The sequence below is a fragment of the Acidimangrovimonas sediminis genome (assembly GCF_002871005.1).
Lineage (GTDB): Bacteria > Pseudomonadota > Alphaproteobacteria > Rhodobacterales > Rhodobacteraceae > Acidimangrovimonas > Acidimangrovimonas sediminis.
The window spans coordinates 111,676-168,674 of record NZ_PHSN01000006.1 but is presented as its reverse complement, the minus strand read 5'-3'; the positions used below and the strand labels follow the sequence as shown (position 1 = coordinate 168,674).

General features: G+C 66.7%; 52 protein-coding genes and 1 tRNA gene (2 of these 53 only partly in view). 27 read left to right on the top strand and 26 right to left on the bottom strand.

What is annotated here, in order from left to right:
- Positions 1–507: the final stretch of a DNA helicase RecQ gene (recQ, locus tag CVV76_RS07205; RefSeq protein ID WP_102223959.1), read on the top strand. Its footprint begins 1,569 nt before the window's first position; the window shows 507 of its 2,076 coding nt (coding positions 1,570–2,076); the start codon falls outside the window, past its left edge; it ends in the stop codon at positions 505–507.
- A complete protein-coding gene (gene yaaA / locus CVV76_RS07200) occupies positions 507–1,277 on the top strand; it encodes a peroxide stress protein YaaA (protein ID WP_102223958.1) in 771 nt (256 codons plus the stop codon). Before recQ ends, yaaA begins: the two co-directional genes overlap by 1 nt.
- Before the next feature lie 122 nt (positions 1,278–1,399).
- Here yaaA and CVV76_RS07195 read toward each other — a convergent pair whose 3' ends face one another.
- Entirely contained in the window at positions 1,400–3,970 is a 2,571-nt protein-coding gene (locus CVV76_RS07195) for a hybrid sensor histidine kinase/response regulator (RefSeq protein WP_102223957.1), read from the bottom strand.
- 151 nt (positions 3,971–4,121) lie between these two features.
- Between CVV76_RS07195 and CVV76_RS07190 the strand changes: the two genes are divergently transcribed.
- Positions 4,122–9,587 (top strand): alpha-2-macroglobulin family protein, encoded by a 5,466-nt coding sequence (locus tag CVV76_RS07190; RefSeq protein WP_102223956.1) that lies wholly within the window; start codon positions 4,122–4,124, stop codon positions 9,585–9,587.
- A gap of 5 nt (positions 9,588–9,592) precedes the next feature.
- Positions 9,593–11,629, top strand: a complete 2,037-nt coding sequence (gene pbpC / locus CVV76_RS07185) for a penicillin-binding protein 1C (RefSeq protein ID WP_102223955.1) — start codon at positions 9,593–9,595, stop codon at positions 11,627–11,629.
- Here the strand turns inward: pbpC and CVV76_RS07180 are convergent.
- Complete coding sequence (locus tag CVV76_RS07180) at positions 11,626–13,290, bottom strand: thiamine pyrophosphate-binding protein (RefSeq protein ID WP_102223954.1); 1,665 nt, start codon at positions 13,288–13,290, stop codon at positions 11,626–11,628. The two genes, pbpC and CVV76_RS07180, sit on opposite strands and share 4 nt — an antisense overlap.
- A gap of 131 nt (positions 13,291–13,421) precedes the next feature.
- Here CVV76_RS07180 and CVV76_RS07175 point away from each other — a divergent pair, with 131 nt between their 5' ends.
- Complete coding sequence (locus CVV76_RS07175) at positions 13,422–14,741, top strand: lytic murein transglycosylase (RefSeq protein WP_102223953.1); 1,320 nt, start codon at positions 13,422–13,424, stop codon at positions 14,739–14,741.
- A 4-nt stretch (positions 14,742–14,745) separates the two neighbouring features.
- Entirely contained in the window at positions 14,746–15,366 is a 621-nt protein-coding gene (locus CVV76_RS07170; protein ID WP_102223952.1) for a CDP-alcohol phosphatidyltransferase family protein, read from the top strand.
- 55 nt (positions 15,367–15,421) lie between these two features.
- On the opposite strand, the gene CVV76_RS07165 is transcribed toward CVV76_RS07170, so the two are convergent.
- The 8 genes from CVV76_RS07165 to CVV76_RS07130 form a co-directional block, all read right to left on the bottom strand.
- Positions 15,422–15,910: an RNA pyrophosphohydrolase gene (locus CVV76_RS07165; protein ID WP_102223951.1), complete on the bottom strand. Its 489-nt coding sequence runs from the start codon at positions 15,908–15,910 to the stop codon at positions 15,422–15,424.
- A gap of 34 nt (positions 15,911–15,944) precedes the next feature.
- The gene (locus tag CVV76_RS07160) at positions 15,945–17,312 is read right to left on the bottom strand and encodes a S41 family peptidase (RefSeq protein ID WP_102223950.1); all 1,368 of its coding nucleotides are present in this window, start codon (positions 17,310–17,312) and stop codon (positions 15,945–15,947) included.
- Positions 17,309–18,472: a murein hydrolase activator EnvC family protein gene (locus tag CVV76_RS07155; RefSeq protein WP_102223949.1), complete on the bottom strand. Its 1,164-nt coding sequence runs from the start codon at positions 18,470–18,472 to the stop codon at positions 17,309–17,311. Before CVV76_RS07155 ends, CVV76_RS07160 begins: the two co-directional genes overlap by 4 nt.
- Positions 18,469–19,989 carry a 2,3-bisphosphoglycerate-independent phosphoglycerate mutase gene (gene gpmI / locus CVV76_RS07150; protein WP_102223948.1) on the bottom strand — a complete coding sequence of 507 codons (1,521 nt, stop codon included), beginning with the start codon at positions 19,987–19,989 and terminating at the stop codon, positions 18,469–18,471. Before gpmI ends, CVV76_RS07155 begins: the two co-directional genes overlap by 4 nt.
- A gap of 182 nt (positions 19,990–20,171) precedes the next feature.
- The gene (rlmH, locus tag CVV76_RS07145; RefSeq protein ID WP_102223947.1) at positions 20,172–20,642 is read right to left on the bottom strand and encodes a 23S rRNA (pseudouridine(1915)-N(3))-methyltransferase RlmH; all 471 of its coding nucleotides are present in this window, start codon (positions 20,640–20,642) and stop codon (positions 20,172–20,174) included.
- A 10-nt stretch (positions 20,643–20,652) separates the two neighbouring features.
- Complete coding sequence (gene rsfS / locus CVV76_RS07140) at positions 20,653–21,051, bottom strand: ribosome silencing factor (RefSeq protein WP_332888535.1); 399 nt, start codon at positions 21,049–21,051, stop codon at positions 20,653–20,655.
- Between the two features lie 198 nt (positions 21,052–21,249).
- Positions 21,250–21,771: a hypothetical protein gene (locus CVV76_RS07135; RefSeq protein ID WP_102223945.1), complete on the bottom strand. Its 522-nt coding sequence runs from the start codon at positions 21,769–21,771 to the stop codon at positions 21,250–21,252.
- Entirely contained in the window at positions 21,768–23,111 is a 1,344-nt protein-coding gene (locus tag CVV76_RS07130) for a mechanosensitive ion channel family protein (protein WP_102223944.1), read from the bottom strand. Before CVV76_RS07130 ends, CVV76_RS07135 begins: the two co-directional genes overlap by 4 nt.
- 377 nt (positions 23,112–23,488) lie before the next feature.
- Here CVV76_RS07130 and CVV76_RS07125 point away from each other — a divergent pair, with 377 nt between their 5' ends.
- The 9 genes from CVV76_RS07125 to CVV76_RS07085 all read left to right on the top strand — a co-directional run bounded on the left by CVV76_RS07125 (position 23,489) and on the right by CVV76_RS07085 (position 31,895).
- Positions 23,489–24,499: an ATP-grasp domain-containing protein gene (locus tag CVV76_RS07125; protein WP_158243114.1), complete on the top strand. Its 1,011-nt coding sequence runs from the start codon at positions 23,489–23,491 to the stop codon at positions 24,497–24,499.
- 337 nt (positions 24,500–24,836) lie between these two features.
- Positions 24,837–26,243 carry a 3-isopropylmalate dehydratase large subunit gene (gene leuC, locus CVV76_RS07120; RefSeq protein WP_102223942.1) on the top strand — a complete coding sequence of 469 codons (1,407 nt, stop codon included), beginning with the start codon at positions 24,837–24,839 and terminating at the stop codon, positions 26,241–26,243.
- Positions 26,244–26,301: 58 nt separating this feature from the next.
- Entirely contained in the window at positions 26,302–26,757 is a 456-nt protein-coding gene (locus CVV76_RS07115) for a GNAT family N-acetyltransferase (RefSeq protein ID WP_158243113.1), read from the top strand.
- Position 26,758: 1 nt separating this feature from the next.
- Entirely contained in the window at positions 26,759–27,364 is a 606-nt protein-coding gene (gene leuD, locus CVV76_RS07110; RefSeq protein ID WP_102223940.1) for a 3-isopropylmalate dehydratase small subunit, read from the top strand.
- Between the two features lie 257 nt (positions 27,365–27,621).
- Positions 27,622–28,455: a hypothetical protein gene (locus CVV76_RS07105; RefSeq protein WP_146010261.1), complete on the top strand. Its 834-nt coding sequence runs from the start codon at positions 27,622–27,624 to the stop codon at positions 28,453–28,455.
- Positions 28,452–29,546, top strand: coding sequence for an endonuclease/exonuclease/phosphatase family protein (locus CVV76_RS07100; protein WP_408607881.1), 1,095 nt, complete (start codon positions 28,452–28,454; stop codon positions 29,544–29,546). Before CVV76_RS07105 ends, CVV76_RS07100 begins: the two co-directional genes overlap by 4 nt.
- Positions 29,547–29,644: 98 nt before the next feature.
- Positions 29,645–30,745: a 3-isopropylmalate dehydrogenase gene (leuB, locus tag CVV76_RS07095; RefSeq protein WP_102223938.1), complete on the top strand. Its 1,101-nt coding sequence runs from the start codon at positions 29,645–29,647 to the stop codon at positions 30,743–30,745.
- 72 nt (positions 30,746–30,817) lie between these two features.
- Positions 30,818–31,768 (top strand): DMT family transporter, encoded by a 951-nt coding sequence (locus CVV76_RS07090; protein WP_102223937.1) that lies wholly within the window; start codon positions 30,818–30,820, stop codon positions 31,766–31,768.
- A gap of 50 nt (positions 31,769–31,818) precedes the next feature.
- A tRNA-Pro gene (locus CVV76_RS07085) sits at positions 31,819–31,895 on the top strand.
- Positions 31,896–32,083: 188 nt separating this feature from the next.
- On the opposite strand, the gene CVV76_RS07080 is transcribed toward CVV76_RS07085, so the two are convergent.
- Both CVV76_RS07080 and hrcA read right to left on the bottom strand, forming a co-directional pair.
- Positions 32,084–32,620, bottom strand: a complete 537-nt coding sequence (locus CVV76_RS07080) for a nucleotide exchange factor GrpE (protein ID WP_102223936.1) — start codon at positions 32,618–32,620, stop codon at positions 32,084–32,086.
- Positions 32,621–32,642: 22 nt separating this feature from the next.
- Complete coding sequence (gene hrcA / locus CVV76_RS07075; RefSeq protein WP_102223935.1) at positions 32,643–33,707, bottom strand: heat-inducible transcriptional repressor HrcA; 1,065 nt, start codon at positions 33,705–33,707, stop codon at positions 32,643–32,645.
- 138 nt (positions 33,708–33,845) lie between these two features.
- On the opposite strand from hrcA, the gene rph reads away from it, so the two are divergent.
- Genes rph through CVV76_RS07050 form a run of 5 tightly spaced genes read left to right on the top strand, consistent with a single transcriptional unit; the run spans position 33,846 to position 37,083 of the window.
- Positions 33,846–34,559 carry a ribonuclease PH gene (gene rph, locus CVV76_RS07070; protein ID WP_102223934.1) on the top strand — a complete coding sequence of 238 codons (714 nt, stop codon included), beginning with the start codon at positions 33,846–33,848 and terminating at the stop codon, positions 34,557–34,559.
- Positions 34,556–35,164: an RdgB/HAM1 family non-canonical purine NTP pyrophosphatase gene (gene rdgB / locus CVV76_RS07065; protein WP_102223933.1), complete on the top strand. Its 609-nt coding sequence runs from the start codon at positions 34,556–34,558 to the stop codon at positions 35,162–35,164. Before rph ends, rdgB begins: the two co-directional genes overlap by 4 nt.
- A gap of 8 nt (positions 35,165–35,172) precedes the next feature.
- Positions 35,173–35,556: a RidA family protein gene (locus tag CVV76_RS07060; RefSeq protein WP_102223932.1), complete on the top strand. Its 384-nt coding sequence runs from the start codon at positions 35,173–35,175 to the stop codon at positions 35,554–35,556.
- 2 nt (positions 35,557–35,558) lie between these two features.
- A complete protein-coding gene (gene hemW / locus CVV76_RS07055) occupies positions 35,559–36,728 on the top strand; it encodes a radical SAM family heme chaperone HemW (protein WP_102223931.1) in 1,170 nt (389 codons plus the stop codon).
- Position 36,729: 1 nt separating this feature from the next.
- The gene (locus CVV76_RS07050; RefSeq protein WP_102223930.1) at positions 36,730–37,083 is read left to right on the top strand and encodes a YbaN family protein; all 354 of its coding nucleotides are present in this window, start codon (positions 36,730–36,732) and stop codon (positions 37,081–37,083) included.
- On the opposite strand, the gene CVV76_RS07045 is transcribed toward CVV76_RS07050, so the two are convergent.
- From CVV76_RS07045 to CVV76_RS07015, 7 genes are all read right to left on the bottom strand, one after another.
- Entirely contained in the window at positions 37,058–37,969 is a 912-nt protein-coding gene (locus tag CVV76_RS07045) for a ParB/RepB/Spo0J family partition protein (RefSeq protein ID WP_102223929.1), read from the bottom strand. The two genes, CVV76_RS07050 and CVV76_RS07045, sit on opposite strands and share 26 nt — an antisense overlap.
- Before the next feature lie 10 nt (positions 37,970–37,979).
- Positions 37,980–38,792, bottom strand: coding sequence for a ParA family protein (locus CVV76_RS07040; protein WP_102223928.1), 813 nt, complete (start codon positions 38,790–38,792; stop codon positions 37,980–37,982).
- On the bottom strand, positions 38,785–39,411 hold the full coding sequence (rsmG, locus tag CVV76_RS07035; RefSeq protein ID WP_102223927.1) for a 16S rRNA (guanine(527)-N(7))-methyltransferase RsmG: 627 nt from the start codon (positions 39,409–39,411) through the stop codon (positions 38,785–38,787). Before rsmG ends, CVV76_RS07040 begins: the two co-directional genes overlap by 8 nt.
- Positions 39,408–41,276, bottom strand: a complete 1,869-nt coding sequence (gene mnmG / locus CVV76_RS07030; RefSeq protein ID WP_408607878.1) for a tRNA uridine-5-carboxymethylaminomethyl(34) synthesis enzyme MnmG — start codon at positions 41,274–41,276, stop codon at positions 39,408–39,410. Before mnmG ends, rsmG begins: the two co-directional genes overlap by 4 nt.
- Positions 41,277–41,292: 16 nt before the next feature.
- Positions 41,293–42,582 (bottom strand): tRNA uridine-5-carboxymethylaminomethyl(34) synthesis GTPase MnmE, encoded by a 1,290-nt coding sequence (gene mnmE, locus CVV76_RS07025; protein ID WP_102223926.1) that lies wholly within the window; start codon positions 42,580–42,582, stop codon positions 41,293–41,295.
- A gap of 28 nt (positions 42,583–42,610) precedes the next feature.
- Positions 42,611–43,900, bottom strand: a complete 1,290-nt coding sequence (gene rho, locus CVV76_RS07020) for a transcription termination factor Rho (protein WP_102223925.1) — start codon at positions 43,898–43,900, stop codon at positions 42,611–42,613.
- A 145-nt stretch (positions 43,901–44,045) separates the two neighbouring features.
- A complete protein-coding gene (locus CVV76_RS07015) occupies positions 44,046–44,522 on the bottom strand; it encodes a CopD family protein (protein WP_102223924.1) in 477 nt (158 codons plus the stop codon).
- A 491-nt stretch (positions 44,523–45,013) separates the two neighbouring features.
- Between CVV76_RS07015 and CVV76_RS07010 the strand changes: the two genes are divergently transcribed.
- The 4 genes from CVV76_RS07010 to dnaQ are packed head-to-tail and all read left to right on the top strand — an operon-like array spanning position 45,014 to position 47,739.
- On the top strand, positions 45,014–45,610 hold the full coding sequence (locus CVV76_RS07010; protein ID WP_102223923.1) for a Maf family protein: 597 nt from the start codon (positions 45,014–45,016) through the stop codon (positions 45,608–45,610).
- On the top strand, positions 45,607–46,446 hold the full coding sequence (locus tag CVV76_RS07005; protein WP_102223922.1) for a shikimate dehydrogenase: 840 nt from the start codon (positions 45,607–45,609) through the stop codon (positions 46,444–46,446). The genes CVV76_RS07010 and CVV76_RS07005 overlap by 4 nt, the downstream gene beginning before the upstream one ends.
- Complete coding sequence (gene coaE / locus CVV76_RS07000; protein WP_102223921.1) at positions 46,443–47,048, top strand: dephospho-CoA kinase; 606 nt, start codon at positions 46,443–46,445, stop codon at positions 47,046–47,048. Before CVV76_RS07005 ends, coaE begins: the two co-directional genes overlap by 4 nt.
- Positions 47,041–47,739: a DNA polymerase III subunit epsilon gene (dnaQ, locus tag CVV76_RS06995; RefSeq protein WP_102223920.1), complete on the top strand. Its 699-nt coding sequence runs from the start codon at positions 47,041–47,043 to the stop codon at positions 47,737–47,739. Before coaE ends, dnaQ begins: the two co-directional genes overlap by 8 nt.
- A 25-nt stretch (positions 47,740–47,764) precedes the next feature.
- Here dnaQ and secB read toward each other — a convergent pair whose 3' ends face one another.
- Positions 47,765–48,241 carry a protein-export chaperone SecB gene (gene secB / locus CVV76_RS06990; protein ID WP_102223919.1) on the bottom strand — a complete coding sequence of 159 codons (477 nt, stop codon included), beginning with the start codon at positions 48,239–48,241 and terminating at the stop codon, positions 47,765–47,767.
- A gap of 154 nt (positions 48,242–48,395) precedes the next feature.
- Positions 48,396–48,917 (bottom strand): FxsA family protein, encoded by a 522-nt coding sequence (locus CVV76_RS06985; protein WP_102223918.1) that lies wholly within the window; start codon positions 48,915–48,917, stop codon positions 48,396–48,398.
- Between the two features lie 120 nt (positions 48,918–49,037).
- Between CVV76_RS06985 and CVV76_RS06980 the strand changes: the two genes are divergently transcribed.
- Genes CVV76_RS06980 through CVV76_RS06970 form a run of 3 tightly spaced genes read left to right on the top strand, consistent with a single transcriptional unit; the run spans position 49,038 to position 51,363 of the window.
- The gene (locus CVV76_RS06980) at positions 49,038–49,706 is read left to right on the top strand and encodes a Tim44/TimA family putative adaptor protein (RefSeq protein ID WP_102223917.1); all 669 of its coding nucleotides are present in this window, start codon (positions 49,038–49,040) and stop codon (positions 49,704–49,706) included.
- A gap of 27 nt (positions 49,707–49,733) precedes the next feature.
- Positions 49,734–50,753, top strand: coding sequence for a murein transglycosylase A (mltA, locus tag CVV76_RS06975; protein ID WP_408607880.1), 1,020 nt, complete (start codon positions 49,734–49,736; stop codon positions 50,751–50,753).
- A 4-nt stretch (positions 50,754–50,757) separates the two neighbouring features.
- Positions 50,758–51,363 (top strand): Smr/MutS family protein, encoded by a 606-nt coding sequence (locus tag CVV76_RS06970; RefSeq protein ID WP_102223916.1) that lies wholly within the window; start codon positions 50,758–50,760, stop codon positions 51,361–51,363.
- Positions 51,364–51,384: 21 nt separating this feature from the next.
- Here the strand turns inward: CVV76_RS06970 and CVV76_RS06965 are convergent, their stop codons facing one another.
- From CVV76_RS06965 to addA, 5 genes are all read right to left on the bottom strand, one after another.
- Positions 51,385–52,512: an alpha/beta hydrolase gene (locus tag CVV76_RS06965; protein WP_102223915.1), complete on the bottom strand. Its 1,128-nt coding sequence runs from the start codon at positions 52,510–52,512 to the stop codon at positions 51,385–51,387.
- 61 nt (positions 52,513–52,573) lie between these two features.
- The gene (hslU, locus tag CVV76_RS06960; protein WP_102223914.1) at positions 52,574–53,878 is read right to left on the bottom strand and encodes an ATP-dependent protease ATPase subunit HslU; all 1,305 of its coding nucleotides are present in this window, start codon (positions 53,876–53,878) and stop codon (positions 52,574–52,576) included.
- Positions 53,875–54,432: an ATP-dependent protease subunit HslV gene (hslV, locus tag CVV76_RS06955; RefSeq protein ID WP_102223913.1), complete on the bottom strand. Its 558-nt coding sequence runs from the start codon at positions 54,430–54,432 to the stop codon at positions 53,875–53,877. Before hslV ends, hslU begins: the two co-directional genes overlap by 4 nt.
- Positions 54,433–54,564: 132 nt before the next feature.
- Positions 54,565–54,885, bottom strand: a complete 321-nt coding sequence (gene trxA, locus CVV76_RS06950) for a thioredoxin (protein ID WP_102223912.1) — start codon at positions 54,883–54,885, stop codon at positions 54,565–54,567.
- A gap of 57 nt (positions 54,886–54,942) precedes the next feature.
- Positions 54,943–56,999 carry the 3' portion of a double-strand break repair helicase AddA gene (gene addA / locus CVV76_RS06945; protein WP_102223911.1) on the bottom strand. It continues 1,318 nt past the right edge of the window, so only the last 2,057 of its 3,375 coding nucleotides appear in the window; its start codon lies beyond the right edge, outside the window; the stop codon is at positions 54,943–54,945.

The window sequence follows — 56,999 nt, the reverse complement described above, 5'->3', positions numbered from 1 at the left end:
AAGACGGTGGTCAAGGCGCTGGTCAACGACGAGGACGCGCCGCTTCTTTCCGCCCTCAAGGCCAAGCGCCGCGCGCTGGCCGAGGACGCCCGCGTCCCCGCCTATGTCATCTTCCCCGACCGCACGCTGATCGAGATGGCCGAACAGCGGCCGCAATCGCTCGACGCCATGGCCCGGGTCAACGGCGTCGGCGCAAAGAAGCTGGAACGCTATGGCGCGCTGTTCCTCGAGGTCATCACCGGCGCCCCGCCACCCGCCGAACATCCGGCCAGAATGCGCCTTTCGGGCCGGGACAGTGCCGATATTTTCGACCGGCTGATGCAGGCCCAGCTCGACCTGTCGCGCGGCACGGACGGCACCGAGAAGCCACTCGCCTGTTCGCGCAGCCTGATCGCCAAGCTGTCCGAGGCGCATCCGCGCGACGCCGGCACCCTCGCCCGCCTGCTGGGCGAGCGCTACAACGACCGCTTCGGCGCGGCCTTCCTGCAGATCCTGACGGAGGACTAATGCTCGTCACCCTCTCGCCCGCCAAAAAACTCGACTGGACCGAGCGTCCCGACCTTTCGCTCACCGACCCCGCTTTCCCCGAGGCCGCAAGCGAACTCGCCGCCGCCGCCCGCGATCTCTCGGTCGACGACCTGCGCAAGCTGATGAGCCTGTCGGAACCGCTGGCCAAGTTGAACGCCGAACGTTTCCGCGATTTCGCCGACGCCCCCGCACCCGAGGCCCAGCGCCCCGCCGCCTTCGCCTTCGCCGGCGACACCTACCAGGGGTTCGAGGCGAAAACCCTCGACGCAGACGCGATCGCCTGGGCGCAGGATCACCTGCGCATCCTCTCCGGCCTCTACGGTCTTCTCCGGCCGCTCGACCGGATCCAGCCCTACCGCCTCGAAATGGGCAGCCGGCTGAAAACCGCGCGCGGCGCCTCGCTCTACGAGTATTGGGGCAGCGCCATCTCGGAGGCGCTGAACGAAGCCGCCAGCGCCGCGGGTACCGACACCCTCGTGAACTGCGCCTCGACCGAATATTTCTCGGCCGTCGAACTTTCGGCCCTGAAGCTGCGCGTCATCACCCCGGTCTTCCTCGAGGACCGCAACGGCGCGCGCAAGGTGGTCAGCTTCTGGGCCAAGCGCGCCCGCGGCGCCATGGCCCGCTACGCCATGGAAAACCGCCTGACCGACCCCGAAGACCTCAAATCCTTCGCGTCGGGCGGCTACCAGCACATCCCAGATCTCAGCGAAGGCGACCGCTGGGTCTTCCTCCGCGCCCTGGACTGACCCCCGCCCCTTCTTCCGAGGGGAAATATCCCACGGGGGTGCGGGGGTACGAAACCCCCGCAGATGCGGCGGGTGCGGGGGTGTGAAACCCCCGCGGTGGCGCCCTCTCCACCCCCGCCGCCTCAGCTCTCTCCGTCCGCGCCCACGGCCCGCACCCCCGCGGGCCGCAGCGCCACGATCCGCTCGGCGATCGCCGCCCGCCGCAGGGGTTTCGTCAGATACTGGTCGATGCCCGCCGCGAGGATCGAGGCCGCATCGCCGTCCATCGCATGTGCCGTCAGCGCTACGATCGGCACATGTCCGCCCGTCCCCTCCTCCAGCCTGCGGATCGTCCGGGCGGCGTCGCGGCCATCCATCTCGGGCATCGAGATATCCATGAAGATCAGGTCGGGGCGGAAGCTGCGATACAGCTCCACCGCCTCGCGGCCGTTACCGGCGAAGACCAGATCAATGTCCAGATCCTTGGTCATCTTGCGAAACACCAGCTGGTTTGTCCGGTTGTCCTCGGCCGCGAGCACGCGCATCTGGCGCCCATCCGCCTGCGCCGGCGCGGTAACGGGGTCGGCCTCCAGCATTCCGGCGGACAGGCTCTGCAACGTTCGGAAAAGCCGGCTGCGCAGCAGCGGCCGTTCCAGCACCGCGGCGAAAAGGCCCGCGTCGGGCCCGGTGCGCACCTCTTCCGGCGCGGCGGAGATCAGCAGCACCGGCGCCATGAGGCCCGTCGCCCGAAGCGCCCGCACAAGCTCCCCCGGATCGCCCGCCGTCGCCGCATCCGCCAGCACGATGTCGCAAGGCCCCGCAGCCGCCGCGATCGCCTCATCGACCGTGCGGCAGGCGACCACCTCCATCCCGCCGGTGCGCAACTGCCGTTCGAAGATCCGGCGGTTGGTCAGTTCCCCGTCCAGCACCAGTGCATGGGCGAAACGGATCTGCGCTGCGGGATCCGCCGCGCCCTCCTCGGCCACCGGCAGGGTGACGCGGAAGCCGAAGCACGACCCCACGCCCTGTGTCGAATCCACCCAGACATCGCCGCCCATCTGCTCGATCAGCCGGCGGGTGATGGCGAGGCCCAGGCCTGTCCCCTCGAACCGGCGATTCGACTGGTCGTCGACCTGATTGAACTCACCGAAGATGTGGTCGAGGTGCTCGGCCGCGATGCCGATTCCGGTATCCTCCACCGTGACGTGCAGTTCGCGGCTCTCGCCGTCCGCTTCCGTGCCCTCCAGGCCGACCACCCGCACCGTAACCCGCCCCTCGCGCGTGAACTTCACCGCGTTGCCCATCAGGTTGGTCATCACCTGACGGATTCGCCCAGGATCCCCGACATAGCGCGTGGGCAGGAACATGTCGAAATCGACCGCCAGCTCGATCCCGCGCTCCTGCACGTTCGGCTGCAACAGCATGGCCACGTCATGGATGCAGCGTTCCAGGTCGAACGGCTCGGGCCGCAGGATCAGCTTGTCCGCCTCGATCTTGGAATAATCGAGCACGTCGTTGATGATCTCGAGAAGCGCCTCGCCCGAGGTCTTGATCGTCTCGGCATAAAGCCTCTGGTCGCCGTTCAGATCGGTGTCGCACAGAAGATCGGCCATGCCGACCACCCCGTTCATGGGGGTCCGGATCTCGTGGCTCATGTTGGCGAGGAAGGCCGACTTGGCACGGTTCGCCGCCTCGGCCGCAAGCCGCGCCTCCTCCAGCGCGGCCTGCTGCTGCTTCATCTCGGTGATATCGACGCGCAGACCGACGCGGCCGCCGTCAGGTGTTTCCTGCTCCAGCACCCGCAGCCAGCGACCGTCGCCCAGCTGCTGCTCGATCAGCGAATTGCCCGCGCGGTGCGAGGCCAGGCGTTCGGCAAGCCATGCCTCCTCCCGCCCCTCGGCATCGCGGTACTGGCCACGCGCAAGGCCGTAACGCAAGATCTCCTCGAACCGGGCGCCGGGGACGATGGCCGGCGCGGTCTCGCTGTAGATCTCGCGATAGCGCTGGTTGCAGGCGACCATCCGGTCCTGCCGGTCATAAAGCACGAACCCATCCGGGATCGCCTCGAGCGCGGCCCAGATGCACATCTGTTCGGTGATATCTATGCCAAGCGTCACCATGTCGCCGTCGCGCGCCCGCCGGTCGATCAACCGCACGTAGCGGCCGTCGGTCAGCCGCAGCACCACGGTGGGGATCCGCTCCTCCTCCTGCCGCGCAAGCATCCGGCGCACCCATTCTTCGGGGTCCTCCCCCGCCATGTCGACGACATTCCGGGTGGTGCAGAGCCGTAGGATATCCTCATACGCCGTACCCGGCACAACCCGGTCGCTGTCTGCAAAGACGGCGAGGTAAGCCCGGTTCGCCGCAACGAGCTTTCCCTCGGCGTTGAATACGGCAAAGCCGTCGCGGATCGTCTCGATCGAATCCCAAAGCCGCCGCTCGGCCATCACCGCGGCAGTGTGGGCGCGTTCCAGATCGTCGAGGAAACGGCTGTGCTGACCCTTCAGCGCGGCCGCCTCGGATTGCGCGGCCCGTGCCGCGTCCCGGCTTTGCAGAACCTGGTCCGACAAGGCACGCGCATGCAGGGCAAGCTTTTCGTTCGCCGCAAAAAGCTCCCTCTGCTTCTGTTCCAGAAGCCGTTCGGCGGCCAGCCGGGCCCGCCGTTCCTTCGCCAGTTTGTCGGCGATGCTGCTGCCGCGTCCGCCGCCGTCCATCTTTCCCGTCCTGATTGCCCGCCTCAGGCTGCCGGATCGAGGTGAAGGATCCCTTAACAGCCGCCCGGATCCGCCATTTCCCGGCGGCGCCGCTTGATCCGTCACCGGCGAAGTGCCAGCATTCACGCGTTGTTGAGGAGGAGCCGTTTCGATGCACCGATTGATCGCCGCCGCCATCTCTCTGGCCGTCTCCCTGGCCGTCTCCCTGGCCGTGCTGGCCCCTGTCACCGCGTCCGCCGACGACGGGCCGGTGCCCACGCGGCGGCTGGCACTCAGCAACGATGTGGACTTTCCCGGCCACGACCTGCGGCAGATCTTCGACACCACGGTCGATGCCTGCGAACGCGCCTGCCTCGCCGACAGCGCCTGTCACGCCTTCACGTTCAACCTGCGGGCAGGCGCCTGCTTTCCGAAATCCGCCGCGGGCGCGCCGGCGCCCTTTGCCGGCGCCCTCTCGGCCCGCGTGTACGAGACGGATCCCTCCGTGCTGTCCCGGGCCGCCGCCCGGGCCGAGGATCTGAAGTTCCTGCGTGACTCCGACCTCGACGCCGCGAAAAAACAGGCTCTCGGCCTGCCCGATCGCTACATGACCGGAGAACATGCGGCGGATGACCTTCTGGGCAGCGCCCGGGCCGCCGAGGGGGCCGGGCGCCCACAGGATGCCGCGCGCTACGTCGGCGCCGCGCTCAGCCTGACTGACGATCCCGGACAATGGACCGATTACGCGCGCCTCCTGCTCGCCTCGGAAAAGACCGACACGCGCGCAAACAAGTATGACCTCTACCGCCGCGCGTTGGCGGCCTCGGTCAACGGCTATCTCCGGGCGGGACGCGCGGCGGAACGTGCGAATGCCCTGATCGTGCTGTCACAGGCACTGGAAAAGCTTGGCCGCGGGCGCGAGATGATCCCCGCGCTGCGCCTGGCGCAGGACCTGGCCCCGCGTGACGACACAGAAAAGGCGCTGAGCGACGCGATCGGCAAGTACGGCTTTCGCATCACCGAGCACGAGGTGCAGAGCGATTCCGCCACCCCCAGGATCTGTGCCGATTTCTCGGAAAACCTCGCGCCCTCGGGCATCGATTACGCGCCCTATGTGCAATTGCCCGAGCCCGGCCTTTCGGTCGAGGCGGAGGGGCGGCAGCTTTGCATTTCGGGCGTGAAGCACGGCGAACGTTATCAGGTGACCTTCCGCGCGGGCCTTCCGGCGGAAAGCGGCGAGACGACGGTGAAGCCGGTGACGCTCAACCTCTATGTCCGCGACCGCACGCCGTCGGTCCGGTTTCCTGGGCGGGCCTATGTGCTGCCGGCCGCCGGTACCAGCGCCCTGCCCGTGGTCAGCGTCAACACCAGAACGCTTGACCTGACGCTGCGCCGGGTCAGCGACCGCAACCTGATCCGCGCGATCCAGGATGATTACTTCGCCAAGCCCCTGTCGCACTATCAGGAGGAAAGTTTCTCCGGCGACGTCGCAACCGAAGTCTGGACCGGCAAGGCCGATGTCGCGATGGAGGTGAACCGCGACATGACCACGCGATTGCCGCTGGATCAGGCTCTGAAAGGGCAGCCGCCGGGAATCTACGCACTGAGCGCCAAGGTGCCCGGCGCCGACCCCTACGAAAGCCCGGCGGCGACCCAGTGGTTCGTGATCTCCGACCTCGGGATGACCAGCTATTCCGGCGTCGACGGGCTGCATGTCTTCGTTCGCGGGCTGGCCGATGCAGGGCCGAAGGCGGGGGCGGAGGTGACGCTTGTCTCGCGCGCCAACGCAGTGTTGGGCACGGCCACGACGGACGAGACCGGCTATGCCACCTTTCCCGCCGGCCTGACCGGCGGGACGGGCAGCGCGGCGCCGGGCCTGCTGACCGCCAGCCTGAAGACGGACGAGGCCTTCCTGCCGCTGACCGACCCGGAGTTCGACCTGTCGGACCGGGGTGTCGCGGGGCATGAACCGGCGCCGCCGATCGACGTTTTCCTGACCACCGATCGCGGCGCCTACCGCGCGGGCGAGACGGTGAACGTCACCGCGCTCAGCCGCGACGGCGACTCGGCCGCGATCGAGGGGTTGCCGCTGATCGCCCGGCTGAAGCGGCCCGACGGCGTGGAATACACCCGCGCCGTGGCGCAGGGCGCGGGCGCGGGCGGCCACGTCTGGGCCTTCCCGATCGGCGGCGGGGCCCCGCGCGGCGTCTGGCGCGTCGACATCCTTGCCGACCCCGAGGCGGCGCCGCTGGCCACGCAAACCTTCCTGGTCGAGGATTTCCTGCCCGAGCGGATCGATTTCACCCTGAACCTGCCGGACGGCCCCCTCGCCCCCGACAGCCGCCCCGAGCTGAAGCTGTCGGCGCGCTACCTGTTCGGCGCGCCGGGTGCGGGCCTGTCGCTGGAGGGTGAGGCGCGAGTGTCGGCGGCAGACGGGCTTGCCGCCTATCCCGGCTACAGCTTCGGCCGCCACGATAAGCCGTTTTCCGCAACGACAGAGACGATCGGGGGCGAGGAAACCGATGCCAAGGGCGACCTTGCCACGCAGGTCCCGCTACCGGTGATCGAGGATGCGGGGCGTCCGCTGCAACTGACCGTGACCGCCCGACTGGCCGAAGGCTCCGGCCGCCCGGTGGAACGGCGGATCACCCGACCGCTGGCACCCGCACAGCCGATCTTGGGGATCAAGCCGCTCTTCGACGATGCGGTGCCCGAGAACGGCACGGCCAGCTTCGATATCATCGCCGTCGGCCCCGACCTGAAACCCGCGGCCATGCCGGTGAAGTGGACGATCAATCGCGTCGTCACCCGCTACCAATGGTACCAATCCTACGGCAACTGGAACTGGGAGCCGATGACCACCCGCACCCGTGTCGCATCGGGCGAGGCGCAGCTGTCGGCGCAGGGTGCGCTGAAGGTCTCGGCCCCCGTCAGCTGGGGCGAATACGAGATCAAGGTGGAAAAGACCGGCGGCGCGCCCTTCGCCGAAAGCTCCGCCCTGTTCTACGCAGGCTGGTACGCCAGCGACGGCGGCAAGGACACACCCGACAAGCTTCAGATGTCCCTGAACAAGCCGGATTTCAGCCCCGGCGACATGGCCGAGCTGCGGGTCGTCCCGCGCGAGGCGGGGGTCGCGCTGGTCACCGTGCTGTCGAACCGGCTGATCTGGCGCAAGGCCGTGGCGGTGCCGGCCGGCGCGTCGGTGATCCCGATTCCGGTGACAAAGGACTGGGGTGCGGGCGCCTATGTCACCGCCTCGGTGCTGCGGCCGATGGACGTGGCGGCGGGCCACAACCCGGCCCGCGCCATGGGCCTGACCTATGCGAAGGTCGCGCCGGGCGCGCGGCGGCTGGCAACCACGATCGAGGCCCCGGACGAGGCCGAACCGCGCGCGCCGCTGGATGTGGCGGTCGACGTGAAAGGCACGAAACCGGGCGAAACCGCCTATGTCACCATCGCGGCGGTGGATCTCGGGATCCTCAACCTGACCGCCTTCACGGCACCCGACCCCGAGGATCACTACTTCGGCCAGCGCAAGCTTGGCGTGGGCATCCGCGATCTTTACGGGCGGCTGATCGACGGGATGAACGGGGCAATGGGACAGGTGCGTTCGGGCGGTGACGCGGCGGCGCAGGCCAAGCTCATGGCACCGCCGCCGACCGAGAAGCTGGTGGCCTTCTTCTCCGGCCCCGTCACGGTTGGGGCGGACGGCAAGGCGCATGCCAGCTTCGACATTCCCGCCTTCAACGGCACCGTGCGCGTGATGGCGGTCTCATGGTCGAAGACGGGGGTCGGGCAGGCCTCGAAGGATGTGCTGATCCGTGACCCGGTGGTGGTGAACGCCAGCCTTCCCCGGTTCATGGCCCCGGGCGACAGCGGTCGCCTTCTCCTCGACATCCACCACGCCAAGGGTCCCGGCGGAAGGGTCGGGCTGGATGTCTCGTCGTCGGGCCTGACCCTCGGCACCGTGCCCTCGGGTTTCGATCTTCCCGTGGGCGGAAAGACCGAGATAGCGATCCCGGTGACCGCGGCTGATCCGGGTATCCAAACGATCGAGGTGACCCTTACCACCCCGGGCGGCCAGCGCCTGACCAAGGAGCTGAGCCTGCCGGTCGAAACCCTTGACCCGAGCGTCAGCCGCGTTAACCGCCTGACTCTTGCCAAGGGCAAGGATTTCACCTTGGACAGAGAAGTTTTCGCGGGTCTTGAGCCCGGCTCGGCCAAGGTCACCCTTGCCGTCGGCCCGATCGCGCGGATGAATGCGCCGGGCCTGCTCGAGGCGCTCAACCGCTATCCCTATGGCTGCACCGAGCAGATCACCTCCAAGGCGCTGCCGCTGCTCTATTTCTCGCAGGTGGCCGAGGTGATGGGCCTCGGCACCGCAGCCGATCTGCATGACCGGATCGACAAGGCGATCACCGGGGTGCTGACGAACCAGGACGCGAACGGCGCTTTCGGCCTGTGGAGGCCCGGTTCCGGCGATCTGTGGCTTGACGCCTATGTCACCGATTTCCTGTCGCGTGCGCGCGCACAGGGGTTCGAGGTGCCGCAGATCGCCTTCCGCAGCGCCCTCGACAACCTGCGCAACCAGGTGAACTACGCCAACGATTTCGACAGCCACGGCGGCCCCTATGCCTATGCGCTGATGGTGCTGGCACGTGAGGGGGCGGCGGCGATCGGCGACCTGCGCTATTACGCCGACGTCAAGGCCGATGCCTTCGACACCCCGATCGCGGCGGCCCAGCTTGGCGCGGCGCTGGCGCTTTACGGCGACCAGACACGGGCCGACGCCATGTTCCGACGCGCCGGACGGATGGCACTCGCCGAAGGCGCCGGCGCGCCCATGCTGTGGCACACCGATTACGGCACCGCACAGCGCGACGCCGCCGCGGTTCTGGCGCTCTCGGCCGAGGCGGGCAGCAAGGCGGTGGACCAGACCGCGCTGGTCAACCGCATCGCGGCCCGGCCCGGCGACCTGAACGTGTCGACCCAGGAAGCCGCCTGGCAGCTGCTTGCCACCCACGCCCTGATTGCCAAGCCCGGAGGCGAGGGGCTGAGTGTGAACGGAACCCCGGTCGACGGCCCGCTGGTCCGGATCGAGGAGGCGCGGCTGTTCCAGCCCATGACCATCCACAACGGCGGCGACGGCGACAGCGTTCTGACGCTGACGACCTTCGGCGTGCCCGAGGTGGCGCCGAAACCCGGCGGCAACGGCTACAAGATCGAGCGGAGCTACTTCACCCTCGACGGCAAGCCGGTGAAAGCGGACAAGGTGGCCCCGGGCACCCGGCTGGTGACGCTGATCAAGGTGACGTCCTTCTCGCTCGACGAGGCGCGGCTGATGGTCGTCGACCCGCTGCCCGCCGGGTTCGAGATCGACAATCCGAACCTGATCCACGGGGGTGAGATTTCGTCCCTGTCCTGGCTGAAAAGCGAGACGGAGGTGGCGCATGCGGAGTTCCGGCAGGATCGCTTCATCGCCCAGGTCGACCGTCCGAAAGGCGGCACTTTCACACTGGCCTATATCGTGCGCGCCGTGTCGCCCGGGACGTTCCACCACCCGGCGGCCAGCGTCGAGGACATGTACCGCCCCGCCAGGCGCGCCAACGGCGCCACTGGCCAGGTCACGGTCGAGTAGCGGCGATGCGCGCCCGCCCGATCCTGGCGCTGGCGGCGGGGCTCTGGCTCGCCGCCTTCGCGGGCGACCGGGTCCGCGACTGGGTCGACACCACCGTTCTGCCCCCGCTGACCCCTGCGACCTCGGCCGAGGTCCTTGCGCGCGACGGCACCCTGCTGCGTGCCTTCACGGTGGGCGACGGGCGCTGGCGGCTGGCGGTCGATCCCACCCGGGTCGACCCGCGCTACCTCAAGATGCTGATCGGCTATGAGGACCGGCGCTTTTACCGGCACGCGGGCGTCGACCCGCTGGCCATGCTGCGCGCCGCGGGTCAGACGCTGATGTCGGGGCACATCGTTTCGGGCGGATCGACCCTGACGATGCAGGTTGCCCGGCTTCTGGAAGACAGCGGCACCGGGCGGATCGCGGGCAAGCTGCGGCAGATCCGCGTCGCGCTGTCGCTGGAGCGGCGGCTGACCAAGGCGCAGATCCTAGCGCTCTACCTCCAGATCGCGCCCTTCGGCGGCAACCTGGAAGGGGTGCGTTCCGCCTCCCTCGCCTATTTCGGGAAGGAGCCGCGGCGCCTTACCCCGGCGCAATCCGCGCTGCTGGTGGCGCTGCCGCAATCGCCCGAAACCCGCCGGCCCGACCGCTTCCCCGACGCCGCCCGCACCGCCCGCAACCGGGTTCTCATGCGCGCGGAAGGGGCCGGTCTTCTGACCCTGGAACAGGCCATTTCCGCGGAAACGGAGCCTGTTCCGACAGCGCGCCTTCCCGTGCCCGCGCTTGCCCCCCACGTGGCCGAGCGGCTGCACGCGGAAAGCCCGTCGCTCTCGCCCCTGCGGACCACGATAGACGCGGGACTGCAAAGGCGGCTCGAGGATCTGGCGGCGGAGTCGGTGGCGCATCGGGGACAACGGCTTCAGGTCGCGATCGTGGTGGCCGAGCAGGCCTCGGGCCGGATCATCGCCTCGGTGGGATCGGCCGCCTACACCGCCGACCGCCGGCAGGGATTCATCGACATGACCCGCGCCTTGCGCTCGCCCGGATCGACGCTGAAGCCGCTGATCTATGGCCTCGCCTTCGACGAGGGGCTGGGCCACCCCGAGACCCTGATCGACGATCGCCCGGTGGATTTCGACGGCTATGCGCCGCAGAACTTCGACCACCAGTTCCGCGGCACGATCCGCCTGCGCGAGGCGCTGCAACTGTCGCTGAACATCCCCGCCGTGCTGCTGACCGACGCGCTGGGGCCCGCCAAGCTCATGTCGGCGATGCGGCGCGCGGGGACGCAGCCGGTGGTGCCCGGGGGCCAACCCGGGCTGGCGATCGCGCTGGGGGGGGTCGGGATCTCGCTGCAGGATCTCGTGCAGATCTACGCCGCCATCGCGCGCGGCGGTGTCGCGCTGCCGCTGCACCTGCGGGCCGATGCGGCGCCGGCCCCGGGCGCCCGGATCCTGTCGGCCGTGGCGGCCTGGGAGGTGGGCGATATCCTCTCGGGCCTAGCACCGCCGCCGGGCGCGCCACGCAACCGGCTGGCCTACAAGACCGGCACCTCCTACGGCCATCGGGATGCCTGGGCGATCGGCTTCGACGGACGCCACGTGGTGGGCATCTGGATGGGCCGCGCCGACGGCACCCCGGTGCCCGGCGCCTTCGGCGGAGAGCTTGCCGCGCCGGTCCTGTTCCAGGCCTTCAACCGGGTCACCCCGCGGCTCGCACCACTGCCGCCGCCACCCGCAAACACGCTCATGGTCGCAAACGCCCAACTGCCCCCGCCCCTGCGCCATTTCCGCAGCCGCAGAGCCGCTTTCGGCCCGGCAGAGGACGCCCCTCAACTGGCATTTCCGCCGGATGGCGCACTGGTGGAACGCACCGGGGGCGACCTTCTGGTTCGCGTCCGGGGCGGGATTGCACCGTTCACCTGGCTTGCCAACGGGCGGCCCGTGGTGATCGGAACCCGCGACGCGCAGGCACTGCTGCCGCTGCATGCGGGGTTCGTGAGCCTTTCGGTGATCGACGCCGCCGGCCGCGCCGCGCGGGCCGAGGTACGCCTTCGCTAGGCCCCGCCCCGGGCCTTTTCGCCCTGCGCGCGGGTCTGCGCCACGGTCATCGCGGTCGACAACATCTCGGGATCCAGCGTCACCTCGATCACCGCTGGCTTGCCCGAGGCGACCGCGCGCTGGAATGCCGGCGCGAACTCCGCCTGATCCCGCACCGTCTCGCCATGCCCGCCATAGGCACGGGCCAGTGCGGCAAAGTCGGGGTTGGCAAGATCGGTACCCGAAATCCGGCCGGGATAGTGACGTTCCTGGTGCATCCGGATCGTCCCGTACCGCCCGTTGTTGGCAACGATCACGATCACCGCCGCCCCATGCTGCACCGCCGTCGAGAACTCGTTCAGCGTCATCTGAAAGTCGCCATCCCCGGCAAGACAGACGACCACCCGGTCGGGATGATGCAGCTTGGCCGAGATCGCAGCGGGAAAGCCGTAGCCCATGCTGCCCGAGGTTGGCGCCAGCTGCGTGCCCCAGCTCTTGTAACGATAGTACCGATGCAGGAACGCCGCGAAATTGCCCGCGCCGTTGGTCAGCACGGCATCGTCGGGCAGCGTGTCGGAAAGCCACGCAACCACCTGTTCAAGCTTGACGGCGCCGGGCGTTTCCACCGGTTGCACCCAGCCCTCGTAATCGGCGCGAAGCGTCCTGGTCCAGTCGCCGTGACCGGAGGGCGGGGCATTCCGCCCGGCCAGCGCCGCGACCATCTGCGCCGGATCGGCGACGATGCCCACGTCCGGCACGTAGACATGGCCCAGCTCGTCGGGCCCGGGGTAGACATGCACGATCTTCGGGCCCGGTCGCGCGGGGTCCAGCAGGCTGTACCCCCCGGTCGCGGAATCGCTCAGCCGGGCGCCCAGGACCAGCAAGCAATCGGCCTCCGCCAGCCGCTTGCCAAGCTTGGGGTTCATGCCGATGCCGACGTCGCCCACATAGTTCGGATGACGGTTGTCGATGTGGTCCTGCCGACGGAAGCTTGCCGCGACCGGCAGGTCCCAGCTGGCTGCGAACCGCGCCAGATCCTCGGCGGCGGCGGCGTTCCAGACCGAGCCGCCGGCCACAACGAGGGGCTTTTTCGCCTGTGTCAGAGCCTGTTCCACCGCCTCGACCGCGTCCGGCGACACGCCCGGCACGGGCCGCTGCGCCGCAGGAAGGTCGGGCACGTCGGCACTGCCGCTCAGCATGTCCTCGGGCAGCGCGAGGATGACGGGACCGGGCCGTCCCGATGTCGCGACACGAAATGCCCGCGCGATGTATTCCGGCAGGCGGTCGGTCTGGTCGACCTCCGCCACCCATTTCGCGACGGTGCCGAAGACCGAGCGGTAGTCGATCTCCTGAAACGCCTCGCGGTCGCGGTGGGCCCGCGCGATCTGGCCCACGAAAACCACCAGCGGGGTCGAATCCTGTCGCGCCACGTGGATCCCCGAAGAGGCATTGGTGACACCGGGGCCGCGGGTCACGAACAGGATTCCGGGCCGCCCGGTCATCTTGCCGTAGGCTTCGGCCATCATCGCCGCGCCACCCTCCTGCCGGCAGACGATATTGCGGATACCGCTGTCATGAAGACCGTCGAGTGCCGCAAGAAAGCTTTCCCCGGGGACCGAGAACACCCGCTCCACCCCCTGGATCGCAAGCTGGTCCACCAGGATCTTTCCACCGTGTCGCATCGCTCATCCCCCCTCTGTCCCGCGCACCCTGCGACAAGCCATCGGCAGGGGCAAGCCGGAACGCGGGCGCTGCCCTTTGCGAAACGCCTGCGCCGGGTTATGATCGCGCAAAAGAACGAGCAGGTGATTTCATGCGATTTCCCGGTTGGGCCCTTGGCCTTTGCACCGTGCTGGCGGCAGGCGGGGCCTCTGCTGCCATAGAACACTCTCCACGTCCGATGCTGCGACCCGTCATGGCCGCACTCAAGACCTCGCCGCGGCCCACGCTGAGGCCCGAGGCGGCCTCCGCCGACGCAGGCAGTTCGGCCGAGTTGGTCAAGGTTTCCGCCGGCGACTCCGGCTTTCAGCGCTGGGTCACGGGCTTTCGCCGCCGCGCCATCGCGCAGGGCATCTCTCCCAAGGTGTTCGACTGGGCCTTTTCGGGGGTGCACCTCGATCCCGGGGTGTTGGCAAAGGACCGCCACCAGTCGGAATTCACCAAGACGATCTGGCAATACCTGGCCAGCGCCGCCTCGGACAAGCGGATCGCCACCGGGCGCCAGATGATGCGCAAGTATGGCCGGGTACTGGACCAGATCCAGCGCACCTATCACGTCGACAAGTCGGTGGTCGTGGCCATCTGGGGCATGGAGAGCAATTACGGCAGCCATCGCGGCTCCACCCAGATCATCCCCGCGCTTGCGACGCTGGCCTATGACGGGCGGCGCGGCAAGTTCTTCGAGGCGCAGCTGATCGACGCGCTGAAGATCATTCAGCAGGGCAACGTCGCGCCGCGGAACATGACCGGGTCCTGGGCCGGCGCGATGGGCCATACACAGTTCATCCCGTCCTCTTACCTTGCCTATGCCGTGGATTTCCGCGGCGACGGCAAGCGCGACATCTGGTCCGACGACCCGACCGATGCGCTGGCCTCCACTGCGTCGTACCTGCACCGCTTCGGCTGGCGCGAGGGGCAGCCCTGGGGGATCGAGGTCGCCCTGCCCCGCGGCTTCAACTACGCGCTGACCGGGCATGGCACCCACAAGTCGGTGCGTGAATGGGAACGTCTGGGGGTGCGCACCGCGACCGGGCGGGCGCTGCCGAACTATGGCGAGGCCTCGGTCCTGCTGCCCGCCGGGGCACAGGGCGCGGCCTTCCTCATCTTCCACAATTTCAAGGCGATCGAGCATTACAACAGTGCCGATGCCTACGTGATCGCCGTGGGCTACCTTGCCAGCCGGATCGAGGGCGGGCCGCCGATCCGCCATTCCTGGCCGGTGGGCGACCGGGCGCTGACCTCGGCCGAGCGGCAGCAATTGCAGGCCCGGCTGACCCGGGCCGGGTTCAATACCGGCGGGGTGGACGGGCGCATCGGGCCGATGACCATCCGCGCGATCCGCGCCTACCAGCGCCATGTCGGGATGATACCGGACGGCTACGCCTCGCTCGCGCTTCTGCAACGGCTGCGCTGAGGGCATGCTTGACGCGGCCCTGCGCCGGGTGATCGATCCGCCGCTGAACATGGCGGGTCGAGCCTTGGCGAAATCCGGCGTTTCCGCCGATTCAGTGACGGTTTGCGGTCTTGTTCTGGGGCTGGTCTCTGCCGCGATGATCGCGCTTGGCTGGCCGCTCTGGGCGCTGGCGCCGCTCCTCCTCTCGCGCCTGGCAGACGGGTTGGACGGGGCGGTGGCGCGGGCGGCGGGCAAGACCGACCTCGGCGGCTATTTCGACATCGCGGCGGATTTCCTGTTCTACGGCGCGGTCCCCTTCGCCTTTGCCGTGGCCGACCCGGCCGCCAACGCGCTGGCCGCGGCCTTCCTACTGTGCAGCTTCTACGTCAACGGCACCAGCTTTCTCGGCTATGCCATCCTCGCCGAGCGGCGCGGGATGGAAAGCAGCGAACGTGGCTCCAAGTCTCTCTATTTCACCGGGGGATTGCTGGAAGGAACCGAGACGATCGCATTCTTCGTGCTGATCTGCCTGCTGCCGGGCTGGTTCGCCCCGCTGGCCTGGATCTTCGGCGCGCTCTGCTTCGTCACCGCGGGCAGCCGGGTCGCATTGGCCCGGCAGGTCTTCGGGGCGGAACGCGAAGAATAAGTATTTTTGCCAAGATGAACGGCAAAGCGCCCGCGTTCCCTTGCCGCAAGGACGCTCAGCTTGCCAGCCAGGGGCGGAAGGCGGCGATCACGGCCTCGTAGACCGGGCGTTTGAACGGCACGATGGCGTCCAGCATCTCAGCCGCGCCGATCCAGCGCCATTCGGCGAATTCCGGGTGATCGGTGGCGATGTTCACCTGCGCGTCGCTGCCAGTGAAACGGTAGAGGAACCAATCCTGTTCCTGCCCGCGGTACTTGCCCTTCCAGATCTTGCCCAAAAGCTCGGGCGGCAAGTCGTAGCGCACCGGATCGTCGGTCCGTGCGAGGTATTGGACGAGGCTCGGCACGACGCCGGTTTCCTCTTCCAGCTCGCGCAATGCGGCGGTCTCGGCGCTTTCGCCCTTGTCGATGCCACCCTGGGGCATCTGCCAGGCGGGGGCGTTGCTGTCGATCCGGCGGCCGGCGAAGATCAACCCCTCGGGGTTGATCAGCGTGACGCCGACATTCGGACGGTAAGGAAGGCGAGAGATCTCTTCGGGCGTCATGGTGATGGGGCCGGGGTTGCCCCCGGCCCGTCCCTTACTTCGACTTGGCCGGCGGCGTTACGCCGGTGTCATCCTTGCCGATCACGGTCAGGCCCTTCAGCAGGTCGATCGCATAGGCGAGCTGGAAGTCGCTTTCGCGCAGCTTGGCCTCTTCGTCCGCGGCCTTGGCCTCGGCCGAGAGCTGCTTCTTCTCCTGCTCGGTGATCGCGTCGTTCTTGAGGATGCCGGGCAGGTCCGCCTCGAACGTCTGATCGGGCTGCTTGGCCTTGCTGTCGTCGGCCTTGGTCGGGGTCGGCGGCTGCGGCACCACGATGTCGGGCTGAATCCCCAGGGCCTGGATCGACCGGCCCGATGGCGTGTAGTAGCGCGCCGTTGTCAGACGCATCGCCCCGTCACCCTTGAGCGGGATGATCGTCTGGACCGAGCCCTTGCCAAAGCTCTTGGTGCCCACGACGATCGCGCGGTGATGGTCCTTGAGCGCGCCGGTCACGATCTCGGAGGCCGAGGCGGACCCGCCGTTGATCAGCACCACCATGGGTTTGCCGTCGATCACGTCGCCGGACGTCGCGTTGAACCGTTCCCCATCCTGCGGCAGGCGCCCGCGGGTCGACACGATCTCGCCCTTGTCGAGGAAGGCGTCGGATACCTTGATCGCCTGGGTCAGCAGGCCGCCCGGGTTGTTGCGCAGGTCCAGCACGACGCCGTTGATCTTGTCTGCGCCGCCCGCGTCCTTCTCGGCCTTCTTCAGGCCAGCCATCATGTCGTCGTAGGTTTGGTCGTTGAACTGGTTCAGGCGCAGCACCGCGGTGTGGCCCACCAGCCGCCCGTTGGCCGAGGCGACCTTGATCGTGTCGCGCGTCAGCTTGACCTCGAACGGCTCCTTCTCGCCCTTGCGGACGATGGTGATGGTGATCTCGGACCCGACCGGCCCGCGCATCTTGTCCACCGCCTGGTCGAGGGTCATGCCCAGAAGCGAATCCCCGTCGACCTTGGTGATGTAATCGCCCGGCTTGACCCCGGCCTTGGCCGCCGGCGTGCCGTCGATCGGCGAGACGACCTTGACGAAGCCCTGATCCTGCGTGACCTCGATGCCCAGGCCGCCGAACTCACCCTTGGTGCGGACCTGCATGTCGGCCCATTGCTTGGGATCCATGTAGCTGGAATGCGGATCGAGCGACGACAGCATCCCGTTGATCGCCGCCTCGATCAGCTTCTGGCTGTTCACCGGCTCCACGTACTGGGCCCGGATCCGCTCGAAGATGCTGCCGAAGAGATCGAGCTGCTGGTAGACCGAATTCTCGGGTTTCTTGGCTTCGTCGGCCAGGAGCGGACCCGCGAATTGCGTCGCGAGAAGCGCGCCGGCAACCGAGCCGCCCAGCGCGGCGATCACATATTTCCTCATGGTTTCGTCCTATGTCGTTCCTCGCGGCGCGAAGGCGCCAGCCATGCCTCGGGGTCCACCGGGGTGTCGCCCTTTCTCAACTCCATGTAAAGCGTTTCCGGGCGTTCGGCGCCACCGCCTTCTTTTCCGCCTGCGCCTGCCGCGCCGGGATCCGCTTCCCGGCCGCCCATCAGGCCGACCGGGTCTCCGGCCGAGATCACTTGCCCGACCTTGCCATAGACCTCGTCGAGGCCCGCCAGCACCAGTAGATACCCGTCCCCGGGCTCGAGCACGATCACGTTTCCGTAGTCGAGAAGCGGACCGAGGTACCGGATGGTCGCGGACCAGGGCGCGGTGACCAGCGCACGCGGCCGCGTCGCGATCACGATACCGGGGCGCTTGATCCCCGCGGCGTCCGCCTCGCCCGCATGACGCAGGATCGTCCCGTCGACCGGCATCGGCAGCTGCCCCTTCGCATCGGCGAACGGGGGCTCCGCCGGGCCGGGGCCGATCTTCTGGTCCGACAGTACCTTGGCGAAATCGTTCAGCGTTTTCACACTGTCGGCGACCCGGCCCAGCTGCGCGGCGCTGGCGGTCAGGCGCTTGGGCAGGTCGGCGCGGTTCGACACCGCCTCCGACAGGTCCGTCCGCGCCGCCTGCACCGCCGCAAGACCTGCACGCAGGATCCCGGCCGATCGGTCCTGCACCTTGTGCAGCGCGGCCAGCTCCTGCAGTTGTGCCCGCAATTGCAGCGCCTCGGCCTGCAACCCGGGCGTGACATCCTGCGCGATCATCGCCGCCCGCACGGCACCAAGCGGCCCCTCGGGATGCATCAGCAACAGCGGCGCCGGCGTCCGCTGGACCGAGGCCAGCACCCCCAGCAGGGCGCCGATCCGGTCGCGCTTGGCGGCCAGCAGCGCAGTCAGCGCCGCCTCGCGGATCGCCACGCGACGCAACCCGTCGCGCAGCGCCCCGAGGCCGGATTCATAAGCCTGGATCGTGCGGGTCAGCGCCGCGACACGGTTGCGCGCGCCCTGCGCCTTTCGCAGATCCTCGATTGCGGATTGCAGCGCTGACGCCGCCGCCGCTGCCTGTTCCCCCGCCTGCGCCGGCGCCACCGTGTCGGCAGCGGCGGGGGCGGCAACGAGACAGGCGGTCAGCAGGGCGGCGGTGGACCTCATACGTCGATCAGGCTCTTCCCGGTCATCTCCTCCGGCAGGTCGAGGCCCATCAGTTGCAGGACCGTGGGTGCCACGTCGGCCAGCCTCCCGTCATGCAGGCGGGCCCCCTTCGGTCCGCCGACCACGATCACCGGCACCAGGTTGGTGGTGTGCGAGGTATGCGGCCCGCCCGTCACCGGGTCGACCATGGTCTCGCAATTGCCGTGATCGGCGATCACCACCATCGCGCCGCCGACCTTCTCCAGCGCGTCAAGCGCCAGGCCAAGCCCCGTATCCACCGCCTCGCAAGCCTTGATCGCCGCCTGCAGGTCGCCGGTATGACCCACCATATCAGGGTTGGCGAAGTTAACGACGATCAGATCGTACTGATCCTCGATCGCACCGACCAGATGCTGCGCCACCTCGGGCGCCGACATCTCGGGTTGCAGGTCGTAGGTCGCCACCTTGGGCGAGGCCGCCATATAGCGCTCCTCCCCCTGCTCCGGATCCTCCTTGCCGCCATTCAGGAAGAAGGTGACATGGGGATATTTCTCGGTCTCGGCGGTGTGGAACTGCCGCAGCCCCTTCGCGGCGACCCATTCCGCCAGCGTATTGGTGACCACCTTCTTGGGATAGGCGGTGGTCATGTAGGCGTTGTGCTTCTCGGAATAGTCGACCATCCCCAGCAGGCCGGCCAGCTTCGGCCGGGTGCCGGTGTCGAACTCGGCAAAGCCCGGCTCGCCGATCGCCCGCAGGATCTCACGCGCCCGGTCGGCCCGGAAGTTGAGGCAGAAAAGCCCGTCGCCATCCTTCATCCCCGGCGCATTGGCGATCACCGAAGGGTGGATGAACTCGTCCGTCTCGCCCCGGCCATAGGCGGCCTCGACCGCGCCGGCGGCCGTGTCGCATTCCTCGCCCAGCCCATGCACCATCGCGTGATAGGCCAGCGCGACGCGGTCCCAGCGGTTGTCGCGGTCCATGGCATAGTAGCGGCCGATGACGCTGGCGACATGCGCCCCCCCGGGCAGCTTCTCGACAAGCTCTGCCAGGAAACGGTCCGCGGATTTCGGCGCCACGTCGCGTCCGTCGGTGATCGCGTGGATCGCAACCGGTACGCCCGCGTCGGCGACCATCTTCGCCGCCGCCAACACGTGCCGGATGTGGCCATGCACTCCGCCGTCCGACACCACACCCATCAGATGCGCCGTGCCACCCGTCCGCTTCAAGGCGTCGATGAAATCGAGGATCGCCCGGTTCTCGAAGAACGATCCGTCCTCGATCGCAAGGTCGATCTGGCCAAGATCCATCGCCACCACCCGCCCGGCGCCGATGTTCATGTGCCCGACCTCGGAATTGCCCATCTGTCCCTTCGGCAGGCCGACATCCGGCCCGAAGGTGATCAGCGTCGCATGCGGGCACGCCTCGTGGATCCGGTCGAAATTCGGCGTCTTCGCAAGATAGGGCGCGTTCGCCTTGGTATCGTCGCTCAACCCCCAACCGTCGAGGATGCACAAGACCACGGGTTTCGGTGCGCTCATGACACTCCTCCTTCTGCGTCTTCCCGGTTCTACGTGCGCCGGCGCCGCCCGGCAACCGGTGACGCCGGGGGTTTCACACCCCCGGACCCCCGTGGGATATTTTTCCTCAGAAGAAGAGAGGGCCTGGTCTTCTTCTGAGCGGAAATATCCCGGGGGTGCAGGGGGCAGCGCCCCCGCCGGCGCTAGGCCCGGTGATAGGGCGACCCCGCCAGGATCGAGGCCGCCCGGTACAATTGCTCGGCCAGCATCACCCGCACCAGCATGTGCGGCCAGACCATCTTGCCGAAGGACAGCCTGAACTCCGCCTGTTCCCGCAGCGACGGGTCGATGCCATCCGCGCCGCCGATGACGAAGGCAACGTCCTGCCGCCCGCTATCGCGCCAGCGCCCCAGCATGTCGGCGAAATCCGGTGAGGAAAGCACCTTGCCGCGCTCGTCGAGCGCGACGAGAAGCGCGCCCGAAGGGATCGCGCGCCCGAGGAGCGCGGCCTCCGCCGCCATGCCGCCGCCCTTGCGGTCCTCGACCTCGTGCTCATGCAGCGGCCCGAGGCCGAGTGCCCGTCCCGTGCGGTCGAACCGCCGGACGTAATCGTCGATCAGGTCGCGCTCGGGACCGGCCCTGAGCCGGCCCACCGCACAGAGATGTGCCCGCATTCGGCCGCCTTCAGGCCTTGGCCGCGGCCGCCTGACCGGGCCGGGCGCCGGGCACCTGCCACATCTTTTCCAGCTGGTAGAACTCGCGCACCTCGGGGCGGAAGACGTGGACGATCACGTCGCCCGTGTCGATCAGCACCCAGTCGCCCGTGTCCTTGCCCTCGACCTTGCAGCTGCGGCCATGCTCGGACTTGAGCCGGTCGACCAGCTTCTCGGCGATGGCGCCGACCTGGCGCGACGAGCGGCCCGAGCAGATCACCATGTAATCCGCCATGTCCGACCGGCCGCGCAGGTCGATCGGGATCACGTCTTCGGCCTTGTCGTCGTCGAGAGAGGCAAGGATGCGTTCCAGCAAGGCTTCGCTGGTAAGCTCCGGTTGGGGTGCCGCCGGTTCAGGGGAATCGGTCATCGGAACCCTCGATGCAGCGGCGAGGGGCGCTGCTTCAGTCGCATGAGACAGGACATTGTCCTCCTGGAGATGCGCCGCCTGGTCCCCGGCGCTGGGTGCCTTCAAAAGTAGCATCGGAGAGATGAAATCTCAATGACCGCGGCGCGAAATCGCAATGGCGTGGCAACGGCGTGGCAGCCGCGCGCCTGTTGCGGGTGCTCAGGGGCACGGCACCAGCGCCGAGGGCGGCGCGCCGGTGATCGCCGAAAGCCCCGCGCCGGGGGCGGCCAGCGGCAGCACCGGCGCCCCCGGCGCCAGCCGGATCGCCAGCAGAAAAGGCAGCTCGGGCGGGGTGTCGTCCGTGCGGCACAGGCCCAGCCGCATCTGCATCGACGAAGCCGGCGGTTGCGTTCCCGCGAATTGTGCCTGAAACGCCTGCAACGCCGCAATTCCCCCCGGTGTCGGCTGCAACAGGTGGCGCGCGCCGCCGTTGTCCGGGACCGCCGGAACAGGCTCTGACAAAGGCAAATCGGCCTTTGCGCCGCCCGCCGCGACGGTCAGCACCGCGCTCCCCGGGCTGAGCGAGACCCCCGGCGGAAGGATCAGCGTGACCCGTATCCCTGCGGGCACCGCGGCCAGCGGCGCGGGCCCCGGAGGGAACAGCTCGGCCCCCGCGCGGAGCGGCATTGCAAGCGCAAGCGCGAGGCTGATCGTCGACAGGAGGATACGGGCAATCGTCACGCTGGAGGCTCCTCTGCGGGGTCGGTTCGCGTCACTTTCACCGCGCTGCCGTCGAGTAGCCGGACCTCGCGCTGCGGGAAGGGGATCGAGATGTCGTTGGCCTTGAACGCGTCCCACAGCGCTAGGAACACAGCTCCGCGCACGTTGGTCAGCCCGCCCGTCGGATCCGAGATCCAGAACCGCAGGATATAGTCGACCGAGGAATCACCGAATCCCACGACATGGCAGACCGGCGGACGGGTGGTCAGCACCCGCGGCACGCTTGCGCAGGCCTCGACCGCCAGCGCGCGCACCCGGTGGGGGTCATCGTGATAGGAGGTGCCGAAGTTTATGTCGAGCCGGACGAAATCATTCGAATGCGACCAGTTCACCACCTGCCCGGTGATCAGGTCCTCGTTCGGGATCAGGTATTCCTTGCCGTCCCGCGTGACCACAGAGACGTAGCGCGCGCCCAGCGCGTGGATCCAGCCGAAGGTGTCTCCCAGGCTGATCACGTCGCCAGGCTTCACCGACTTGTCGAGCAGGATGATCACCCCCGACACCAGGTTCGACACGACCTTCTGCAACCCGAAGCCAAGGCCCAGCCCGACCGCCCCGGACAGAAAGGCCAGCCCGGTCAGGTCGAAGCCCACGGCCTTCAGCCCGATGAAGAACGCCGCGCCATAGAGGCAGATCTGCAGCACCTTCACCGCCAGCACCCGCATGGAGGGCGAGATGTCCTCGGAATGGGTGATCCGGGTCTCGGCGGTCTGGGCCAGCACCCGGGCGGCGGCAAAGAATATCCCAGTAACCACCAGGGCCTTCAGGATCGACAGCGCCGACAGGTGAAAGCTGCCGAAGTCGACCGCGAAATCGTTCAGGAAGGTCGAAAACGGCTGAACCAGCCCGAGGAAATGCAGCGTGACATAGATCCAGGCGCCCCAGGTCACGATCCGCCGGAGTACCGGGTTGCGGATGACCCGCGTGGCGAAGCTGACCACCAGGATCGCCGTCGCGATCGTCGCCACCACCCCCAGCAGATAGCGCCGCGACGGGAATGGCGTGATTTCGGCCACCACGCCGACCGCGGCCCAGGCCAGCACCACGAACAGGATGCCGCGCAGCCGCTGAAGCACCACCAGCACCAGGCGCAGCCGCCATTTCGGCCAGCCCTCACGCGTGCGCAGCCAGCCATGCAGCCGCGGCGCGATCAGCATCCTTAGGATTTGCGCCACGAGGAAGAGCGCGATCATGATGCCGACCTGTGTCAGCTGCGAGGGGCGTAGCAACGTCAGGCCATAGGCCTCGAGATCGCCAGCGAGGCCGCCCAGGCTGTCCATGAGGGGGGTGAGCTGCTCCATCCGTGCGGGCCGCTTCTTTCGTTTTTGCCTTCCCTTTGGTCATGTTAGGGGTGTTCGGCCGATCCGCCAACCCTGTTGCGGCAGCGCCGTTATGAACGTGGCGGGCAGTACCCGTGCCGCGCAGACCACGAAATAAACTGTCCCGCGTTGACAGCCATCAATGACCCAATCGCGCGCGCGCCGGACCCTCGGTGGAATTGCAGGGTGTTTCCGGCAATCGCTGCAGCACGCCGCAAGGTTCGTTCAGAAGGGCTGCGGGTCGTCACCCGTCCACGTAATTTTTAATTCGAATTATATAGGCTGGTGAAATGCCGAAGGACTCCTACGAACAGGCCAGAAGCCTGCAGAAGACGAGCAAGCGGACGTTTGGGACCGCCTTGATCCTCGCAACGGGTTTTCCCGTTCAATACCGGCTGTTGCGCGCGGTGGCCGCTGTCTTCGACCGGGTGATCGTCGCCGGGAACGACAGTGCGGGCCTGCTCAGATGGTCGCGCTTCTGCCGCAAGTTCCACGCGCTTTCCGACACCGCGTTCAACGAACCGGGCCTCGTGGCGGAGGTGGAGGATATCTGCACACGGCATTCCGTCGACCTGATCATCCCGGGCGACGCGATCGCGACGCGCTGGCTTTCGGTGGAGCGTGACCGCCTTTCCAGACCCTGCTTTCCCACGCCATCGGTCTCGGCCTTCGACCAGCTCAACGACAAGTGGCTGTTCTACCGGCTGTGCCAGGATCTCGACATTCCCACCCCGCCAACCTGGTATTTCGACAACAAGGCGGATCTTCAGACTTTCCTCAAGATGAACCCCGACACCCTGCCGGGCGTGGTCAAGCCGCTCGCGCTGTACGGCGGCCTCGGGATCCAGACCATCGAACGGGTCGAAGATGCGGCGGTAGTCGATTATGTGCCGGTGCTTTTCCAGTCGTTCGTGCCGGGCCGCGACATCGACATCAGCGTGATCGCCTGCGAGGGGCGCGTCGATCACTACTGTGTCTACATCCGCCAGGACGGCCGCTTCCACTTCATCAACAACGCCCCCTACCTGCAGCAGGTTGAGGCAATGGTGGCCGCGCTCAACGTCTCGGGCGTGCTGAACTTCGACGCACGTCTCGATTCCGCCGGCACCGTTCACATGCTGGAATGCAACCCACGGTTCTGGTTCTCGATGGACGCGGCGCAGGTCTGCGGCATGAACTTCGTGGCCGAGACGCTCTGCCCCACAAGCCCCTGCCGCAATCCGCTGGCCGGAAGCTCGGTCGGGCAACTCCGCTGCATCGCGCGGACCGCGTTCAAGACACGCTCAATCTCAGCCAACGACCGACGGATGCTCGCCTTCACGGCAAGCGACCCGATCCCGCGTTTCCTGGGCAAGAGCACCTTTACCTGACGCCCGCACGCCCGGGCCGGCGCCGGCTGCCCTGTCCACGCGTGATCCGGCTCCGCGGACCGGGTCCCTGAACACGCGTTCATATTCTTTCCCGATCGCCTCGGGCCTGTCCTGTGCGATCCGGCGCGATCCCCGCCGCGTGATCGCCCCCGCCAACAGCTTGCCTGACTTTGGCTTCAGGCGTAGAAGGGCGGCATGAAACGCTATTTCGACATCCACGACAGGGCGCGCCTTCCGGGGCGGTTCTACGGTGTCACCCATTCGGTGCTCGCACGCGGCTGACCTTTCGTCAGACCCGTTGCCCATAGCCATTCCACATCCCGAAGAGAGATGAGCCATGTCCGCTCCGAGAACACTCTATGACAAGATCTGGGACGACCACGTCGTCCAGCAAGATGAAGACGGCACCTGCCTGCTGTACATCGACCGTCACCTCGTGCACGAGGTCACCAGCCCGCAAGCCTTCGAAGGCCTGCGCATGTCGAACCGCAAGGTCCGCGCGCCCGAGCGCACGATCGCCGTGCCGGATCACAACGTGCCCACCACCGGCAACCGCGACGACCGGATCGAGGAAGAGGAAAGCCGCATCCAGGTCGAGGCGCTCGACAAGAACGCGCGCGAATTCGGGGTGAACTATTACCCGGTGAACGACATCCGTCAGGGTATCGTCCACATCGTCGGCCCCGAACAGGGCTGGACGCTGCCGGGCATGACCGTGGTCTGCGGCGACAGCCACACCGCGACCCATGGCGCCTTCGGGGCCCTGGCCCATGGCATCGGCACGTCCGAGGTGGAACACGTCCTGGCCACCCAGACGCTGATCCAGAAGAAATCGAAGAACATGAAGGTCGAGATCACGGGCAAGCTGCCCAAGGGGGTCACGGCCAAGGACATCACGCTGTCGGTCATCGGCGCCACCGGCACCGCGGGCGGCACCGGCCATGTCATCGAATATTGCGGCGAAGCGATCCGCGATCTGTCGATGGAAGGCCGCATGACCGTTTGCAACATGGCGATCGAGGGCGGCGCCCGCGCCGGCCTGATCGCGCCGGACGAGGTGACCTATGAGTATGTGAAGGGCCGTCCCCACGCGCCGAAAGGTGCCAAGTGGGAAGCGGCGCTGAGCTACTGGAAGACGCTCTTCACCGATGAAGGCGCGCATTTCGACAAGGTCGTGACGCTGAAGGGCGAGGATATCGCGCCGGTCGTGACCTGGGGCACCTCGCCCGAGGACGTGCTGCCGGTCACCGGTGTCGTTCCCGATCCCGCAAGCTTCAAGGGCGGCAAGGTCGACGCGGCGAAGCGCGCGCTCGATTACATGGGCCTGGAAGCCGGCCAGAAGCTGACCGACATCAAGATCGACGCGGTCTTCATCGGCTCGTGCACCAACGGCCGGATCGAGGATCTGCGCGCCGCCGCCGAGGTGGTGAAGGGCAAGAAGATCGCCGAGGGCGTGCGCGGCATGGTGGTGCCCGGCTCGGGCCTCGTCCGGGCGCAGGCGGAGGAAGAGGGCCTGGCCCAGATCTTCACCGACGCGGGCTTCGAGTGGCGTCTGGCGGGCTGCTCCATGTGCCTGGCCATGAACCCCGACCAGCTTGCGCCGGGGGAACGCTGCGCCTCCACCTCGAACCGCAATTTCGAGGGGCGGCAAGGCTTCAAGGGACGGACCCACCTGATGAGCCCGCAGATGGCGGCGGCGGCGGCAATCACCGGCCACCTCACCGACGTGCGCGAGATGATGTAAGGCAATGGGCGGCGCGCGGGTCATCGTGGGAAGCGCGGGCCCCGCGGACAGGGAGGCGATGATCGCCCTCTTCCGCGAGACCGAGCATCACTACGGTGGGCCCGCCGCCGTGCGGCCGGGCAAGGCCGAGGCGACATTCGACGCCTTCATGTCCCCCGACGCGCCCGGCCTTCTGGTCGCACGCGCCGCGGGAAAGATCGTCGGGTTCGCCAGCTTCGTCCGCGTCCTTCCGGGCTCCGCCCCGGAAGGCAGCCTGTTCCTCAAGGACCTCTACGTCTCGGCTGAAAATCGGGGCGGAGGGGCCGGGCGGGCACTGATGGCGGGGGTCGCGAGGGCCGCGCAGGAGATCGGCCTGACCCGCATCGACTGGACCGCCGATGCCGATGCCGACCGCACACTTGCCTTCTATCGCGGGCTCGGCGCGCGGCAGATGACCGAAAAGGTCGTCTTCCGGGCCGAGACCGACGTGATGACATCCTGGCTTGAACCCCAAGCCACCAGACAGGACACCTGACATGGACAAGTTCACCACCCTGACCGGGGTCGCCGCACCGCTGCCGCTGGTCAACATCGACACCGACATGATCATCCCCAAGCAATTCCTGAAGACCATCAAGCGCGAGGGGCTCGGCAAGAACCTCTTCGACGAGATGCGCTTCAACCGCGACGGCAGCGAGAACCCCGACTTCGTGCTCAACCAGCCGGCCTATCGCCACGCCGAGATCATCGTTGCGGGCGAAAACTTCGGCTGTGGCTCCTCGCGCGAACACGCCCCCTGGGCGATCAAGGATTTCGGCATCCGCTGCGTCATCGCACCCAGCTTCGCCGACATCTTCTACGGCAACTGCTTCAAGAACGGCATCCTGCCGATCGCCCTGCCGCAGGACGTGGTCGACATCCTGACCGAGGACGCGAAGAAAGGCTCTAACGCGCGACTGACCGTGGATCTCGAGGCCCAGACCGTCACCACCTCGGACGGGCAGGAATTCCACTTCGAGATCGACAGCTTCAAGAAGCATTGTCTTCTGGAAGGCCTCGACGACATCGGCCTGACGATGGAAAAAGCCAGCGCGATCGACAGCTTCGAAGCGAAGAACGCGACCCTGCATCCTTGGGTCTGACCGGGGCTACAGCCACAAGATCTGGGGCCACCTTTTGGGTGGCCCTTTTTTTCGCCACAGAATTGATGCAAAGCGGCGACAGTTTTTCCCTCAAATGGCCGAAAGACTTGGGTTTTCTTAACCACAAGATTGCTAGGGACGCCGAAGATGGGCAAAACTGTGGCAAAGATGAGGCAGACCGTCACAATTGACGGGTCCGGATTGGAACAAGGGCTGGGCATCGTACCCCGTCCGTCCAGATCAAGGATGATGGGGCAGTGGTAGGACGTGTGACAGGCGCACTCGTGCGCTCTCTTCTGGTCATGGTGATGATCGCGACGCCGGCAACGCTGTTGCCCGGCAATGGCGCGGACACCGCCCAGATCGTCGCGCTGATCGCCCTGTTCGGGGGGATCCTGACCTTCGTCGAATATTCCTCGGCCTATCCCGGGCTGGTCGAGTTCCGCTACGCCCCGCCGTTCAACCGCATCCGCTATCTCTCGCTCTTCATCACCGTCTTCCTGCTGACCGTGATCGCGCGCGGCGCTTACGAGCCGACGCCGATGACCGTCTTCGTGCAGGCCGTCGGCCAGCTAATCGGCCACGCGATCGACTTTCCCTACAGCCCGGTGCGGCTGATGACGCTGATGCTGTCCACCAGCACGAGCGCGGCACATGTCGAGGAGGTGCGCGTCGCCGCCGGCATGGCCTACCTGATCTCGCTCATCATGCTGTCGATCTTCGTCATCGTGCTGAAGATCTTCGGCTGGCCCAGCTCGAACGGCACCTTCAACGTGTGGGTCAACCTGCCCACCTTCGACCCGACGATCGGGGGCGACGTCGTCGCCCGGCTCGAACGCGACGCGCGCGTTAACCTTGCGTTAGGGTTTCTGCTGCCATTCCTTGTTCCGGCGGTGGTCAAGGCGGCCTCTTCCAGCTTTGGAGAGATCACGCTGGCACAGCCGCAGACGATGATCTGGATGGTGGCGGCATGGGCCTTCCTTCCCGCAAGCCTGTTCATGCGCGGCATCGCGATGAGCCGGGTCGCGGACATGATCCGCGAGAAACGCCGCCAGAACGCGGCGCTTCAGGGGGCCCTCCAGGCGGCCTGAGACGCCTTATCCACCTTGTTGGCCTGATTGCCGCGCTGTCCACCGCTGCAACAACTGGCGCGGCGCGAGCGGATACCCTGCGCATTGCCACCTGGGATGCCGCGCTGTCGCGCCGGGGGCCAGGTCTGCTGCTGCAGGACATCCGACGCGGCAAGGATCCCCAGATCGCCGCCGCCGTCGCGGTGATCGCCGCGACCCGCCCTGACGTCCTGTTGATCACGGATATCGACTATGACGCCACGGGCCTTGCCCTGACCGCGCTGCGCGAACGGCTGGCGGCCGCGGGCGCGCCTTATCCCCATGCCTTCGCCCGCGCACCGAACACCGGGGTGCCCACCGGCCTCGACCTCGACGGCGACGGGGTCGCCACCGGGCCGCGCGATGCGCAGGGCTACGGCTGGTTTCCCGGTCAGGGGGGCATGGCGATTCTCTCGCGCCTGCCGATAGACGCCGGATCCAGCCGCGATCTTTCCGCCCTCCTGTGGCGCGACCTGCCCGGCAACCTGATCGCGGGCGCGGGGCTGGGCGCAGAGACGCAGGCGGTTCAGCGCCTGTCGTCCTCGGGCCACTGGGACGTCGTGGTGATCACGCCTTCGGGGCCGCTGCACCTGCTGGCCTATGCTGCCACGCCACCGGTCTTCGACGGGCCAAACGACCGCAACGGCCGCCGGAACAGGGACGAAACCGCGCTTTGGCTGGCCTATCTGGACGGCAGGTTGCCATGGCCCGCGCCGACCGGGCGTTTCGTGATCCTCGGCGACGCCAACCTTGATCCCGCAGATGGCGAGGGACGGCGCGACGCGCTGGCCGCGCTTCTGGCCGACCCGAGGGTGCAGGATCCGAAGCCAACCAGCAAAGGCGCTGTGGCCGCCGCCAGCACCGGCCACAGGGGCGACCCCGCCCTCACCACCGCGGATTGGGATGAGGGCAAGGGGCCGGGCAACCTGCGAGTCGACTATCTGCTGCCCTCGGCCGGGCTGCGTGTCACGGCCGCGGGTGTCTACTGGCCGCCGCCCGGAGATCCCGGCGCCGACGCGGCGTCCGGGGCCTCGCCCCATCGCCTAGTCTGGGCCGACATCGCTTTGCCCTGATCGCCGCCCCGTGTGGCCACCGCCGGCAAGCGCCGAGGGCAGCTTGCGCTTCGCCCCTGAAAGGCTAGGCGAAACAGGACTTTTCCGGGAGAGAGCCCATGACGAATACCCTTCTTATCCTGCCTGGCGACGGCATCGGCCCCGAAGTGATGGCCGAGGTCCGCCGTGTCATCGACTGGTTCGGCGACAAGCGCTCCATCGCCTTCGACGTCAGCGAAGATCTTGTCGGCGGCGCAGCCTATGACAAGCACGGCACGCCGCTGCACGACGACACGATGGCCAAGGCCCAGGAAGTGGACGCGGTCCTGCTGGGCGCCGTGGGCGGCCCGAAATACGACGTGCTCGATTTCAGCGTGAAGCCCGAGCGGGGCCTGCTGCGCCTGCGCAAGGAGATGGACCTGTTCGCCAACCTCCGCCCGGCGCAATGCTTCGATGCGCTGGCGGACTTCTCGTCGCTGAAGAAGGACGTGGTCGCCGGTCTCGACATCATGATCGTGCGGGAACTCACCTCGGGCGTCTACTTCGGCGAGCCGCGCGGCATCTTCGAGGAAGGCAATGAGCGTGTGGGCATCAACACCCAGCGCTACACCGAAAGCGAGATCGAGCGCGTCGCGCGCGCGGCGTTCGAGCTGGCCATGCGGCGCAACAAGAAACTCTGTTCCATGGAAAAGGCCAACGTCATGGAATCGGGGATCCTGTGGCGCGAGGTCGTGACCCGCGTCGGCAAGGAATACCCCGAAGTCGAAACAAGCCACATGTATGCCGACAACGGTGCGATGCAGCTGGTGCGCGCGCCCAAGCAGTTCGACGTCATCGTGACCGACAACCTGTTCGGCGACATCCTGTCCGACTGCGCGGCCATGCTGACCGGCTCTCTCGGCATGCTGCCCTCCGCCAGCCTCGGCGCGCCGATGGCGAGCGGCCGACCGCGCGCGATGTACGAACCGGTCCACGGCTCGGCCCCCGACATCGCGGGCCAGGGCAAGGCCAACCCGATCGCCTGCATCCTCAGCTTTGCCATGGCGCTGCGCTATTCCTACGACCTGGGCGCCGAGGCCGACCGGCTGGAAGCCGCGATCGAGAAGGTGCTGGCCGATGGCGTGCGCACGGCCGACCTGATGGGCCCCGAGGGCGGCACCCCGGTGTCCACCTCGGGCATGGGCGACGCGATCCTTGCGGCGCTTGACGCCTCGCTCTAGTCACGAGACGGTATACGCGAAAGGCCCGGTACTTTTCGCCGGGCCTTTTTCTTTGCGCAGGGACGGACCGCCATGGCCAACACCAACGTCAAGGGAACCCTGCTGGCGCTGCTGGCCTTCGCGATCTACGCGACGAGTGACGCGGTGGTGAAGTGGCTGGGCGCGCGCTTTGCGCCGGAACAGATGCTGTTCTTCAGCCAGCTGATGGCCTTTCCGCTGCTGACGCTCATGATGGTGCGCGACACCACCGACAGCAACCTGAGGCCGCGGCACCCATGGTGGGTGGCGATCCATACGGCGGCGCAGGTACTGGGCGGGCTCGGGTCGTTCTACACCTTCTCGGTACTGCCGCTGGCGCAGGCCTATTCCATCCTGTTCTCGATGCCGATCATGATCACCCTGCTGGCCATCCCGGTGCTGGGGGAGCGAGTCGGCCGTCACCGCGGCATCGCCATCGTCGTCGGCCTGATCGGCGTGCTGATCGTGCTGCGCCCCGGTGTGTCGAGCCTCAGCCTCGGCCACGTCGCTGGCCTGTTCTCGGCCTTTGCCAGCGCGCTGTCTGCGGTCATCATGCGCCGCATCGGCGGCGTGGAACGCAGCACCGTCCTGCTGATCTTTCCGATGCTCGGGAACGTCATCCTGATGGGGGCGGCGTTGCCGCTGGTCTACAAGCCGATGGACCTTATCGACCTTGGCGCCGCGGCCTCGATCGCGGTGATGACCTTTCTCGCCATGGTCGTGCTGATTGCCGCCTACCGGTTGGGCGAGGCTGCCGTCGCCTCGTCGATGCAATATTCCCAGATCCTCTGGGCGGTGGTCTTCGGCGACCTGTTCTTTCACGAACGGCTGGACGGCTGGACCGGGATCGGCGCCTGCGTGGTCATCGCCTCGGGGCTTTACATCGTCCTGCGCGAAAGCCGCGGGCAGGCGTCGGAGAACCGCCCGGTGCTTTCGGCGCGGTCGCGTTTCATCACTGGGATCATGCCAAGACTGGGCGCGTTGCTACAACGTCCGAAACAGTGACGTGCCCTCTTGCAAATGTCCGCTCGAATCGGTAACCCCACCGCCACGGTCGGAGCGTAGCGCAGCCTGGTAGCGCACCTGCTTCGGGAGCAGGGGGTCGGAGGTTCGAATCCTCTCGCTCCGACCAATTTTCCCGATTTTTCAAATATCCATTGCCAGTGGGTCCAGCAGGACCCGCCCGGCAGGGCGCGTTCAACCGCGCCTTGGGCAGACTGCACGCCCGGCACAAAAGGAAACGCCCGCCCCCGGCGACGGGAACGGGCGTTTCACGTGGGTCGAATGACGCAAGGCCGCCTAACCCGCGGCCGGAGTACCTCAGGACGCGGGCGTCGACGACACGCCCACCTGGGCGGGCCGCAACAGACGGTCGTGCAGTTGGAAGCCCTCGGTCATCACCTGGATGATCTCACCCGCCTTGGTGCCCGGCACCGGCGCCTCGAACATCGCCTCATGGTGTTGCGGATCGAACTTGTCGCCCACCGCCGGCGAGATCAGCACGATCCCATGCTTGGCGAAGACGTTGCGCAATTCACGCATCGTCAGCTCGATCCCCTCGAGCAGCGACTTCTGCTGCTCGCGCTGTTCATCCGTCACCGCGGCCAGCGCCCGCGACAGGTTGTCGTAGACCGGCAGCATGTCACGCGCCAGTTTAGAACCGCCGTAGTTCTCGGCCTCGCGACGGTCGCGGTCGCTGCGCTTGCGGGCATTCTCGGCATCCGCCAGCGCCCGCATGAAGCGGTCGCGGAATTCGTCCCGCTCGGCCTTCAGCGCTTCGATCTCACCCTCAAGACCGGCGTCGCCCTCCGCGGCGAGCGGGTCCTCTAGGATCTCGTCTTTCTTTTCTTCCGACATTCCTAACCTCTATGCCCGGTTCTCAAGCCCGGTCGGAAAACAGCCTTCCGACGAGCTGCGCCGTGTAGTCGACGATCGGCACGATGCGCCCGTAGTTGAGCCGCGTCGGACCGATGACACCCACGGCGCCAATGATCTTACGGTCAGCGTTCATATAGGGAGAGACCACCAGAGAGGAACCCGAAAGTGAGAAAAGCTTGTTCTCCGAACCGATAAAAATCCGGACACCTTCGCCTTCGTCGGCCAGTTCCAGGAATTCGGCAATGTCGCGCTTGCGTTCCAGGTCGTCGAAGAGGTTTCGGATCCGGTCCAGTTCCTCGGCCTCGGCCGCCGTTTCCAGCAGGTTCGCCCGCCCGCGCACGATCAGCCGCTCATTCCGGCCGTCCTTGTCTTCCCAGACCGCCAGCCCGCTTTCGACAAGCTGGGCGGCCAGAACGTCGATTTCGCGCCGCCGCGCCGTGATCTCCCGCGCGAAGGAGGAACGCAGATCGGTCAGCGTGCGACCCTCGGCCAGCGCGTTGAGGAAATTCGCGGCCTCCCGCATCGCCGAAGGCGTCAGCCCCGGCGGCGGCGAGAAGATGCGGTTCTCGACATGACCGTCGGCCATCACCAGAACCACCAGCGCCCGGTCGGGCGCGAGGCTGACGAACTCGATATGCCGGATCGGGGCCTCGTGCTTCGGCGCCAGCACAAGGCTTGCCCCCCGCGTCAGGCCAGAGAGCGCCGAACCAACCCGGTCCAGAAGCGACCCTAGGTCATTCTCGTTCGCGCCCATGGTCGCGTCGATCTGCTGCCGCTCATCGGTGCTGAGCGTCCCGACCTCCAGCAGACCATCGACGAACATCCGCAGGCCCGCCTGTGTCGGCACCCGCCCGGCCGAGATATGGGGGCTATCGAGCAAGCCCATGTATTCAAGATCTTGCATCACATTGCGGATCGTCGCGGCGCTGACCTTTTCCGACATCGTCCGCGTCAGGGTCCGTGACCCGACGGGATCACCGGTGGTCAGATACCCTTCGACCACGCGCCGGAAAACCTCGCGCGAGCGGTCGTTGAGTTCTGCCAGAATGCCCGGTCCTTCGATCATCCGCCTCACGTCTCCTGCACATCCCCATTAAAGACCGCCGGATTTCAGCGTCAATCTGCCTGCTCAACGAAGCCGCTGGGGGTTGCATCGCGCACACGGGCGCGCCTATCTGGCAGGCAAAAAGGGAAAGGAGCCCCAATGCGCCCGTCCAACCGTCAAATAAGCGAAATGCGCCCGATTTCAATCGAAACCGGGGTCACGAAACACGCCGAAGGCTCCTGCCTGATCAAGGCGGGCGATACCCACGTCCTGTGCACCGCCTCGATCGAGGATCGCCCACCGCCGTTCCTGCGCAACACCGGCCTCGGCTGGGTCACCGCCGAATACGGCATGCTGCCCCGCGCCACCAACACCCGGACGCGGCGCGAGGCCGCCTCGGGCAAGCAACAGGGCCGCACGGTGGAAATCCAGCGCCTGATCGGCCGAGCGCTCCGCGCAGGCATCGACCGCTCGGCCTTAGGCGAACGTCAGATCACCATCGATTGCGACGTGATCCAAGCTGATGGCGGCACTCGCTGCGCCTCGATCACCGGCGGCTGGGTCGCCCTGCGTCTGGCGGTGAACAAGCTCCTGAAGGCCGGAATCGTGACGTCCGATCCGATCATCGACCACGTCGCCGCCGTCTCCTGCGGGATCTACGCGGGCCAGCCCGTCCTCGATCTCGACTATGCCGAGGACAGCGAGGCAGGCACCGACGGCAACTTCATCCTGACCGGCGGCGGCAGGCTGATCGAGGTGCAGATGTCGGCCGAGGGCGCCACCTTCTCGCGCGACGAGATGAGCAAGCTTCTGGACCTCGCGGAGGCCGGCATTGCCGAGCTGGTCGCAGCCCAGAAGGCGGCCGTGGCATGAGGGCGTTTTCCGGCGACCGCCTGCTGGTCGCGACGCACAATGCCGGCAAGCTCGAGGAGATAACTGCACTCCTGGCGCCTTATGGCATCGCCGTCGTCGGCGCGAAGGAGCTGAACCTGCCCGAGCCGGACGAGACCGAGACCACCTTTGTCGGGAACGCCCGGATCAAGGCGCACGCGGCGGCGAAAGCCACGAACCTGCCCGCGCTGGCCGATGATTCCGGGATCGAGGTCGATTGCCTCGACGGCGCCCCCGGGGTCTATACCGCCAATTGGGCTGAAACCCCGAACGGGCGCGACTTCCAGATGGCGATGGAAAAGACCTGGAGCGCCTGCGAAGCGAAGGCCGCCCCCCTGCCCCGCACCGCGCGCTTCCGCTCCACCTTCGTCCTTGCCTGGCCCGACGGCCATGACGAGGTGTTCGAGGGCAAGGCCGAGGGGCAGCTTGTCTGGCCGATGCGCGGCGCGCAGGGCCACGGCTACGACCCGATGTTCCAGCCCGAGGGCCACGACAGAACCTTCGCCGAGATGTCGGCCGAGGAAAAGAACACGCTTTCCCACCGCGCCGACGCCTTTGCCAAGTTCGTGCGCATCTTCGAAGGATAGTCTCTGACATGGCCGAAAAACGTCTGATTTCGGGCGGTTCGCCTTATGAACCCAAGCTTGGCTATTCCCGTGCCGTGGTTCAGGGCGATTGGTGCTTCGTCGCCGGCACAACCGGGGTCGATCCGGCCACCAAGATCTTTCCGGTCAGCGTTCTGGAACAGGCGCGCAATGCACTGGCGACAATCGCGAACGTGCTGGCCGAGGCCGGATTCGCCATGACCGACGTCGTTCGGGCCAACTACATCATCACCAACTCTGCCTACATGGAAGAGATCATTCCGGCCCTGTCGGAGACCTTCGGCACGATCCGCCCCGCAGCGACCATGATCATCGCCGATCTCGTGAACCCCGAGATGAAGGTCGAGATCGAGGTCACGGCCTTCAAGGGCTGATCATGGAAGATCGGCGGCACGACTGGAGGAACGGCGGATTCGGGCTCTACATCCACTGGCCGTTCTGTGCCGCCAAGTGCCCCTACTGCGATTTCAACAGCCACGTCGTCTCGCAGATTGACGAATCCCGCTGGCTCAGAGCCTATTTGAGCGAAATCGACCGTCTCGGAGCGGAAACCCAGGGCCGTATCCTCAATACCGTGTTCTTCGGCGGCGGCACCCCCAGCCTGATGTCACCCGATCTTGTCGACGCGATCCTCACCCGGGTCCGCGCGACCTGGCCCATGGCCAACGATCCTGAAATCACGCTGGAGGCCAACCCGACCTCGGTCGAGGCCGGGCGATTCCGTGGCTACCGCGACGCCGGGGTCAACCGCCTGTCGATGGGCGCACAGGCGCTGAATGACGAGGACCTGCGGCGTCTCGGTCGCCTGCATTCCGTCGCCGAGGCACGCGCTGCCTTCGATATCGCTCGCACCGCCTTTTCCCGCGTCAGCTTCGACCTGATCTACGCGCGCCAGCACCAGACCCTCGACCAGTGGCGCCGTGAATTGACCGAGGCGCTTTCGATGGCCGTCGATCACCTCTCGCTCTACCAGCTGACGATCGAGGACGGCACCGCCTTCGGCGCCCGTGCCGCGACCGGGGGTCTCCTTGGCCTGCCGCAGGATGACCTCTCGGCCGACATGTACGCTGTGACGCAGGAACTTACAGAAGCGGCAGGCATGCCGGGCTACGAGATCTCGAACCACGCCGCGCCCGGCTCCGAATCGCGCCACAACCTGGTGTATTGGCGGTATGGCGACTACGCCGGCATCGGCCCCGGGGCCCATGGTCGGCTGACGCTGAACGGCCGCCGCCTGGCCACCGATACCCCCCGTGCCCCCGGCGCATGGCTCTCACAGGTCGAGGAAACTGGCAACGGTGAAGCCCCGCGGCACGAAATCGCTCTAGAAGAGCAAGCCGATGAATACCTTATGATGTGTATCCGTCTTGCTGAAGGCCTAGATATGGATCGTTACGCAAGCCTCTCTGGAAAGTCGCTAAGCAGCGACGCGATCACGGGGCTAGAACAGATCGGCATGGTCCGCCGCGACGGTTCCCGCTTGATCGCAACGGCCGAGGGGCGGATGGTGCTCAACGCCGTGATCCGGGAACTGATGGGAGCGTGACATGCGCTGGCTCTGGGCCGCGTTGGGGGTGGTTGCACTGGCACTCGGCGCGCTGGGGATCGTGCTGCCGCTGCTGCCGACGGTGCCCTTCCTCCTGCTCGCCGCATTTTTCTTCGCGCGATCCTCGGAGCGGCTGCACAACTGGCTGATCACCCATCCGACACTGGGGCCACCGATCGCGAACTGGCAGCGCTCCGGAGCGATTTCGCGGCGGGCGAAAATCGCGGCCAGCGTATCGATTCTGGCCGCGTTCTCTATTTCCGTGATGCTCGGGCTGCGCCCTGCCCTGCTGGTGATTCAGGCCGTCGTTCTGATCGCCGTCAGCCTGTTCATCTGGACACGCCCAGAGGGCTAGCGCTCAGCACCCGGCACAGCTCGTCAAGGTCGTCGAGCGAACGGTAATTGATGGTCAGAACCCCATCGCCACCACCGCGATGGTCGATCTGCACCTTCATCCCCAGGTTCGCCGACAGATCCTGCTCCAACGCGCGGGTATCGGCATCCTTCTCGGACGCGGTGCGCGGGCGCGGGCCGGATTTCGCCGCCGGCGCCTTGGTCAGCCGTTCGGCCTCACGCACCGAAAGCCCCTTCGCGATGATCTTCCGCGCCAGCTCTCCCGCGTTCGGCGCAGTGATGATCGCCCGCGCGTGACCCGCGGTCAGCTTGCCCTCGCGAAGGAAGCCCAGCACATCCTCCGGCAGCTGCAACAGACGCATGATGTTTGCGATATGGCTCCGGCTTTTTGACAGGCCCTCTGCCAGCTTTTCCTGCGTATGCCCAAACCTGTCCATTAGCTGGCGATAGGCCATCGCCTCTTCCACCGGGTTCAGATCGGCCCTCTGGATGTTTTCGATAATCGCGACCTCGAGCACCTCGGTATCCGAGAATTCGCGCACGAGAACCGGTAGCTCATGCAGCTGCGCGATTTGCGAGGCGCGCCAGCGGCGTTCCCCCGCGACAATCTCATACCCGCCGGGCGCGTTCGGATCCGGGCGCACGATCAGCGGTTGAATCACCCCCTTGGCGCGAATCGATTCGGCCAGCTCGGCCAGTGCGTCCTTGTCGAAATCGCGGCGCGGCTGGTCGGGGTTCGGCCGGATCTTCTCGACCGGGACCATCATGTCCGGCCGGCGCGGCTTCTGCTCACCCGTTTCCTCGTCCTTCGGTGCGGGCGCGACATCGGCCATCAGCGCCGAAAGACCACGGCCGAGGCCCCTACGTTCCAATTTTTTCTCGTTCATGCTCGTCTCCTCAGGCGGCGCGGCCCTGGCTGTGCCGCCCCAGCAATTCCTTGGCCAACGCGCGATACGCCTCGCTCCCGCGCGACGCGGGATCGTAGCTGAGCACCGGCATGGCGTAGGACGGCGCTTCGCTGACCCGCACATTTCGCGGCACGATGGTGCGGAACACCAAGTCGCCAAGGTTGTCCCGGGCGTCCGCCTCAACTTGCTGCGACAGGTTGTTCCGGCCGTCGTACATCGTCAGCAGAACCCCCTCGATCCGCAAATCCGGGTTGGCGCTCTGCCGTACTTCGCGGATCGTCAGCATCAGCTGCGACAGCCCTTCCAGAGCGAAGAATTCGCTTTGCAGCGGGACCAGCACCGCATGCGCCGCGACCATCGCGTTGACGGTCAGCAAAGACAGCGAGGGCGGACAGTCGATCATCACGAAATCGAAGGCATAGGCATCGACCGCCGGCTGGCGCAGCGCATCGTGCAGCAGGAAGCTGCGTTTTTCGTTCGCCACCAGTTCGATATCGGCGGAGCTCAAGTCAGTCGTCGCAGGGCACAACCACACATTGGGCACGGAGGTGGGTTGAACCACATCTTCTAGCGGTGCGTCATCGAGGATAAGGTCATATGTGGTCAGCCCTCGCTTGTCGCTGTCCAGCCCAAGGCCGGTCGACGCGTTCCCCTGCGGATCGATATCGACCAGCAGAACCCGCCGCCCCTCTTCCGCCAACGCGGCCGCGAGGTTGATCGCGGTGGTCGTCTTGCCCACGCCGCCCTTCTGGTTGGCGATGGCCAGGATGCGCGGTCCGGGAGGACGGGTCGGGTCAGACATGGTGGAGGTCTCCGATGCTGAGGATGACCGAGTCCGGGTCGGTCCTGCTGGGATACTTCTGAACCTCGAACGACCACGAGGCAAGAGCTTCGGCGATTTCCCGGTCGTGGGTGGCGCCTTTCGGAAACAACCCGCGCCCGCCCGCCTTCAGATGCGGCGTGGCGAGGCCGAGAAGCGGGGAAAGCGGGGCCAGCGCCCGGGCTGACACGACATCCGCGTCCAGTGGCGCCAGATCCTCGATCCGGCTGGCATGCACTTCCACCGTCACCCCGGTTTCGCGGGCCGCCGTCCGCAGGAATGTCGCCTTGCGCTGATCGCTCTCGACAAGGATGACGCGCAGGTCGGGCGCCTCGTCCGCGGCGAGGATTGCCAGAACGAGCCCGGGAAACCCCCCGCCGCTGCCCAGATCGACCCATCGGCCCGTCTCTGCCGGCCGAAGATCGAAAACCTGCGTCGAATCAAGGAAATGACGGGACCAGAGGTCGCCCAGCGTCGATCGCGCAACGAGGTTGATCGCGGGATTCCACTTTTCCAGAAGGGCCGCGTAGGTGGTCAGGCGCCCCAGTGTTTCACGTGAAACATCGCGGGCGGCCAAGAAGGCCTCGGGTGTCGCCCTCATGCCGAGCGGCGGCGGCCCTGCCGCAACTTGGCCAGGATCAGCGTCAACGCTGCCGGCGTCATCCCCTCGACCCGCCCCGCCTGGGCGAGGCTGCGCGGTTGCGCCCGCTCCAGCTTGACTTTCAACTCGTTCGACAGGCCGGACAGCATCCCGTAATCAAAGCCCTCCGGGATCTCCTGCCCCTCATCCCGGCGCATCGCAGCAACATCCTCATGCTGCCGGGCGATGTAGTTCGCATAAAGCACGTCACGCCCCAGCTGCTCCCGGATCTCCGGCGCAATCTCGGCAAGCGACGGATCAGCAGACACAAGATGATCGAAGCTAGCGTCCGGAAGGGCCAACATCTCGTAGCCCGAGCGCCGCCCGCCATCCGGATTGATCTTCACCCCCTGCGCGGCCATTTCGCGCGCTGTCAGCGAAAGCGCCTGCAATCTTGTACGACCAGCCTCGATCGCGTCCATCTTCTGGCTGAAGGCCTGGGCCCTGATCGCGCCAATACAGCCCAGCTCCAGGCCCAGCGGCGTCAACCGTTGGTCTGCATTGTCCGCCCGGAGCGACAGCCGGAATTCCGCGCGCGAGGTGAACATCCGGTAGGGTTCCGTCACCCCGCGGGTGGTCAGATCGTCGATCATCACCCCGATGTAGCTGTCGGACCGGCTGAACCGCGCGGGCCCCCTGCCCTGCGCCGACAGCGCCGCGTTCAGACCGGCGACCAGGCCTTGCGCCGCTGCTTCTTCGTAACCAGTCGTCCCGTTGATCTGCCCGGCGAGGTATAGACCCGGCACCTCGCGCAGTTCCAGCGTGTCGCGCAACGCGCGAGGATCAACGTAGTCATATTCGATCGCATAACCTGGCTGAAGGATCTTCACCTGCTCCAACCCGGCGATGGAACGGACGTAAGCCTCCTGCACATCCTCGGGGAGCGAGGTCGAAATCCCGTTGGGATAGACGGTCGGATCGTCCAGCCCCTCAGGCTCGAGAAAGATCTGATGCGAGTCCTTCTCGGCGAATCGCACCACCTTATCCTCGATCGACGGACAATAGCGCGGGCCGACCCCCTCGATATGGCCGCCGTACATGGCGGAACGCGACAGGTTCTGGCGGATGATCTCATGCGTGCGGGCGTTGGTGTGGGTGATCCCGCAGCTAACCTGCCGCACCTGGGGCGCGCGGTTGAGAAAGGAAAATACCACCGGATCGTCGTCGCCCGGCTGCGCATCAAGCTGCGCCCAGTCGATCGTGCGTCCGTCCAGCCGTGGCGGCGTGCCGGTTTTCAGACGCCCAAGCGGCAGACCAAAGCCGTCGATCCGCTCGGCCAGCTTGACCGAGGGCCGGTCGCCCATGCGGCCCCCCTGCCGGCGGACATCGCCGATGTGAATGACGCCGCGCAGGAAGGTGCCGGTGGTCAGAACGACGGCATGGGCCCGGATCTGCGAGCCATCGGCCAGCAGAATCCCGGCCACGCGGTCTCCCTCCATCAGGAAATCCGCCGCCTCGCCCTCGATCACCTCAAGTCCTTGGCGCGCCGCGGTTTCTTCGGCCATTGCGGCACGGTAGAGCTTGCGGTCGGCCTGCGCCCGGGGGCCTTGCACTGCAGGCCCCTTGCGACGGTTCAAAAGGCGGTACTGGATCGCCGCACGGTCGGCAACACGGCCCATGACACCGTCGAGCGCGTCGATCTCACGCACGAGATGGCCCTTGCCCAGCCCGCCGATCGCCGGATTGCAGGACATCACGCCCAGATCCTCGCGCCGCAGCGTTACCAACGCGGTGCGCGCGCCGCCACGGGCCGCCGCGTGGGCCGCCTCGGCGCCCGCATGGCCGCCGCCAATGACGATGACATCCACATGTTTCACGTGAAACACTCCTACCTGCGCCGCCTTACTTACCGATGCAGAAACTGGCAAAAATCTCGTCGAGCAGATCTTCGACATCCACGCGACCGACGAGCGAATCAAGCGCCCGGATCGCACCGCGCAGCTCTTCCGCCGCCAGCTCTGCCCTCTCAGCCCCGCTCAATACCTCAAGCCGCGCCGATTCCATAGCCCCGATCGCGCGCATCACCGCCAGCCTGTGGCGCTCACGCGTAATCAGCGCCGCCCCGCTCGCCCGGCTTTCCAGGATCGACGTCACCCGCGCCACGAGGTCCGAGATACCCGCCCCGGTCTTTCCAGAGACGCGCAACCCTTCCCCGCTGCCAAGGTCCGCCTTCCCTTCGACCACGAGGTCGTCGCCTTCGGGCAAAAGACCTTCGGGCAGCGCGCCCTCGGCCTTAAGGAAAACCCGCAGATCCGCCGCCTTCGCCCGGGCAATAGCGCGCTCCACCCCGATACCTTCCACCGCATCGCCGGTTTCTCGCAGACCGGCAGTGTCCAGCAGGGTGACGGCCAGGCCGCCAAGGTCCATCCGCACCTCGATCACGTCGCGGGTCGTGCCTGCATGTTCCGAGGTGATCGCCGCCTCGCGCCCCGCCAACGCATTCAGAAGCGTGGACTTCCCGGCATTCGGCAGCCCCACAATCGCCACCTCGAACCCGTCGCGGATCCGCTCCGATACCGCGACACCCGAGGCCTGCTCGCGCAGTTCCTCCAGAACCCCGTCGATCAGCGCGGTCACCTCGGGCGAGACATCGATCGGAACCTCCTCGTCTGCGAAATCAATCGTCGCCTCGATCAGCGCGGCCGCCCGGATGAGGCGCGCGCGCCAACCCTCGGCGCGTACACCAACGGCACCGGACAGGACGCGCAGGGCCTGCCGACGCTGCGCTTCGGTCTCCGCCTCGATCAGATCGGACAGACCTTCGACCTGCGCGAGGTCCAACCGGCCATTCTCCAGCGCACGCCGGGTGAATTCCCCCGGCTCCGCCAATCGAACATCGACGCGCGCGGTCAGTTCGCGCAGAACCGCCTGAACGATCGCCGTCGCTCCATGCAGATGAAGTTCGGCTACCGCTTCGCCGGTAAAACTGCGCCCGGGTTCGAAGACCAGGACGATCGCCTCGTCGAGCGCGTCGCCTTCGCGGTCGCGCAACTGGCGCAGGCCGGCGCGGCGCGCTTCGGGCAGCGTACCGCACAGATCGGCCGCCGCCGCATGGGCCGCCGGGCCGGAAAGCCGAATGACCGCGACCCCCGCCTTTCCACGGGCGGAGGCCAGAGCACAGATCGTATCCATTGGTCTAACCTGTTGAATCCAAAGTGGATCAGGTGTTCATCGACTCGAAGAATTCGCTGTTGGTCTTGGTCTGCTTCAGCTTCGAGATCAGGAACTCGATCGCATCCGTCGTGCCCATCGGGTTCAGGATGCGGCGCAGGACGTAGGTCTTCTGCAGATCCGCCTTGTCGACCAGCATGTCCTCTTTCCGCGTGCCGGACTTGAGGATGTCCATCGCCGGGAAGACCCGCTTGTCCGCCACCTTGCGGTCAAGGATGATCTCCGAGTTGCCGGTGCCCTTGAATTCTTCGAAGATCACTTCGTCCATCCGGCTGCCGGTCTCGATCAGCGCGGTCGCGATGATGGTCAGCGAACCGCCCTCCTCGATGTTCCGCGCGGCGCCGAAGAACCGCTTCGGCCGCTGAAGGGCGTTGGCATCGACACCGCCGGTCAGCACCTTGCCCGAGGACGGCACCACCGTGTTGAACGCGCGGCCCAGACGGGTGATCGAGTCGAGCAGGATCACCACGTCGCGCTTGTGTTCCACCAACCGCTTGGCCTTTTCGATGACCATTTCCGAAACCGCCACGTGCCGCGTCGCCGGTTCGTCGAAGGTCGAGGAGATCACCTCACCCTTCACCGAGCGCTGCATGTCGGTCACCTCTTCCGGCCGTTCGTCGATCAGCAGCACGATCAGGTAGCATTCCGGGTGATTCACCTCGATCGAGCGGGCGATGTTCTGCAGCAGCACCGTCTTACCCGTCCGCGGCGGGGCCGAGATCAGGGCGCGCTGCCCCTTCCCGATCGGCGCCACCAGGTCGATGATCCGGGCCGAGCGATCGCGGATCGTCGGATCCTCGATCTCCATCTTCAGCCGCTCGTCCGGGTAGAGCGGCGTCAGGTTGTCAAAGTGAACCTTGTGCCGCGCCTTCTCGGGATCGGTAAAGTTGATCCGCGTGACCTTGGTCAGCGCGAAGTAACGCTCATTCTCGCGCGGGGCCTGCATGACCCCCTCGATCGTGTCACCAGTGCGCAAGCTGAATTGCCGGATCATGTCGGGCGAGACGTAGATGTCATCCGGGCCCGGCAGATAGTTCGCCTCGGGCGAGCGCAGGAAGCCGAAACCGTCCTGCAGTACCTCCAGCACACCATCGCCGCCGACTTCCCAGCCCTCTTCCGCCCGCTCCTTCAGGATCGAGAACATCATCTCGCCCTTGCGCATGGAAGGCGCGTTCTCGATCTCAAGCTCCTCGGCCATGGCAAGAAGGTCGGCCGGGCTTTGCGCCTTGAGGTCGGACAGGTTCAGATGTTCAACAGTGTCGGCGATATCTGCGGTCATGGAAGGTCACACGTGCGTTTTCGCGGGCCGCAGGTGAGCGGCGCTGGCGTCAATGATGGGAAGGTCCCCGGGCCGGACGGCCCCGTTGGTTTCGCCCGATATAGGTCTTGACCGCAAAAGTCAACGCAAGGCGGCTACCGGCCGCTCAGAACTTCAGCACGACCGAGAAGACGATCACCAGAAGAACCACGGTCGGCACCTCGTTCATCATCCGGTACTGGCGCCCCGTGAAACGGTTCGTGCCTTTGACGAAGTCCTTGCGACGTTTCCCCAGCCAGTGGTGATACCACGTCATCGCCAGAACGCCCGCCGCCTTGGTCCAGGGCCACAGCGTGGACCAGACCACGATCCCTGGCGTGAAGACGAGGCAAAGGCCGAAGATCCAGACCGCGATCATCGAGGGGTTCATGATCGCCCGCAACAGCAGCCGTTCCTGATGCTGGAACATCAGGTCCGTTTCAGAACCCGCCTCGACCCCGCGCTTCTGGTAGCCCTCGACGTGGTACACGAACAGCCGCGGAAGATAGAAGATCCCGGCCATCCAGGTGATCACGGCAACGATGTGCAGCGCCTTGATCCACGGGTACCAGCTTGCCAGGAAATCCTGCACCGTCTCGATCATCTTTCGGCCCCCCTTGCGGTTCGTTTCCCCGGTTCGGGGGTTTGTCCTCAGCCCGGGGATGGGCCTCCTAATAAATAAAGAAAATAAAAGAGGAAAGATGATGATGATTTAGGGCCGGTGGATATCGGGATTGCCCAGGGAACTCACGGATTTCTCCACAACTTCCGACCATGTGGATAAGTCTGGGAGAAACTTGTGTCTCTGTGACAAGAATCATAAATAATTATTTATTATCAGTGCTTTGAAGTCTTGACATATGTCAAAATACATGTGCATGAAATTCCGTCAGAGAGGAGATACGCCGGACATCCACAGCCTGCCTGAACGCCTGTCCACGGGTGGATAAGTAGGCCGGGAAATCTTGACAACCCGGCGGAGCGGCCCGAGAAACTCGCGGCGGGGGTGGTTGCCCCCAATTCATTCTCATGCTGTCCCGCAGATCATCCACAGCCTTGCCCCCACTTGCCTCACGTGCCCCGGACGCCCGCCCCATGACCCAGATCGTTCTTGCTTCCGGCTCGCGGATCCGGGCCGATCTTCTGCGCAACGCCGGTGTCACGATCGACACCGCGCCGGTCCGCATCGACGAAGAGGCGATCCGCGCAGGCCTTGAGGCCGAGGGCGCCAAGCCCCGCGACGTTGCGGACACGCTGGCAGAGATGAAAGCGCGCAAGGGATCGGACAAGATACCCGGCGCGCTGGTCATCGGCTGCGACCAGGTGCTCGACCTCGGCGGTGCGGTCCTGTCGAAACCCGAAAGCCTTGATGCAGCACGGGCACAGTTGCGCGCGCTTCGCGGCCAGCGTCATGCGCTCCTCTCCGCGGCCGTGCTATACGAGGCGGGCCGCCCGGTCTGGCGGCATGTGGGTGTGGTTCGGCTGGTCATGCGTGACTTCTCCGACGCGTATCTCGAAGAGTATCTGGCGCGGAACTGGCCCGGCATCGGCGAGTCCGTCGGCGCCTACAAGCTTGAGGAGGAAGGGGTGCGGCTCTTTTCCCGCATCGACGGCGATTATTTCACGGTCCTGGGTCTGCCGCTGGTCGAACTGCTTGCATACCTGGGACAAAGAGGGGCGATCGCCGCATGACGGAACACGAACGGATCCCGCTGGCCGGTGTCATCGGCTCGCCCGTGGCGCACAGCCGATCCCCCTTCCTGCACGGCTATTGGCTGCAGCGCTACGGCATCAAGGGCGCCTATATCCCGATGGACATTGCCCAGGCTGACCTGGCCGAGGCGCTTCAGGTCCTGCCGAAGCTGGGCTTCGTGGGCCTCAATGTCACGATCCCGCACAAGGAAAGCGTACTGAAGCTTGCCGACAGCGTTACCGACCGCGCGGCGTTGATCGGCGCGGCAAACACCCTGACCTTCCGCAGCGATGGCAAGATCTATGCCGACAATACTGACGGATCGGGATTTGTCGCGAACTTGCGGCAGAACGCGCCGATGTGGGCGCCCGCCTCGGGCCCTGCCGCGGTGCTGGGTGCCGGTGGTGCCGCCCGCGCGGTGATCGCCGCGCTGATCGAGATGGGCGTGCCCGAGATCCGCGTCGCCAACCGAACCCGAGCCCGCGCCGAGGCGCTGCGGTCGGATTTCGGCGCCAAGATCAGCGTGCATGAATGGGTGCAGGCCGGCAACATGCTCGAGGATTGCATGACGGTGGTGAACACCACCTCGCTCGGCATGGTGGGAAAGGCGGAATTCAAGCTGTCGCTCGACGGGCTGAACCCCAAGGCCGTGGTCAACGACCTGGTCTATACCCCGCTGCGCACGCATTTCCTCAACGAGGCGGAACGCGCCGGCTGCACCACCGTCGACGGGCTGGGCATGCTGCTGCATCAGGCCGCCCCCGGGTTCGAACGCTGGTTCGGCACCCGCCCCGCGGTCGACGACGAAACCCGCCGCGCCGTTCTCTCTGCATGAGCCGTGCCTATCGCCTCGGGCTCACCGGGTCGATCGGCATGGGCAAGTCGACGACCGCCCGCTTCTTCGTCGAAGAAGCGATCCCGCTCTGGGATGCCGATGCCGCGGTACACCGTCTCTATGCGCCGGGCGGTGCCGGGGCGATGGCGATCGCCGGGATGCATCCCCAGGCGGTAGGCCCCGACGGCGTGGACCGCGGCGCGCTGAAATCCTGGATCGCTGCCGATCCGGGCGCCCTGCCCCGGATCGAGGCGGCGATCCATCCGCTTGTCTCTGCCGACCGCGCCGATTTCATCGCCCGCGCCGAGGCCGGGGGGGCGGATCTGGTCGTCCTCGACATTCCGCTCCTGTTCGAAACCGGCGGCGATAGTCAGGTCGACGGTGTTCTCGTCGTCTCCGCCCCGCCGGAGGTGCAGCGCGAACGGGTGCTTGCGCGTCCGAGGATGACGTCGGCCCAGTTCGAGACGATCCTGGCCCGCCAGATGCCCGATGCCGAGAAACGCGCCCGCGCGACCTGGGTGATCGAAACCACCGGGCTTGAACCCGTCCGGAAAGCCGTGCGAGACCTGATCTCGGAAATCAGGAGCGGCCAGCATGCGTGAGATCGTCCTCGACACCGAAACCACCGGCTTCAACCACCAGGTCGACGACCGCATGGTCGAGATCGGTTGTGTCGAGCTGCTCAATCACCTGCCGACCGGCCGCACCTTTCACAAGTACATCAACCCGCAGCGCGACATGCCCGACGGCGCCTTTCAGGTGCACGGGCTGAGCGCCGAATTCCTGTCGGACAAGCCCGTCTTCGCCCAGATCGCGGACGAGTTCCTGGAATTCATCGGCGACGCCAAGCTGGTGATCCACAATGCCGGGTTCGACGTGCCGTTCCTGAACTCGGAACTGCGGCGCCTGAACCTGCCGCCGATCCCCATGGAACAGGCGGTCGACACGCTGCTGATCGCGCGGCGGCGGTTTCCGGGGGCGGGCAACTCGCTCGACTCGCTCTGCCGGCGCTTCGGCATCGACAATTCGCAGCGCGAAAAGGATGGCCACGGCGCGCTTCTCGACAGCGAGATCCTGGCCAAGGTTTATCTGGAGCTGGTGGGTGGACGTCAGCCCGACTTCGGGCTGAACGCGGTTCAGGAAACCGCCGGTCCCGGCGCCGCGGCCGAGGCCTGGCGCCCGAAACTCCGGCCGACGCCCCTGCCCTCGCGGATCACCGATGAAGAAGCCGCCGCCCATGCTGCCTTTGTCGACAAGCTGGGCGACGGCGCGATCTGGAAGAAGTTCGCCTGAGGAGGCGAACCCCGCCTGCTATGCCTCAGGCCTCCGCCTGCTGCGCGGCCATCTGCTGACGGTAGAGCTCGACGAAATCGATGTTGTCGAGGTTCAGCTGCGGGAAGCCGCCGTCGTTCGTCAGGTCGCCGACGATGCGGCGGACATAGGGGAACAGCTGGCGCGGGCATTCGATCAGCAGGAACGGATGCAGCTGATCCTCGGGCACGCCCTGGATCAGGAAGATCCCGCCGTATTCGACCTCGAGCAGGAACAGGTTGGCCTGGTTTTCCTCGTTCTTCGAGGTGATCTGGAACTTCATCACCACTTCGTACTGGTCGTCAACCGGACGCTTGCGCGCGTCGAGGCTGACCTGAACCTGGATGTCCGGCGTGATCTCTCCGCCTTCAAAGCCTTTCTGCGCGACGACGTTCTCGAACGAAAGGTCACGGATATACTGGGCAAGGATCTGCAGGCGGACCTGCTGTTCCTGGGCCTGGGGGTCAACGCCGTTCTCGGCCATCTCTCTCTCCTGTCGGAATGGTCGGGGCGAGGTCTAGCAGACCCGGCGCGTCGCCTCAATCGCGCAAGCTACGCGGCAGAGCGGCGCCGGCTTCCCGAAGCTGGTCTCCCGAAGCCGCCAAACGCGGCGACCGGGTGGCCCTGGTCGCCAGCGATCAGTGCCGGGTCCAGCCCGAGGGCTGATGCGTGGGTTTCTTGGATGGGTCGACCTCGGTGAAATCGCCGTCGATCACGGTGTCGTCGCCATCGCGCGGCCCCGCACCATGCCGAGGCCCGGGACCGAAATCCGGGCCGAACCCGCCCGCCTGTCCGCCCATCTGCACACGCTGAACCCGGGCATGTCGACCAACCCAGCGCATCAGGGCGCGCCGCACCGGCGGGATCAGCAACAGGATCCCGATCGTATCGGTCAGGAAGCCCGGCGTGATCAGCAGCGCGCCGGCCAGCAGGATCAGCGCCCCATGGGCCAGCGGTTCGGTCGGGTCCGTCAGCTCCTGCATGGAGCGGCGCAGATCGGCCAGCGCCTGCGCGCCCTGTTGTCGCACCAGCCAGGTTCCCAGCACGGCAGATCCGACCACGATCGCCAGTGTCGGCCACAATGTCAGCCATCCCCCGATCTTGATGAACAGGGTGATCTCGATCAGCGGGACGACGATGAACAGGGCAAAGAGCCACATGACGGTTTTCCTTATCGGCGGGTGGCATGGTAGACTTGGCCGGTGACGCATCCTACATAGGGTCCGAAACCCGCAGATACCAACCCCCACGGCGGCCGGACGCTGCCGACAGAGGATCACATGAGCGCCAACATCATCCAGCTGATCGTCCTTGGCGGGATCGCCCTGTTCCTGATCCTGCGTCTCAAGGCGATCCTAGGAACACGCGAAGGCTATGAGAAGCCGGCCGTTCCACGCAGCGCGGAGGAAGACAGCCGCCCGGTGAACCGACGCGGGTTCGAGGTGATCGACGGCGGCCCGGACCAGGACATCACCGACCATGTTCCCGAAGGGAGCGAGGCGGCGAAGGCGCTGGCCGCGATGAAGCTGGTGGAACCCAGCTTCTCGGTGGGCGAATTCCTGCGCGGCGCCCGGGGCGCCTACGAGATGATCCTGACGGCTTTCGAGAAGGGCAAGCTTGACGAGATCTCGCCCTACCTCGCGCCCGAGGTCCTCGACAGTTTCCGCGAGGTGGTCGAGGCGCGCAAGGCACAGGGGCTGACGCTGGAATCGAACTTCATCGGCATTCGCGAGATGGCGCTGACCGATGCCACCTTCCAGCGCGATAGCCAGGACGGCGAGATCACCGTGCGCTTCGTGGCTGAACAGACCCAGGTCGTGAAGAATGCCGCCGGCGAGGTGGTCGAGGGCGACGCGCAGAACGTGCGCCGCCAGCGCGACGTCTGGACCTTCGGGCGCAAGCTGGGCGCCTCCGACCCGAACTGGCAGCTTGTCGCCACCGGGGAATAGGACGGGGTGCGGCGGTTTCGCGGCCTTCTGGCTGGCCTTCTTGCCGCGCTTGCCCTGAGCGGGAGCGCGGAGATGGCCGAGGCGAAAACGCAGGTTCTGGAATTCTCGCAATTGCGCGGCTGGGGAAAGGACGACCTGGCCCCGGCCCTCGCCGCCTTTGCCGAAACCTGCGCGCGTCTGCCCGGGCCGGACTGGGGCGAGGCCTGCGATGCTGCCAGGTCGACCGATCCCGACGACGCGAGAAGCTTTTTCGAGACACAGTTCCGCCCGGTCGTCGTCGGCAACCCGAAAACGGCGCTGTTCACCGGGTATTACGAGCCCGAGCTGACCGCCTCAGCGGTGCGCACGGCGAAATACCGGTTTCCGATCTACCGCCGACCGCCCGAGATGATCCCTGGCCGGCGCTGGTTCAGCCGTGCCGAGATCGAGGACAGGCACATCCTTCAGGGCCGCGGGCTGGAGATCGCCTGGCTGTCCAACCCGGTCGACGTCTTCTTCCTGCAGGTGCAGGGCTCGGGCCGGCTTCTGCTGACCGACGGGCGGGTGATGCGGGTGGGCTTTGCCGCCAAGAACGGGCATCCCTACCGCTCCATCGGGAAGGAGCTGAAGCGCCGCGGCGTCTTCGGATCGCATGGCGCCTCGGCGGCCCGGATCCGCGCCTGGGCGCTGAAGCACCCTGAGGAGGGGCGCGAGATCCTGCGCTTCAACCCGTCCTTCGTGTTTTTCCGCGTACTTGACCTGTCGCATGATCACGGCCCGCTCGGGGCGTTGCAGGTGCCGCTGACCGCCGGGCGTTCGCTGGCGGTCGATCCGCGCTTCGTGCCGCTGGGCGCGCCGGTCTGGATCGACAAGCATGGCCGCCACCCGATCCGCCGGCTGATGGTGGCGCAGGATACCGGCACCGCGATCAAGGGGGCACAGCGCGCCGACATCTTCTACGGTTCGGGCGCCGGGGCCGGCCGCGCGGCCAGCGGCGTGCACGACGGCGGACGCATCGTGGTGCTGATGCCGGTCGCCCGCGCGGTGGCCATGGCCGACGGGGGCTGAGCCGATGGCCCGGCGTCCGCGCGGCCTGCGTCCCGACGAGGAGGACCTCTGGAACCGGGTCGCCCGCAGCGCGACGCCGATGCACCCGGCGCGCCCCAAGGCAGGCCCCTCCCCGACTCCGGATAAACCAAAGGACAAGGGCCCCGTTCCTTCGCCGAAGGAACGCGCCCCCGCCCCACCGTTCCGCGTGGGACAGGCGTCGAAGAGCGGACCGTTGCGCCACGACCTGGCCCCGTCGATCGCCGAACAGCTTTCGTCCGCGCCGGTCCGGATGGATCGCAAGGCCTATCTGCGCCTCAATCGCGGCAAGCTGGCGCCCGAGGGCCGGATCGACCTGCATGGCATGACGCTGGCCGAGGCACATCCCGAACTGATCCGCTTCCTCCTCAACGCGCATTCCGATGGCAAGCGGCTGGTCCTCGTGATCACCGGCAAGGGGCGCGACGGGGATGGCACCGGCCCGATCCCGCAGCGCCGAGGCGTGTTGCGCCACCAGTTGCCGCAATGGCTTGCCATGCCGCCGCTGGGAACGGTTGTCCTGCAGGTGACGCAGGCCCATCGCAAGCACGGGGGCGAGGGCGCCTTCTATGTCTACCTCCGCCGGGGATAGCGGTCCGGCGCTCTTCCTCCGCTATTCCTCCATCTCGGCCGGCATGCCCTTTCCCGCGGGATTGAGCAGCACCTCGGTCGCCCGCCGGACCACGGCCGTGGTCCCCTCGATCACGTTCTGGCGCTGCAGCGACCGCACATAGGCCCCCAGCCGTGCGCTGTCCTTCAGCAGGTTGATCAGCGCGGGCGAGGTGCCGACGATGTTGTGGTTGAAGTCGCGCCCCTCGGCAAAGCTGGTCACGTTGATCACCGTCACCGGCAGCGCGGCGATATCGTCGATGCTTTCGATGTCGCCCAGCTGGTGCTTCTGCCCCGAGATGAAGGCCGACAGCGCCAGCGCCCGGTCCTTGTCCGAAGTGAAGATCACGAAGGGCTGCGGCAGCCTGGCGATCCGTCGCGTCTCGGCCTTGAACACGCTGACGTTGAGGTCGGGCGAGATCAGCACCACCATCTGGATCGCCCGCGCCGGCCAGCCCGGGCGCTGGATCGCCATCTGGCGCAGCGTCTCCATCGACAGGAACGCCCCCATGGAATGCGCAACCAGCGTGACCGACCGTGCCCCGGCGCGGCGGATCTCCTCGATCGTGCGTTGCAGCGCGTCGCGGGCGAAAAGCGCGGCATCGCGGTCGTGGTTGTAATACAGAAGCTTTCCAGCAGAGGACCACGAGAAATAGACGGGTGTCGCGTTCATGTCGAAATCGGTCATGAACTGCGCTAGCCGCATTGCGCCCTCGGCGAAGTTCACGTTGTAGCCGTGAACGAACAGCACCACGTCCCGGTTGCCGCGGGCCTTCATCGCCGCCGCCAGCCGGTTGCGGAACCTCGCCGCCGAGGGATAGCGCCGCGCGTCGGTGAAGGTGAAGTACCGCGCCGGGTCGGGCGTGCCGTCGCCGGCCTCAAGATACCCGGGCCGATGCGCCGGCGGGACCGAAACCGAGACCTGGCCGAACGACGGGTCGTAATTCCGCTTGTCGCCATAGCCTGCCCCCGGCCCCGCGTTGCGGGTGGTGGCGTATAGCATCGTCTGTTCGGTCCCGACCTTCGCGGCCGCCGGATCCAGCCTTACCACGGGCCGCGGCGCGCAGGCGCCAACGGCGAACAGGCTCAGCAGGACGACGACCAGGCGGCAGGCGATCAGGCGGGGGGCCACGGGACCTCGCGGGATTTGCGGACAGGCCCGAGGATACCCCCGGGCCCGTCAGCGTCCAGCCCTAGAGCACGTAGCGCGACAGGTCGGCCGATTTCATCAGCTCGCCGAGGTTGGCATCGACAAAGCCCGCGTCGACCACTATCTCTTCGCCGCCCCGGTCCGGCGCGGTGAAGCTGAGCTCCTCGAACACGCGTTCCACCACGGTATAGAGCCTGCGGGCACCGATATTCTCGACCGAGCGGTTGACCTCCGCCGCGATCCGGGCAAGCGCCGCGATCCCGTCCTCGGTGAAGCGCACGTTCACCGCCTCGGTTTTCATCAACGCCTCGTACTGCCGGGTCAGGGCGTTGTCCGTCTCCGTCAGGATGCGAACGAAATCTCCCTCGGTCAGGGCGCGCAGCTCCACCCGGATCGGCAGCCGGCCCTGCAATTCGGGCAGCAGGTCCGAGGGTTTCGCGATGTGGAAGGCACCCGAGGCGATGAACAGGATATGGTCGGTCTTGACCGGGCCATGCTTGGTGGAAACCGTCGTACCCTCGATCAGCGGCAGCAGGTCGCGCTGCACGCCCTCGCGGCTGACGTCGGCGCCGCGGGCGTCAGACCGGGCGCAGACCTTGTCGATCTCGTCGATGAAGACGATGCCGTTCTCCTGCACCGCCTCCAGCGCCGCGGCCTTCACCGTCTCGTCGTCCAGAAGCTTGTCAGCCTCTTCGCCGATCAGCACGTCATAGCTTTCGCGCACGCTCATCTTCTTCTTCGTGGTGCGGCCGCCGAAGCCCTTGAAGATGTCGCCGAGGTTCAGCATCCCCGCGCCCATGCCGGGCTGCCCCGGGATCTCCATCATCCCCATCGGGTTGGAATTGTCCTGCACCTCAAGCTCGATGACCGTGTCGTCAAGCTCTCCGTCCTTGAGCTTCTTGCGGAACATCTCGCGCGTTTGTTCGCGCGCATCCTTGCCCGCGACCGCGGTGATCACCCGTTCCTCGGCCGCCTGGTGGGCACGGGCCTTCACCTCTTCGCGCATCCAGTTGCGGGTGTCGACGAGGGCGGTGTCCATCAGGTCACGGACGATCTGTTCCACGTCGCGGCCAACATAGCCCACCTCGGTGAACTTGGTCGCCTCGACCTTCAGGAACGGGGCGCGGGCCAGCTTTGCTAGCCGGCGCGAGATTTCCGTCTTGCCGACACCGGTCGGCCCGATCATCAGGATGTTCTTGGGATACACCTCGTCGCGCAGATCATCGGCCAGCTGCTTGCGGCGCCAACGGTTGCGCAGCGCCACCGCGACGGCACGCTTCGCCTCCTTCTGGCCGATGATGAAACGGTCAAGCTCCGAGACGATCTCCCGGGGGGTCAGGTCGGTCATTTCGAGATCTTCTCCACGGTCAGGTTGCCGTTGGTGTAGACGCAGATGTCGGAGGCGATCGTCATCGCCTTGCGGGCAATCTCTTCCGCCGGCATCTCGGTCTCCATCAGGCCGCGCGCGGCGGCCAGCGCAAAGTTGCCGCCCGATCCGATCGCCGCAATGTCGAACTCGGGCTCCAGCACGTCGCCCGCGCCGGTGATCACGTACATCTGGTCGCCGTCTGTGACGATCAGCATCGCCTCGAGGTTCTTCAGATATTTGTCGGTGCGCCAGTCCTTGGCCAGCTCGACACAGGCGCGTTGCAGCTGCCCGGGCGCAGCCTCCAGCTTCTTTTCCAGCCGCTCGAGCAGGGTGAACGCATCGGCGGTGGAACCGGCAAAGCCCACCACGACGTCATGCCCGCCCGGCGAGATGCGGCGTACCTTGCGCGCGCTGCCTTTGATCACGGTCTGGCCCAGGCTCACTTGCCCATCGCCTGCAACGACCACCTCGCCACCGCGGCGCACGCCGATGATCGTCGTGCCATGCCAGCCGGGGAATTTCTCGTCTGCCATTCTCGTCTCCTCTGGTCCCCGCCTATATGAGGGGGCCATTTCGAGTGGACAACCCGCCAAAGCAGAAGGGGGCGCCCGGCGCCCCCTTCGCAATCTCGTGATCAGGCTGTCGGCCGGATCCGCTGGCGCGGATCAGATCGCTTCCTTGATCCAGCTTTCCAGCGCGGCCTTGGGCGCCGCGCCGATCTTGTTCGACACGACCTGGCCGTCCTTGAACAGGAACAGAGCCGGGATGCCGCGCACACCCATCTGGGCCGGGCTGTCGGGGTTCTCGTCGACGTTGACCTTCACGATCTTGACCTTGCCGTCATAGGCGGCCGACAGCTCCTCCAGAGCCGGGCCGATCTGCTTGCACGGGCCGCACCACTCGGCCCAGAAATCGACGACGACAGGGATATCGGACTGACGCACTTCGGTGTCGAAGGTCGCGTCGGTGACGGGGACGGTGGCCATGGCTGGACTCCTGATAAAAAGGGTTGGCAATGAACCTATGGCTGGCCCCCGCCTGCGTCAAGGGAACCCCGCGTCACGCAAGGCCGCCATGATCAGCGCATCGGGCAACGGCATCAGCCGGGCTGCGCGGGTCCAAAGGATCGCGGTCTCGATCCGCCGGTCGGGATAGACCTGCGCCAGCGCCCGCGCATAGGCGCCCATCTGCCGCAGGATGCCGTCGGGCACACCCTCCGCCGTTTCGGGGATCGTCGCGTTCGACTTGTAGTCGACGGCAAGGATGCGGTCCGCGTCGATCACCAGACGGTCGATGATGCCGAAAAGCCGCTGCCCCCCCAACTCCGCCGTGACCCCCACCTCGGCCATCGTCCCGGGCGCGAACAGGGCCGAAAGGTCGCCGGCGGACAGGATCGCCTCCGCCTCCTCCAGCAACGTCGCGGTATCTGCGTCGGAGACAGGATCGGCGCTGGACGCGATAAGGTCCCGTGCCATTGCGATGCGGCTTTCCTCGGGCCACAGGGGCATATGCTCCAGCAGCCGGTGCAGCAGGGCGCCGCGCTTCTTGGCTTCGGCCTCGGGAAGGCCCTCGCCGGGCAACGCCTTGGCGCCGCCGAGGGACGAGGGCGAGACCGGGCGGGCGGGTTCTTCCGCCTCGGGGGCGTGACACGTGGCCCATGCGGGCAGTCCGGGGTCGGGCGCGGCCGTCTCGGGGGCGGACGCGGATGGAGCGCCGAGGTCGTCGGGCCAATGGCCATGCTGCAGCCGCTGAACCGGCCCGAATTCGGCCGGAACAGAGACGCTTTCCAATACACCGCCGGCGCTTTCCATACCCGCGCGGACCATCTGGTACCAGGCGGTATCCTTGCCCGCCTTGCCGGCGGCGCAGACGATCAGCCAGCACCGCGCGCGAGTCAGCGCGACATAGAGTAGGCGCTGGTTCTCCTCTTCCTGCCGGGCCCGCGCCTCGGCCAGCGCGGCGGCGATCAGCGGGGGGCTTTCCGCGGCCGGGGTCGTCCAGCCCGCCACGCCATCGCCAAGATCCACCAGCGCGGCCGGGCGCGGCGCGTTACGGTCGGCGGTGTCCGGCAGGATCACCACGGGCGCCTCGAGGCCCTTCGCCCCGTGCACCGTCATCACCCGGATCCGGCCGCCCGCGCTGTCGGGCTGGCGCTTCACCTCGACATCGTCGGCGTCGAGCCAGCCGAGAAAGCCGGTCAGGCTGGGCACGTCGAGCTGTTCGTAGGCCAGCGCCTGGTTGAGCATCTCGTCGATCCCGTCCTCGGCCTCGGTCCCCAGCCGCGCAAGCAGTCGTGCGCGCCCGTCGTGCCGGGTCAGGATCCGTTCCAGAAGCTCGTAGGGACGCAGATAATCCGATTGCCGCCTGAGATCGTCCAGAATGGCGGCATCCTCATCGAATTCGTCACTGCGCTTGCGGAATGCCTCCCACAGGAAGCGCGACTTGCGACCCTGCGCCAGGCCGTAAAGCTGTGCCTCCGACCAGCCGAAGAGGGGCGAGCGCAGGGCGGCTGCCAGCGACAGGCTGTCCTCCGGCGTCGCGACGAAGGACAAGAGCGCGCGCAGGTCCCGCACCGCGAGCTCGGCCCCCAGCCGAAGCCGGTCGGCCCCCGCAATCGGCAGGCCCGCGGCCTTGCAGGCGCGGATGACCTCGTGAAACAACGTGCCGCGCCGCTGTACCAGGATCAGCACGTCGCCCGCCGTCATCCGCCGCGCGCCACCCTTGCCATCGGTCGGCACCTGCGTGCCCGTGGCCAGCATCCGGGCAATTTCGTCGGCGATCTGCTGCGCCAGGATCGCGGTGTGGTGTCGGTCGCTCACCAGGTCGACCGGATCGGTCCAGTCGCCATCCTCGGGGTCCGAGACCGGTTCGATCACCGGCCAGAGGTCGACGCGCCCGGGCATGCCCGCATGAAACGCCAGATGTTTCGACGCGCCCCCCAGACCGGCACCGCGCCCGGCTTCGAAGGTCATGTCGACGAGCCGCAGCACCGCGTCCGACGAACGAAAGGAATAATCGAGGGTCAGCGTCTGCATCCCCTCGCCCGCCGCGCGCAACCCGGTCGCGAACTTGTCCTGCATGTGATCGAAGGCGCGCAAAT

Coding starts and splice junctions, on each gene's coding strand:
- CVV76_RS07160 (WP_102223950.1), bottom strand. CDS start 17,312: ATGAGGAAATATGTGATCGCCGCGCTGGGCGGCTCGGTTGCCGGCGCG.
- rlmH (WP_102223947.1), bottom strand. CDS start 20,642: ATGCGGGCACATCTCTGTGCGGTGGGCCGGCTCAGGGCCGGTCCCGAG.
- CVV76_RS07130 (WP_102223944.1), bottom strand. CDS start 23,111: ATGGAGCAGCTCACCCCCCTCATGGACAGCCTGGGCGGCCTCGCTGGC.
- hrcA (WP_102223935.1), bottom strand. CDS start 33,707: ATGATCGAAGGACCGGGCATTCTGGCAGAACTCAACGACCGCTCGCGC.
- CVV76_RS07115 (WP_158243113.1), top strand. CDS start 26,302: ATGATCGCCCTCTTCCGCGAGACCGAGCATCACTACGGTGGGCCCGCC.
- CVV76_RS07090 (WP_102223937.1), top strand. CDS start 30,818: ATGGCCAACACCAACGTCAAGGGAACCCTGCTGGCGCTGCTGGCCTTC.
- CVV76_RS07015 (WP_102223924.1), bottom strand. CDS start 44,522: ATGATCGAGACGGTGCAGGATTTCCTGGCAAGCTGGTACCCGTGGATC.
- rho (WP_102223925.1), bottom strand. CDS start 43,900: ATGACCGCAGATATCGCCGACACTGTTGAACATCTGAACCTGTCCGAC.
- CVV76_RS07050 (WP_102223930.1), top strand. CDS start 36,730: ATGCGCTGGCTCTGGGCCGCGTTGGGGGTGGTTGCACTGGCACTCGGC.
- rsfS (WP_332888535.1), bottom strand. CDS start 21,051: ATGACCGATTCCCCTGAACCGGCGGCACCCCAACCGGAGCTTACCAGC.
- secB (WP_102223919.1), bottom strand. CDS start 48,241: ATGGCCGAGAACGGCGTTGACCCCCAGGCCCAGGAACAGCAGGTCCGC.
- rdgB (WP_102223933.1), top strand. CDS start 34,556: ATGAGGGCGTTTTCCGGCGACCGCCTGCTGGTCGCGACGCACAATGCC.
- CVV76_RS07190 (WP_102223956.1), top strand. CDS start 4,122: ATGCACCGATTGATCGCCGCCGCCATCTCTCTGGCCGTCTCCCTGGCC.
- CVV76_RS06985 (WP_102223918.1), bottom strand. CDS start 48,917: ATGTGGCTCTTTGCCCTGTTCATCGTCGTCCCGCTGATCGAGATCACC.
- rsmG (WP_102223927.1), bottom strand. CDS start 39,411: ATGAGGGCGACACCCGAGGCCTTCTTGGCCGCCCGCGATGTTTCACGT.
- CVV76_RS07005 (WP_102223922.1), top strand. CDS start 45,607: ATGACGGAACACGAACGGATCCCGCTGGCCGGTGTCATCGGCTCGCCC.
- hslU (WP_102223914.1), bottom strand. CDS start 53,878: ATGACCGACCTGACCCCCCGGGAGATCGTCTCGGAGCTTGACCGTTTC.
- trxA (WP_102223912.1), bottom strand. CDS start 54,885: ATGGCCACCGTCCCCGTCACCGACGCGACCTTCGACACCGAAGTGCGT.
- CVV76_RS07155 (WP_102223949.1), bottom strand. CDS start 18,472: ATGAGGTCCACCGCCGCCCTGCTGACCGCCTGTCTCGTTGCCGCCCCC.
- CVV76_RS07080 (WP_102223936.1), bottom strand. CDS start 32,620: ATGTCGGAAGAAAAGAAAGACGAGATCCTAGAGGACCCGCTCGCCGCG.
- CVV76_RS07045 (WP_102223929.1), bottom strand. CDS start 37,969: ATGAACGAGAAAAAATTGGAACGTAGGGGCCTCGGCCGTGGTCTTTCG.
- CVV76_RS07040 (WP_102223928.1), bottom strand. CDS start 38,792: ATGTCTGACCCGACCCGTCCTCCCGGACCGCGCATCCTGGCCATCGCC.
- CVV76_RS07195 (WP_102223957.1), bottom strand. CDS start 3,970: ATGGACGGCGGCGGACGCGGCAGCAGCATCGCCGACAAACTGGCGAAG.
- coaE (WP_102223921.1), top strand. CDS start 46,443: ATGAGCCGTGCCTATCGCCTCGGGCTCACCGGGTCGATCGGCATGGGC.
- hslV (WP_102223913.1), bottom strand. CDS start 54,432: ATGGCAGACGAGAAATTCCCCGGCTGGCATGGCACGACGATCATCGGC.
- CVV76_RS07170 (WP_102223952.1), top strand. CDS start 14,746: ATGCTTGACGCGGCCCTGCGCCGGGTGATCGATCCGCCGCTGAACATG.
- pbpC (WP_102223955.1), top strand. CDS start 9,593: ATGCGCGCCCGCCCGATCCTGGCGCTGGCGGCGGGGCTCTGGCTCGCC.
- CVV76_RS06980 (WP_102223917.1), top strand. CDS start 49,038: ATGAGCGCCAACATCATCCAGCTGATCGTCCTTGGCGGGATCGCCCTG.
- gpmI (WP_102223948.1), bottom strand. CDS start 19,989: ATGAGCGCACCGAAACCCGTGGTCTTGTGCATCCTCGACGGTTGGGGG.
- leuC (WP_102223942.1), top strand. CDS start 24,837: ATGTCCGCTCCGAGAACACTCTATGACAAGATCTGGGACGACCACGTC.
- CVV76_RS07180 (WP_102223954.1), bottom strand. CDS start 13,290: ATGCGACACGGTGGAAAGATCCTGGTGGACCAGCTTGCGATCCAGGGG.
- rph (WP_102223934.1), top strand. CDS start 33,846: ATGCGCCCGTCCAACCGTCAAATAAGCGAAATGCGCCCGATTTCAATC.
- CVV76_RS06970 (WP_102223916.1), top strand. CDS start 50,758: ATGGCCCGGCGTCCGCGCGGCCTGCGTCCCGACGAGGAGGACCTCTGG.
- CVV76_RS07175 (WP_102223953.1), top strand. CDS start 13,422: ATGCGATTTCCCGGTTGGGCCCTTGGCCTTTGCACCGTGCTGGCGGCA.
- CVV76_RS07010 (WP_102223923.1), top strand. CDS start 45,014: ATGACCCAGATCGTTCTTGCTTCCGGCTCGCGGATCCGGGCCGATCTT.
- mnmE (WP_102223926.1), bottom strand. CDS start 42,582: ATGGATACGATCTGTGCTCTGGCCTCCGCCCGTGGAAAGGCGGGGGTC.
- hemW (WP_102223931.1), top strand. CDS start 35,559: ATGGAAGATCGGCGGCACGACTGGAGGAACGGCGGATTCGGGCTCTAC.
- leuD (WP_102223940.1), top strand. CDS start 26,759: ATGGACAAGTTCACCACCCTGACCGGGGTCGCCGCACCGCTGCCGCTG.
- CVV76_RS07060 (WP_102223932.1), top strand. CDS start 35,173: ATGGCCGAAAAACGTCTGATTTCGGGCGGTTCGCCTTATGAACCCAAG.
- CVV76_RS07165 (WP_102223951.1), bottom strand. CDS start 15,910: ATGACGCCCGAAGAGATCTCTCGCCTTCCTTACCGTCCGAATGTCGGC.
- leuB (WP_102223938.1), top strand. CDS start 29,645: ATGACGAATACCCTTCTTATCCTGCCTGGCGACGGCATCGGCCCCGAA.
- yaaA (WP_102223958.1), top strand. CDS start 507: ATGCTCGTCACCCTCTCGCCCGCCAAAAAACTCGACTGGACCGAGCGT.
- dnaQ (WP_102223920.1), top strand. CDS start 47,041: ATGCGTGAGATCGTCCTCGACACCGAAACCACCGGCTTCAACCACCAG.